Genomic DNA, 57,671 nt, shown 5'->3' with positions numbered 1-57,671 from the left:
ACGGCTTCTGGAACCGGGCCTTCGAGTCCCTGCGCATTCCCCTCGAGCCGGTCAAGTGGGTGCGTGACACCACCTACGACCCCGAGCTGGAGACCGGCAAGCCGGCGCGCGTGGCCGAGCTCATCCACGCCTACCGCCAGCGCGGCCACCTGGCGGCCGACAACGACCCGCTCACCTACCGACTGCGTCGCCACCCGGACCTGGACATCACCTCCTACGGGCTGAGCCTGTGGGACCTGGACCGCTCCTTCCCCACCCGGGGCCTGGGCGGGCGCGACCGGGCCACCCTGCGCGAGATCCTCAGGATGCTGCGCGACGCCTACTGCCGCACCGTGGGCGTGGAGTACATGCACATCCAGGACCCGGCCCAGCGCGCCTGGTGGCAGGAGCGGCTCGAGCGCGACTGGGAGGACATCGCCGACGAGGAGCGCCGTCGGATCCTCACCAAGCTGGAGCAGGCCGAGGCCTTCGAGACCTTCCTGCAGACCAAGTACGTGGGCCAGAAGCGCTTCAGCCTCGAGGGCGGGGAGTCCCTCATCGTGGCCCTGGACCGCCTGCTCGACGCCGCCGCCCACGACGGCCTCGACGAGGTCGTCATCGGCATGGCCCACCGCGGCCGCCTCAACGTGCTCACCAACATCGCCGGCAAGTCCTACGGTCAGGTCTTCGACGAGTTCGAGGGCAACGGCGTCATCGAGGGCGCCGGCACCGGCGACGTCAAGTACCACCTGGGCACCGTGGGCGTCTTCTCCGGGACCGACGGCGTCTCCACCCGCGTCTCCCTGGCCGCCAACCCCTCCCACCTGGAGACGGTCGACGGCGTCGTCGAGGGCATCGTGCGTGCCAAGCAGGACCGCATCGGTCTGGGCGAGAAGGGTTACACGGTCATGCCGGTCCTCGTCCACGGCGACGCCGCCTTCGCCGGCCAGGGCGTGGTCTACGAGACCCTCAACATGAGCCAGCTGCCCGCCTACCGCACCGGCGGTACCGTCCACATCGTCGTCAACAACCAGATCGGCTTCACCACCGGCTCGGCCTCGGCCCGCTCCACCACCTACGCCACCGACCTGGCCAAGGGCCTGCAGGTGCCGATCTTCCACGTCAACGCCGACGACCCCGAGACCGTGGCCCGTACCGCCCGCCACGCCTACGAGTACCGACGCACCTTCCACAAGGACGTCATCATCGACCTCATCTGCTACCGGCGCCGCGGCCACAACGAAGGCGACGACCCCTCGATGACCCAGCCGCTCATGTACCGGCTCATCGACTCCCTGGACTCCACGCGCGGCGTCTACACCGCCGCCCTCGTGGGGCGCGGAGACATCACTCCGCAGGAGGCCCAGGAGATCGCCAAGAGCTACCAGGACGAGCTGGAGCGGGTCTTCGCCGAGGCCCGCGTCCAGGTCACCGGGGGCACGGGCTCCGACGGCGCCGGGGAGGCGGCCGACACCGCCACGCAGGACCTGTCGGACCCCACGAAGGTGGGCGTGCCCCTGTCCTCCCTGGAGATCCCCTACTCCCAGCGGGCGGGCACCGGCATGATGCTGGGCTGGACCTCGGCCGTGCCCCGCGACGTCGTCGAGCGCATCGGCGACGCCCAGGTCGCCTGGCCCGAGTCCTTCACCGTCCACCCCAAGCTCCAGGCCATGCTCTCCAAGCGCCGCGAGGCCACGCGCGAGGGCGGCATCGACTGGGGGCTCGGGGAGCTCATCGCCCTGGGGAGCCTGCTCATGGAGGGCGTGCCGATCCGCCTGGCCGGCGAGGACGCCCGCCGCGCCACCTTCGCCCAGCGCCACGCCGTCCTGCACGACCACACCTCCGGGCAGGAGTGGACGCCACTGAGCTTCCTGACCCCGGACCAGGCGCCCCTGGAGATCTACGACTCCCTGCTCAGCGAGTACGCCGCCCTGGCCTTCGAGTACGGCTACTCCGTGGAGCGCCCCGAGGGACTGACCATGTGGGAGGCCCAGTTCGGCGACTTCGCCAACGGCGCCCAGTCCGTCATCGACGAGTACGTCACCTCCGCCGCCCAGAAGTGGGGGCAGCGCTCCGGCCTGGTCATGCTGCTCCCCCACGGCCAGGAGGGGCAGGGACCCGACCACTCCTCAGCCCGCATCGAGCGCTACCTGCAGATGTGCGCCCAGGACAACATGCTGGTGGCCCAGCCCTCCACGCCCGCCAGCTACTTCCACCTGCTGCGCGAGCACACCTACACCCGCCCGCGCCGCCCACTCATCGTCTTCACCCCCAAGCAGCTGCTGCGTCTGAAGGCCGCCTGCTCCCCGGTGGAGGACTTCACCTCCGGCACCTTCCAGCCGGTCATCGGGGAGACCGACGACGCCGTCCTGGCCGCTGCCCGCAAGCAGGGTGTGGACCGGGTGCTGCTGTGCTCGGGGCGCGTCTACTACGACCTGCTGGCCCACCGGACCAAGACCGGGGACACGAGCACGGCCATCGTCCGCCTCGAGCAGCTCTACCCGCTGGAGAGCTCGGCCATCGCCGAGGCGCTGGCTCCCTTCAGCGGAGCCGAGCTCGTGTGGGTCCAGGACGAGCCCGCCAACCAGGGCATGTGGCCCTACCTGGCGCTCAACCTGCCGACGGATCTGACCGGTGGCGTCCTGCCCACGCTGGTCTCCCGGCCGGAGGCCGCCGCCCCAGCGGTGGGCACCGCCGGCGTCCACCGCGCCCAGCAGGAGGAGATCCTCCGCCAGGCCTTCGCCCGCCACTGAGACGAGGCCGGTTCACCGGCCCGTCCCGTGTCAGCCCCGCCGAAATGCCGTCAGCCTCCACCGTTACAGCGCAAGGTCACGATAATGTCAAGACAGCATGAGGGATCATGAGGCATGAGGAGGCGCTGTCATGCGTGAGACGAGGCTGAGCTTCATCGGTGACGAGCTGGTGGCCGGTCATGGTGACGGGCGCGCCCTGGGATGGACGGGCCGGGTCATGGCCCGCACGCCCCGGGACGCCGACATCCTGTGGACTTCTCTGGCGGTTCCCGGTGAGACGACGGCGCAGATGTCCGACCGTTGGGGGCCCGAGGTGGCCCGCCGCTCCACGCACACCGGCATCAACCGGCTCGTGGTGGGGCTGGGTGTGGCCGACGTGCTCGCCGGCATCTCCTACGCCCGCTCCCGCCTGGCCCTGGCCAATATCCTCGACACTGCCGCCTCCGACCACCGCGAGTGCTTCGTCGTCGGGCCTCCTCCCCTACCGGAGGCCGACCCCGACGCCACCGCCCAGCTGTCCCAGGCCGCCGAGGAGGTGTGCCTGCGGCGCAACGTGCCCTACGTGGACACCTTCGAGCCGCTGCGCAACCACGAGCAGTGGACGGCCGACGTCGCCGCCGCCGGAGGCACGCACCCGGGCCAGGCCGGCTATGGTCTGCTGGCCTGGCTGGTGCTGCACCGCGGCTGGTACGAGTGGCTCGGCGTCGAGCGCCCCGAGTCCTGAGGCCTCGATACCCGCAACACCCGCGATTCAGGCCGGCACCGGGGAGCCCCCGTCAGACGACTCGGCGACGGCGAAGATGTCGCCGCTGATCCCCACCAGGCGGTTGGAGACGTGGTTGTTGAAGAAACCGACGATGGGGCCGATGAAGAAGCCCATGATGACCGTACCCAGGGCGACGATGCCCAGCGAGAGGTCGAACCTGATCAGGAGCAGGGCCAGGAAGATTGTGACGATGTCCTGAACCAGCCGGTAGACGCGGTAGCTGTAGCGCGGGAAGTGCCGCCTGAGCGAGGGCGCGATCCCGTCATAAGGGCACTGGCCCAGGTCGCAGGTGATGTACATGGAGACTCCCAGGCAGAACAGCGGCAGCCCGATCGCCAGGTGGAGCAGCATGCTGCCGAAGGAGTACTCGACATGGAAGAAGCTGCGGTAGATCGGGCGGAAGTAGTCCACGAGGACACCCACGACGGTGAAGTTGATGACTGTCCCCAGGCCGAAGATGGACCGGTCGAAGGGGAAGACGAGGATCAGCATAATGATGTTGACGATCGGGACGATCGCCGCGAAGGAGATCCCAGAGACGTGGGAGATGCCTTGGAGGAAGGCGGTGAACGGGTCGACGCCGCTCTTGCCCTCCAGGCAGATCGCGATCCCGACCGCCGTGATCACCTCCCCCAGGAAGCACACGAGGATGCGCCGCAGGAGCGAGTTGTCAGAGAGTGTCCACTGGTCTGGTGCTGTCAGGTTCTTCAGGTTCATGTCACACCGCCGTCGTTGAGGAGGAGCCGGCAAGGCCATACCCACGAGACACCACCGGGTTTCTCGGTGAGAGGCTGGACAGTGTCCCCTCACCACGAATCAGGCCATGTTCCGCGGCTCACACCTCACCGTCTCATGACCGTCAAGGCCGAAGGACCCAGGCTGTGAGTGCGAATCGGTGCCTGACCAGGACAGTTCCGGGACGGCTTAAGAACGACGTCGGCCGGTCACCATGAGTGGTGACCGGCCGACGGCTGTATGTCTCAGGGCGTTGCGCTCAGTGCGCTACCCGGCTCAGGCGTTGGGACGCTTGCCGTGGTTGGCGCTGGACTTGGCGCGTGCACGACGCTTACGACCGCGCTTGCTCATCACTGCCTCCTCGTGTCTTGACTCGCCCCACGAGGGGGCACGGAACGCCGCTGATTCTCGCACACGGCGGCGCGCCTGGGCCAGTCTGGCGCCGCTGACCAGCCGGTGAAGGCGACCACACGTCGGCGCACGTCGCAGCCGGGGCCCGGCTGCTCCCTCAGTCGTGCTCGAAGCGGACGGTCTGGGAGGACTCGACCCGGGACTCCACGACGCGCACGACCCGCCCGGAGGCGGAGGCCTGGGTCCGGGTCGTGGTCGACGTCGTCGTCACGCTCACCGCAGTGGCGCGCAGGGCCGACAGGCGCCCCAGGACCCGGGCGCGCAGCTCGGGAGGGGCCTGCTCGGCGCACCGTGAGCGCAGGATCTCCCGCAAGTGGGTCTCGGCGTCAGCGAGGCGGGAGCAGTGCGAGCAGGTGGCCACGTGCTGGGCGAGGCGCTCGGCCAGGTCGGCGGTGCACTCGCGATCGAGGAAGGCCTCCAGGTGGGCGCGGGCCTCGGCGCAGGAGCAGTCCTGGGAGCCGTCCGCCGTCTTGGGGCCCTTGGTGGGATCGGCGCTGTTGTCACCGGGGGTTCCCGATTCCATGCGGTCTGTCATTTCTCCTCCTCCCCATATCCGTACTCTCGGGCGTAGTCGGCCAGCAGCTCGCGCAGCTGGCGGCGACCTCGGTGCAGCCGGGACATGACGGTCCCGATGGGCGTGTCCATGATCTCGGCGATCTCCTTGTAGGAGAAGCCCTCCACGTCCGCCAGGTAGACGGCCAGGCGCCGGTCCTCGGTGAGCTGGCCCAAGGCGTCCTTGATGTCGGAGTCCGGCAGAGCGTCCAGGGCGAGGTTCTCCGCGCTGGGCAGCCCCACCGAGTCGTGGGAGGCGGCCCGGTGCAGCTGCCAGTCCTCGACCGTCTCCGCGTCGGACTGGAGCGGCTCACGCTGCTTCTTGCGGTAGGAGTTGATGAAGGTGTTGGTCAGGATCCGGTAGAGCCAGGCCTTGAGGTTGGTGCCGGGCCGGTACTGGTGGAAGGAGCCGAAGGCCTTGGCATAGGCGTCCTGCACGAGGTCCTCGGCATCGGCCCGGTTGCGGGTCATACGCAGGGCGGCGCCGTAGAGCTGGTCGAGGTAGGGCAGGGCCTCGGCCTCGAAGCGGGCGGCCCGGGCGGCCTCGTCCTCATCGGCCGGCGCCCGGTCCAGATCGCGCGCGCCATCGTCAGGATCGATCACCTCATCCAGGGTGATCTCATCAGTGTGGTCGTCGATGTCCGTCATCAGCCACGAGCCTAACGTGCCCGGGGAGTCTTCGGCCCAACCGACGCCACGAGCCTTGGTCATCGTCTCGGTCATCGCGACGGGCCGTCCCAGCGGGACGGCGTGCAGGCGGCGCATTCCCTGCCGGCCGGGCCGCTCACGGCGGCCTCGCGGCCCGCTCGGCGGTGCGCCCCGCCGGCGGGCGGTCCGGCTCGACGGCGACACGATCGACTGCTGGATGCTCATGCCCCGGCCAACACGATGGCGCCCCGATTTCATTCCCCGTCCGCCCTGAGCGAGGCACGCACCACGTTCGAGCAGCGATATCGCTGGCCCGAGCCGCCCGCGTAGGTCAGGATGGGGGCATGAACATTCTGCGCTCCTTCGCCCGCCCCATGCTCGCCGCGCCCTTCATCGTCGATGGACTCGACGCCCTGGTGCGCCCCTCGCGCCACGTGGAGAAGTTCGAGAAGGTCGCCCCGACGCTGGAGCGGGTCGGTCTGCCGCCCGTGCTGGCCTCCGACGCCCGGCTGCTCACCCGCGCCTCGGGTGCCGTGAGCCTCGTGGCCGGGCTGGGGCTGGCCGCCGGGCGGGCACCCCGTACGAACGCCACCATCCTGGCGGCCCTCAATGTGCCCCTCACCGTGGTCAACAACCCCGTCTGGGCGGTCAAGGGGACGCAGGCCCGCAAGGAGGCCCTCTCCGGGCTGCTGCGCGGGGCCGCCCTGGGGGCCGGGCTCGCGCTGGCCGCCGTCGACCGTCAGGGCAGGCCGTCCCTGGCCTGGCAGGTGCGCAACGCCCGCCAGCAGCGTGAGGCGATACAGGCCGCTCAGCAGGCCGTTCAGCAGCGCTACGTGACTGCCTGAGTCACTCTGGTCGACCCCGGATCGTCACCCGTTGGCTCCGGGCACGGGTCCGACGTCGGCTCGTCACCGTCACCTTCCGGAGCGCCCCGGCACCTGTCACCTGGGCGTCACAGGCGGCGGCTACTCTCGCCCCGGTCCACTTCCGACCGGTCGCGGTGCCCTGACACCCCGCACCACTGACCACCACGCGCAGACACGTCATCGACACGCTAGGGAGCACTCATGACCGTCCAGTCCGCCCAGCCGGCTCAGGCAAGCCAGTCATCCCAGTCGGAGCAGGCTGCCCAGCCCGACATCATCTACACCTGGACCGATGAGGCCCCGATGTTGGCGACCCATTCCTTCCTGCCGATCGTGCGCGGCTTCGCCCAGCGGGCGGGCGTGAGCGTGGGCACGGCGGACATCTCGCTGGCGGGACGCATCCTGGCGGCATTCTCCCTGGCCGACGACGACCTGGCTCGCCTGGGTGAGCTCACCCAGTCCCCGGCGGCCACGATCATCAAGCTGCCCAATATCTCGGCCTCCCTGCCGCAGCTCAAGGCCGCCATCGCCGAGCTTCAGGCCCTGGGCCACGAGATCCCCGACTACCCCGATTCCCCGGCCACGCCCGCCGAGCACGAGGCGCGCGCCGCCTACGACGCCGTCAAGGGCAGCGCTGTCAACCCCGTCCTGCGTGAGGGCAACTCGGACCGGCGTGCCCCGGCGGCCGTCAAGGCCTACGCCCGCTCCCACCCGCACTCGATGGGGGCCTGGTCGCCCGAGTCGCGCACCCGCGTGGCCACGATGGGGGCCGGGGACTTCCGACGCAATGAGCGCAGCGTCGTCGTGCCCGAGGCCGGCACCCTGCAGATCCGGTTGCGCCCGGCCGACGGCGGCGAGCCGATCGTTCTGCGGGAGTCACTGCCGGTGACGGCCGGGGAGGTCGTGGACGCCACCTTCATGAGTGCCGCCGCCCTGGATGAGTTCCTCGCCCAGCAGGTGTCCGCCGCCAAGGATGAGGACCTGCTGCTGTCGGTGCACCTCAAGGCCACGATGATGAAGGTCTCCGACCCGATCATCTTCGGTCACGCGGTGCGCGCCGCCCTGCCGGGGGTCTTCTCCACCTACGGGAGGGTCCTGGCCGAGGCGGGTCTGCGGGCCGAGGACGGGCTGGCCTCGATCCTGGCGGGGCTGGACTCGCTGCCCCAGGGCGAGGAGATCCGCGCCGCCATCGAGGCCGAGCTGGCCGCCGGACCGCGCCTGTCCATGGTGGACTCCGATCGCGGCATCACGAACCTGCACGTGCCCAGTGACGTCATCATCGACGCCTCCATGCCCGCCATGATCCGGGCCGGCGGCCACCTGTGGGGGCCGGACGGCCAGACCGCGGACACGCTCGCCGTCATCCCGGACTCCTCCTACGCCGGGGTCTACCAGGCCGTCATCGATGACTGCCGCGCCCACGGGGCTCTGGACCCGGCCACCATGGGCTCGGTGCCCAATGTGGGTCTCATGGCTCGCAAGGCCGAGGAGTACGGCAGCCACGACAAGACCTTCCTCATCCCGGCCGACGGCACCGTGGAGGTCGTCGTGGTCGAGGGGGCGGGCGCCGAGCCCGGTGCGGTGCTGCTGTCCCACGAGGTGGCCACCGGCGACATCTGGCGGGCCTGCACCACGCAGGACGCCCCCGTGCGCGACTGGGTGCACCTGGCGGTCACGCGGGCCCGGGCCACCGGCGCCCCGGCCGTCTTCTGGCTGGACCCCGAGCGCGGGCACGACGCCGTCCTCATCGACCTGGTGAATCGTTACTTGGCAGATGAGGACACCGAGGGCCTGGACATCCGCGTGCTGGACCCGGTGGCGGCCACGCGCCTGTCCCTGGAGCGCGCCCGCCGCGGCGAGGACACGATCTCGGTGACCGGCAACGTGCTGCGCGACTACAACACGGACCTCTTCCCCATCCTCGAGCTGGGCACGAGCGCCAAGATGCTCTCGGTGGTGCCGCTGATGAATGGCGGCGGCCTCTATGAGACCGGCGCCGGGGGCTCGGCCCCCAAGCACGTGCGCCAGCTCCTCGAGGAGGACTACCTTCGCTGGGACTCCCTGGGTGAGTTCCTGGCCCTGGCGGAGGCCTTCCACCACGTGGCCCAGGTCAGCGGCAACGAGCGCGCCGAGATCCTGGCCGACGCCCTGGAGGCCGCCACGGCCCGGCTGCTGGAGGAGAACCGCTCCCCGGCACGCCGCCTGGGGCAGATCGACAACCGCGGCTCGCACGCCTGGCTGGCCCTGTACTGGGCCCGCGAGCTGGCCGCGCAGGAGACCAGCCCCGAACTCGCCGCCGTCTTCTCCCCGATCGCCCAGCAGCTCGAGGCCTTCAATGACACGATCCAGGCCGAGCTCCTGACCGTCCAGGGCTCCCCGGTGGACATCGGCGGCTACTACCGCCCCGATGCGGCCCTGACCGACGCCGCCATGCGACCCTCGACCACCCTCAACACCGTCATCGAGGCGCTGCAATGAGTAAATCGCGTCGGGTTTGATAGAGGCAGTGATAACACGGAACGATCACTCCCTCCATCAAACCCGACGCGATTCAGTATCATGATTCAGGTCCGGGCCGGTGGTACGCTCCCATATCGTCGTCAGACTGCGACAGCCTGTGATCACCCCTTCCGCAACGACAGACAAGACCGTGAACAGCCTGTGGCACACTCCTCCGCTGTCGCGGACTGGTGGTGACGTTCTTGAGAACCCAGGCCAGGGACTGGCTCAGCAGAGCACTCGCGGTAGAGTCGGACATCACCTCCACTTCCCCGGGCAAAGGGATGGCTAGACATCTTCACCCTAGGGAGTCGCCGGCCGCGAACCTTATGAGGTACCTCGTTCTATGACCCTCCGAGAGATGTTCGGATTCTATAGAATTTAGAAGTCCATCGACATTCAACCCCTGTAGTTTGACACGAGTTTCCCTGCAGAATTTATCATTAGATTTGAGTAGTTTAGTGTGACATAAATCGAAGGAGCGAGACCAGACTATCTTTTGAGTCATCGACCACCCTAAACACTTGGGCACAGATAGGAGAAATATCGCGAGGGCGACAAGAGACAAGGACAGTGCGACACACACCCAGAGTAACACCGCAGCCGGAATTCCATACACATTGAACACGTCTATGTACCACTGATTCGGGTGTGCCACTTTATGGCGACTAAGCTCATCAAAACAAGCCGAAACGAACACAAATACAAAGATTTCGACATACGCCATCACTTGAAGAGTCGTCTCTATGTCAACCCCTACAACAAACCTCCTAACTATCGCCGGTGCGACAAATATCTTAAAGAGCAGAATCAAGACGGACGGCGCAATGGCTATCATAGCCACCGGAAAAGAAAAATGGTTATTAAAACCCAACAGAAAAACGGTGAGTATTGTTAATGAAATGGTTACAATAGCCGGAGCAGTGTAGAACTGTTTAAACCACTCCCCCACCCTGAACTTCCTCGACTCTTCATGCTGATACACCCCTCCCCCCACACCCCTTCTCCCAATACTTTTGAGGCCGTCTGACAACAAATAGGACCTCCCTAAAGCCTTGATTGCTTCGGCGTAGATAAGTGACAATTCGATATTTTCTCCCTCCATGAATGACGGTATGCGTGAAATGATGTAGAACGCGAACCAGAGCACGAACGAGAGAAACCAGGTCTCAACCGAAGGATCCTTATACAAGCACACGGTTCCAATTGCCGCAATAACGGCCGAAACAGAGGCCAGCGATGCAAACGCATAGAATAGTGATTTTTTCTTCTTAATTTCCCACTCCAGCCGGCCTGTTGTGTAGTTTCGGATATCACTCCATTGCTTCTGCTTAATTGTAGTCAAAGAAATTGTTGCTGCTGAAATCCATGTTTCTACTGGAATGAGGTACTCCTTAATGCTGCCTTGAGAGATGTTCTCAAGACATCGACTTAGGTAATCCTTGAAGAAATCATATGTTTCCGGAGTTAAACCCTTCCGCACTCCTGTCACAACATAGAAAAACTGGAGTATCGTGAAGCCTATTATTGCGGCAACAAATATACTTTTCCAGAACGACTCCCGGGGGCTTGGGGGAGATAGTGGTGTTTTAAGTTGCGTTATCGACATCAAACTGTCCTTGCAGGATCGATTAGTAAATTATGCAGAACAAACTACTGACTCTCAGCACAAGGGAGTACAAGAAGCTGTTGATTCGCTGCCACACCTCCACGACTAAGGCATCAAACTGAACAACAATACACTAGTAACATACGGCATGGCGACGAATGCTCTCTGCATCCATCAAGTTAGACAGCACAAAAGACTTAATCCCATTTATGTAGTAGACTATCTCGCTGCAGACCATTCAACGACAGCTTCTTCATGGCTTCAACCACATTCCTGTGATGATCGGCTTCATCGCTTGCTGGCGAATTCATCTTCGAACGATACGTAAGACACTCCTTCGAGCCTTTTTATCGAAACATCAACATATTACACCCTTCTGGCATACTACGGACATGGATTCATTCTCCAAGTCCGCACCCTGGCGGGCCCCGGTGGCGGCGGGGGCGCTGGACGCCGTCGTGGAGCTGCCGGGGTCGAAGTCGCTGAGTGCGCGGGCCCTGCTGCTGGCCGCCGTCGCTGACGCGCCGACCACGCTTACCGGGCTGCTGCGCTCGCGCGACACCGAGCTCATGCTCGCCGCCCTGAGCGTGCTCGGTTCACGCTTCGAGGACCTGGACGGCTCCGGCACCCGGCTGCGCGTCACGCCGGCTCCCCTGCCGCTGCACGTGCAGACCGGATCCGACGGCGTCGGACGCATCGACGTCGGCCTGGCCGGGACCGTCATGCGCTTCGTGCCCGCCCTGGCCGCCCTGGCCGACGCCCCGGTCCTCTTCGACGGGGACGAGGCCGCCCGGTGCCGCCCCATGGCGCCGCTGCTCGACGCGCTGGCCGACCTGGGAGCTGAGATCAGCCACCTCGGTAAGCCCGGCTTCCTGCCCTTCCGTGTCGGCCCCGGCGACGGCGCCCTCCTGCGAGCCGAGGGCGCCCGCGTGGCGGTCGATGGCTCGGCCTCTTCCCAGTTCGTCTCCGCCCTCCTGCTTCTGGGTGCTCTCCTGCCCGGTGGCCTGGAGCTCACCCCCACCGGGCCGGTGCCCTCGCTGACGCACGTGGGCATGACAGTGGCGACGCTGCGCGAGCGGGGCATCGCCGTCGAGGAGCCCGCCCCCGGGGCCGGCGACGGCGAGCGCACCTGGCGGGTCTACCCCGGCCGCCCACGCGGCGGGCAGGTGATGATCGAACCGGACCTATCCAACGCCGGCCCCTTCCTGGCGGCTGCCCTCGTGGCCGGGGGCCGGGTGAGCGTCCCTCACTGGCCTACGTCCACGACCCAGGCTGGGGACGCCTGGCGCGAGCTCCTCCCCCGCCTGGGCGGCGAGGTGACGCTCACCGACGGGCTGCTCACGGCCCACGGCACCGGGCGGCTGACCGGGATCCACGCGGACCTGTCCGACGTCGGCGAACTGGCCCCCACCGTGGCGGCCCTGGCCACCCTCGCCGGAACACAGGGCCACACCAGCGCCCTCACCGGCATCGCGCACCTGCGCGGGCACGAGACCGACCGCCTGGCAGCCCTGGCCACCCAGATCCGCCTCCTGGGCGGGGACGCCGAGGAAATCCCTGACGGGCTCATCATCCGCCCCGCACCGCTGCACGGCGCCGCCCTGCGCTCCTACGCCGACCACCGGATGGCGACCTTCGCCGCCATCATCGGCCTGGGCGTGGACGGGGTCAGCCTGGACGACGTCGAGTGCACCTCCAAGACGCTGCCCGGTTTCACGGACCTGTGGGCCGCCATGCTGGCCACCGCCGGTGAGGGCGGCACCGGACCGGACGGCGCATCGCACCGTGAGCTGGAGACCCCGGGAGACGGTGCCTGATGGCCCGCCGCGACATCGGTACCGACGATCCGCGCGTGAGGGTCCGCCCCGGCCGGGGCTCGCGCCCCCGCACCAAGCAGCGCCCCAGCCACGCCGACGCGGCCCTGGGCATGGTCACCCGCATCGACCGCGGCCACTACCGGATCCGCCTGGACGACCCGAGCCTCACTGAGGACTCCAGCGGCAACATCACCGCCATGAAGGCCCGCGAGCTGGGGCGGGGCAAGGTCGTCGTCGGCGACCGGGTCGCCGTCGTCGGGGACACCAGCGGCCGCAAAGGCACCCTGGCGCGCATGGTTCGCATCGAGGAGCGCACCACCCTGCTGCGCCGCAGCGCCGAGGACGGGGACGGAGCCGGCACCGAAAGGGCGATCGTCGCCAACGCCGGCAAGCTCGTCATCGTCACCGCCGTGGCCGACCCCGAGCCGCGCCCACGCATGATCGACCGCTACCTCGTGGCCGCCTACGACGCCGGCATGGAGCCGCTCATCGTGCTCACCAAGACCGACCTGGCCGACGCCGCCCCGCTGACGGGCCTCTACAGCCCCCTGGGTGTGCGCTGCCTGGCCACGCGACTGCGCCCCCACGGCCCCGAGACCGGGCCCTCACAGGTCTGCGGCGAGCGGCCCGACGACGGTGTCGAAGCGGTCCGCCAAGCGCTTGACGGTGCCGTCTCGGTCCTCGTGGGCCACTCCGGGGTCGGTAAGTCCACGCTCATCAACGCGCTCGTGCCCGGGGCCGACCGCGCCACCGGGCACGTCAACGAGGTCACCGGCCGGGGCCGCCACACCTCCACCAGTCTTCAGGCCCTCGAGCTGCCCGGGGGCGGCTGGGTCATCGACACCCCCGGCGTGCGTTCTTTCGGGGTTTCCCACGTCGGCAGCGCCGACGTTCTGAGGGGCTTTCCGGACCTGGCCCGCGTGGCCGAGGACTGTCCGCGGGGCTGCACCCATGAGGTGGGCGTCGTCGACTGCGCCCTGGATGAGTGGGCGAGCACGGCGGACGGGCCGGACGCCCCGGAAACCTTGGCCGCTCCCGAGGAGCGGCACGCGAGAGTGGAGTCCTTCCGCCGGCTGCTGGCCCCCTCACTGGAGGCCGAGGACCCCACCCGGCCCTGAAACACTCCCGGCGGCGCCGCGCGAGCCCCTCAGGGCACGTCACAGTTTCGTCGACAGTAGGCCCTATAACCCTGAGAGCCGTTTGCCCTGGAACAGGGCAACGACCCAGCAAAAACGGCGTCAATACTGACTTTTTTCACGTTCCGCCAGAGCCATTATTGGACACGGTGTGCTAAAAGTCACATCACGTAGCCGTTGCAGGATTCAACTACACACCGATTTTGACGGTTCCCACAAGCGAAAGCGCGTTAGTCTCAGGACATGCACAACCGTCCGACCCCTTCGCTTCCACGTCCCGCCCTGGGCGACCTGTCCGCACGCGCCAACCTCTCTGCGGCGCGCCGGCGCGTCCTGGAGGTCGTGGAGGCTTCTCACGACGCGATGACGGCCGTTCAGGTCGCCAGCGCACTCAACCTGCACCACAACACCGTCCGTGAGCACCTCGACGCCCTGGTTGACGCCGGGTTCGTCACGGTGTCCACCAAGCCGACGGGCAAGCGGGGCCGCCCGGCCCTGCGCTACGCCTCAACGGCACCCGACCCCCAGCAGATGGTCGACGCCTACCTGCTGCTGCTCGACGCGATCGCCGACACCCTGGGTGAGGGCGAGGACGCCCGTGCCACCGCTCTGGAGATCGGTCGCCGGTGGGCCGAGCTGACCCCGGGCACCATCGCTGAGCCCACGGTCGACGGCGAGCAGGTGGACCGGGTCACCGCCCTCATCCCCTACCTGGCGGTCATGGGCTTCGCCCCAGAGGTCTCCGGAGACAGCGTCGTCCTGCGCTCCTGCCCGCTCATCACCCGCAACCACCAGCCGCGCGACCTGGTGTGCACCATGCACGAGGGTTTCCTCCGGGCCGTCGTCGGCCCCGACCCGGCCGCCTACGAGCGTCTCAAGTTCCTGCCCAATGGTCCTGACGGCTGCCAGATCAGCTCGGCTCAGCCCGTCGACACGGAGCCGGATCTCAAGATCGTCCACGCCGACGTCGCCTGAGCACGCGGCTCCAACAGCATCACCCGTCCACCACTTCTAGATCGCAAGGCTTCGGCCCCGGGCACAGTCGCCCGGGGCCGAAGCGGCATTCGGTGGTGCTGCGAGCCCTGGTCTGAGGCGCCCGCTTTTCAGGCCGTGACCTCCAGGACGCCGTGAGCGCCCTTCTCCATGTCGGCGAAGGAGTGCGTCACGAACACGTAGTGTCCCGGCTCGGATGCGACGCACTCGACGAATCCGCCCTGGGCCGGCTGCAGGCCGAGGGCCTGGGAGCCGCCGGACCAGGCGGCCCCGATCCGGTTCGGGCCGCCCAGGGTCCAGGCCCCCTCGAAGAAGACCTGATCGAACTGCAGGCCGACGGCGTGGAACGACGTCGGAAGAGAGGGGCCGGCGGCCATGACCCAGAAGCGCACGCGCTCCCCGACCTTGGCCTTGAGCGGCTGCTGGTGGTATTGGAAGGCCACCCCGTTGAAGGTCATGAGGTCGGGGGTCTTGGCGGCGATCTTCTCCGTGTTGGGCTCGCCGCCCTCGGGGCCGAGGTAGACCTCGGAGGCGACGATGACGTACTCGCGGTCCACGGCCGTCAGCCCCGGTGGGTCGATGATGACGGCCCCGTGCATGCCGGCGGCCAGGTGCAGGCTCATCGGCGAGGTGGAGCAGTGGTAGAGCCAGATCCCCGAGTGCTGGGCCTTGAAGGTGTAGACGAGGGACTCCCCGGGGTTGATCGAGCGCATCGCCTGATCGGGCGGGGTGATCCCCGCGTGGAAGTCCAGGGAGTGGCTCATCGTGCCGTCGTTGACCAGGGTGATCTCGAAGGTGTCCCCCACCTTGCCGCGCAGGACGGGGCCGGGGACCTGCCCGTTGAAGGTCAGGCGCCGCTGGGTGACGCCGGCGCCGACCGGCATGACCTGCTCCTTGACGGTGAAGGTGTGCCGGTGGGTCATGGGGCCGCCGTCGGGACTGGTGGGCGCCGGTGGCAGGGCGGCGTCGAAGGCCTTGAAGCCTGCGGGCAGCTGGGCCGAGTAGTCGGGAACCGCGTCCTTGCCGGAGCCGGTCTGATTGCTCTGGCCACCACCGTGCTGGTGATCGCCGTGCTGGTGGGCGCCGGCGGCCGCCCCGCCCGCGGTGACGTGGAAGACCATGCCCTGGGCGCGGTGGCCGGCGATGGAGCACCAGCCCTCGATCGGACCCGCGACGATGCCGGCGTCGAGGGTGCCCTTGGCTCTGGCGGCGATGCGCCCGGTGGTCTGGCCGGTGGCCAGGACGAGGTCGTGGACCTGGTCGGCGGTGTTGTCCAGGGTGATGACGAGCCGGTCGCCGGGGGTGACATCGACCGTGTCCGGTACGAACCGCAGGCCCTCCACCGTGATGGTGGCGTTGACGGTGTTGCCGGTGGGCGTGACGTCCTGGGTGGTTCCGCCCTGACCCCGGTTGCCGATGACGCTGCCGACGACGACGGCCGCTCCGGCGGTGAGCAGTCCCATGAGGACGCCGCGGCGGTCGGCGGACTGGAGCAGGCCGCCCGAGGACGAGGCGGCGGTCCTGTCTCCCGCCGTCGGGCCGACCCTGCCGGTCAGGGGGCGGCGGTTGCGGTCGATGGCGGGGGCGGTACCGGCGGTCACCGCTCGGCGGTGGGCGCCCTCGGGCTTGTCGGCGCCCGTCGCCGCGCGCCCATCAGTGTCGTCGGGGGCCTGAGCCGCACTGTCGGCGCCGCTGCGCTCGGTCTCCTGGGAGGCAGCGTCCTGAGAAGGGGCGTTCTCGGAGCCAGCAGTCTCAGGAGCGGCGGCCTCATCAGGGGATGGTGCCTGTGCGTCGGGCGTCTTCGTCATCGGGTTCCCCTTCGGGGCTGGGCGGGTCGGTGGCCCGCGGGGTCGGAGGTGGGGTCGGCGTCGGCCGGGGTGTGTGGGGTACGCGGCGGGCGCTTGCGCTGGGAGAGCTTGCGCAGGCTGAGGATCATGCCCGCCAGGAGGTAGGAGGTCACCAGCGCGGCCAGGGCTCCGGCGACGACGCGCACCTGCCAGGGCGCCCCCGGGTAGAGCGCCAGCAGGAGGCAGGCGTTGGCGGCGGTGACCCGGTAGGCGGCGAAGCGGTCCATGATCGCGTTGGTGGCCCGGGTGGCCGCGGGGCCGCCGCCGAGCATCACCGGGGTGAGGTAGCTCAGGGCCGCTACGAGGATCTGCAGGGCGAAGCCCGCCGCCAGGGGCAGGCGCAGGGAGTGGATGACCTCACGGGCAGCGGCGGCGTCGTCGGCCAGCGCCATGCGGGCTCCCAGGACGGCGACGCAGCCGACGAACCAGGCCACCGAGGCCGTGGCGGAGGCCGTGGCGAAGGAGGTTGGCGGGACCCGGCGGGCGGTGCGGTAGGCGGGCACGAGGACTGCGCAGGTGCCGCCGAGGTAGACCAGGGTGCCCAGACCCGCCAGGGGCGGCCACAGCCCGCAGGCGGCCACGAGCGCGGTGCCGCCCACGAGGTAGGGCAGGCCGCGGGTGGTCCAGCGCGGTGCGACCGGCTCCATGGGGGTGCGCAGCATCGTGGGCCACAGGACGGTGAGCGTGCCCAGGACCGTGGTGCCCACGAAGCCCAGCAGCATGGTGGTCGTGTGGGCCAGGTAGAAGCCGTCGGCCAGGGCCGAGCGCCCGTGGGCGTTGGACCAGGAGATGAGGAAGCCCAGGAGCGCACCGGTGGCCAGCAGGACCAGGGCGACGGCGTAGTGGAGGGCCAGGGATGCCAGGCGCGGGGCGATGGCCCTGCGGTACTGCACGGTGATGGCCACGACGCCGGCGACGGCCTGGGCCATGACGATGACCGCCCCGATGAGCGCGACAGCCTGCTGTCCCATGGTGATGCCGGTGAGCACGACGGCCGTGCCGAGGCTGTGGGCGTAGAGGCGCGCGTCCAGGAGGGCGGCGCCGCCCAGGGCCGGGCGGTGCAGGAGGGTGTCGGCGAAGTGGGCCGACCAGATGGTGATGGCGCTACCGATCCCGCCCAGGAGCAGGGCGTGCAGGGGCAGCCACGTGCCCCAGGAGGCCAGGGGGCCCACGATGGTCAGGGCCGCCAGGACCGCGGCGATGAGCAGCCAGGCCATGACGAGGGCGTTGCGACGCACCTGGGTGGTGCGCCGGGAGGACTTCTTGGCGGGGCGGCCCGGACCACTCGCTCGTCCGGGGCCGGGAAGTGAGCCGGGCCGGGGGGCGGACCCGGTACCGGGAGAACCGATGGACAGGCTCATGCGGGGTCCCCTCCCGCCTGCGACGACGCCGATCCGGATGCCGTGGTCGCGGCCGGTTGTCTCGCCCGAACCGGCTTGCGGATGCTGCCGGAGGTCAGGACGCGCCCCAGGGTGAGGACCATGAAAGCAAGAATCGCCGCCACCCCGACGGCGCCGCCGACCTTCCAGATCGAGGAGGCCTCCGCCAGCAGGCCGGCGACGCGCACCGCCAGGCCGGCGTGCAGCAGAACGTAGGGCAGCCACATGAGCCGGTGGTAGGGCAGGGAGCGATGGACGATCGCGGGGATGATGACCGGCGCGTGGGCCAGGATCATGGAGAAGGCGAAGCCCACCGTGATGCAGTGGATGACGATCTCGTAGGCGGCCCCGTTCAGGCCCTGCAGGCCCCACAGTGACCAGACCGCCCCGGCGACGGCGAGCCACACGTAGCCGGCGAGCATGGAGGCCGCCATGAAGCGCACCCCGCCGTGCAGGCGCACCGTGCGCCGGGCGACGTCGTAGTAGGCCATGACGATGGCCAGCCCCAGCAGGGCCGGGCCGACCATGAGGTGGGAGCCCGGTGCGATGAGCAGCAGGCAGGCGCCCAGGACCGCCGCGCCGGACAGCGCCTCGACGACGGTCTCCACCATCTCGTCGAGGAAGGCGATACGGGCCAGCTCCAGGCGCTCACCGATGATGGTGAGCGTGGGGAAGAGCAGCCACAGCGGGACGACGTCCTCCATGCCGCGCCCACCCAGCCACAGGACGTCTCCCAGCAGGAGGGCGGCCCCGCCCATGGCCTCGACGTCGACGGCGGCGCTGGGGGCGCGCCGGTGAACCCGCAGGTAGATGGCGCACAGGATGCCGGCGGCGCCGGTGAGGAGGCCCCGGCCGACGACGTCGGGCACGCCGGCCATGAGGGCCAGGCAGCCCGCGGCACTTCCCAGTGGGGCGAGGAAGGCCCAGGGGGCGCGGGCGGCGACCGCCCGCTCCAGGGCGATGACGGTCCCCAGGAAGCCGACCAGCATGAGGGGGCCGTGGAGCGCCGCCAGCTCGGCCCCGTCGACGGGGGCCGGAAGGTTGAGGCGCAGGAGGGCGGCGTTGAGTCCCATGAGGATGCAGGCGGCGCCCAGGGCAAGGGCCACCAGGCGCGGCGCCACCCGGCTGGTCAGCGCCTGGCTGAGTCGGTCCGTCTCCACGGCCCAACCGTATCCAACCGCACCGCAAACCCCCGCACTCACATCGACAAAAACTTCACAAACGACACGGCTCCGCGTCACTTATGAAGTTTCGGTAAGCTTGAGTGGCGCCGGCCGCGCCGACGGAGGTGGACGGCCGTAACGCTGAAGGTGGACGGCCGTGACAGCCGGCCCCGCGGTGGTAGTAAGGTCACGCACACCAGTACGAAACACTCCGAAGGAGAGCCCTATGAGCGAGAGCCCCGAGCTGCTGCCCGTCACTGAGAAGAAGTCCAGCTGCGGCTGCCACGAGCACAGCGACGAGCGCCTCACCCTGGACGCGCGCGCCATCCCGCACCGTCTGCGCCACGCCGCGGTCATCGGCGCCGCCTCCTCCCTCAACCCCGGTGAGGGCTTCGACCTGGTGGCCCCGCACGTGCCCACCCCGCTGCTGGCCCAGATCGACCAGCTGCCCTTCACCTTCCAGCACACGCTGCTGGAGCAGTCCGAGGGCTTCGCACGCGTCGAGATCCTGCGCACCGCCTGATCCGCGCCAGAGCGCGACCGGTCGACGGGAGACACCCGCGGCCCCGAGCACTCGGCTCCGGCCACGGGCTCGGGGCCTCAGCGGGCCTGACTCCGTGCCGCCGGCGCGCTCCCGATATGCTCAACGCATGACGCCTGCACCGCTCGATGCCGCGGTCGTCGGCCCGAGCAGGAGCCGTGGGACCTCCGCGGACCTGCCCATGCCGACGACCCGGCCGGTGCTACCCGAGCTGCCAGAAGGTCCCGGCTCGCCGGCCCCGGCCGCCGACGGCGTCCCCCAGCAGCTGGTCGACCGCTACGGGCGCACCGTGCGCGACCTGCGCCTGTCCATCACGGACCGCTGCAACCTGCGTTGCACCTACTGCATGCCCGCGCAGGGTCTCCAGTGGCTGCCCACCCCGGATCTGCTGACCACCACCGAGCTCACCCGCCTGGGGCGTATCGCCGTCGAGCGCCTGGGAGTCGAGCGCATCCGCCTGACCGGTGGCGAGCCGCTCATGCGGCGCGACCTGGAGGAGATCGTCGAAGCACTGTCCGCGTTGCGGACCTCGGCCGGGGTCAAACCGGATATCGCCCTGACCACGAACGGCCTGGGCCTGGAGAAGCGGGCCGCCGGGCTGCGGGCGGCGGGCCTGGACCGCGTCAACATCTCCATCGACTCCCTGGACCCGCAGGACTACGCCGCCATCACTCGCCGTGACCGGCTCGCCGACGTCCTGACCGGGATCGCTGGCGCCCAGGAGGCCGGCCTGGACCCCATCAAGGTCAATGCCGTGGCCGTGCCCGCCACCGTGGAGGAGCGGGCGCCGCGCCTCCTGGCCGAGTGCCTGCGCCGTGGCTGGCAGCTGCGGTTCATCGAGCACATGCCGCTGGGACCGCGCGAGACCTGGAGCAGCCAGGACGTCGTCGGCGTCGATCAGATCCTGGAGGTGCTGCGGGAGGCCGGATTCACCCTCACCGAGGTGGGCCGCCCGGACCGTCGTCCGGCTGCGCTGTGGCGCGTCGCCGCCGGAAGCGCGGCGGGCCAGGACCATCCGGCCGGGACGGTGGGAGTCATCGCTTCGGTCACCTCACCCTTCTGCTCGGACTGCGACCGTACCCGTATCACGGCCGACGGGCGCCTCATGACCTGCCTGTTCTCCAGCACCGAGACCGACCTGCGCGGCCCCATGCGCACCGGGGCCGACGACGACGAGCTCATCCGCATCTGGGCCGGCGCCACCTGGGGCAAGCCCCGCGCGCACGGCTCGGACAGTCCCCACACCGAGAGCGACGGCTTCGCCCGCCCGCAGCGCACCATGTCGGCCATCGGCGGCTGACCCGAACACCAAGGAGCCCACGATGAGTCCCTCCCCCGAGATGTCCCCCCAGGCTGGCGCGCCTGCGGGTCGGGCGCAGATCTCCGTGACCCTGCGCTACTTCGCCGCGGCCACTGAGGCCGCCGGGCGTCCCGAGGAGCGCCTGGACCTGCCCGCCGGCACGACACTGGCGGCTCTGCGCGAGCAGCTCTCCGGTCGAGGCCTGGAGATGGCGCGGGTCATCCCGATCTGCAGCTTCCTCGTCAACTCGGTCTCCACCCCGGCGGACTCGCTCACGCCCCTGGCCGACGGCGACGCCGTCGACGTGCTCCCGCCCTTCGCCGGCGGGTGACCACCGCATCGAGCCGGGCGGTCGTCGCGCAGCCCGAGACGTTCCCGGCCCGGCGACACGACGTCAGGCGATGTTGCTCCACTGGCTCGAGCCGTCGGTGAAGGTCTGGCGCTTCCACACGGGCAGGCGCTCCTTGACCTCCTCGACGATCTGGCTGCACACGGCGAAGGCCTCGGCGCGGTGGTCGGAGCTGACGGCGACCGCGAGCGCCACCTCCCCGACGCTCAGGTCGCCGACGCGGTGAACGACACCCAGGGCCCGCACCCGCCCCTGCTGGGCCACGTCCCGGGCGATCTGCTCGACGACCTGGCCGGCCGTGGGGTGACAGGAGTAGCCGATGCCGGTGACGGCGCGCTCGGCGTCGTGGTTGCGGACCACGCCCTCGAAGGTGACGACGGCGCCGGCGGCGGCGTCCTGGACGGCATCGGCGAGCTCGGTGACGCTGATGGGGGCCTCGGTGACCTCGGCGCGGACCACGCGGGCCGTGGGAGCCGGGAGCGGCCGGCTGGGCTGGTCGGGACTGGGCGTCACGGGGTCTCCTCGATCGGGGCGGCGGGCTGGGAATGATCGGATGGTCGGCCGCGAGCATACCCATGTGGGCTTCCCCGGCTGAACGGGCATGATAGGCCCCGGACGTTCGGGCACCGGCCCCGCGACCGCCCGCCCCGAGTCGCAGCCCACGGGGCGCTCGCCGAAGGAAGGACCGCTATGGCGCAGATGATTCCGCTGGAGGACTACGTCTCCCAGGTGCTGGAGGCCCTCTCGCCCCTTGAGGGCGGCCGTGTGCCACTGGGGCGAGCGCACGGCCGGGTGCTGGCCGAGGACGTGACCGCCACCGTGCCGGTGCCACCGTGGACGAACTCGGCGATGGACGGCTACGCGGTGCGCGCGAAGGACACAACCGACGCCCGCCCACAGACGCCCGTGGTGCTGCCGGTGAGCGGGGACGTTCCGGCCGGCGCCGCACCGCAGCCCCTCGCGGAGGGAACCGCCCAGCGGATCATGACCGGGGCGATGCTGCCCGAGGGCGCGGACGCCGTGGTCAAGGTGGAGGACACCGACCAGGCTCCCGGCCCACACCCGATTCCCGAGCGCGTCGAGATCCGCGCGGCAGCGACCCCGGGCCTCAGCGTGCGCCGCGCCGGGGAGGACGTGGCCGCGGGCGATCCGGTCATGGCGGCGGGGACGAGGCTGTCAGCGGCGGCCATCTCCGCCCTGGCCTCCGTGGGGCTCGGCTCGGTGCTGGTGCGGCCGCAGGTGCGCGTGGCGGTGGTCTCCACCGGGGCCGAGCTGCGTGACGCCGGCCAGGCGCTGGAGCCCGGGACGATTCCCGACTCCAACTCCCTGCTGCTGGCCGGGCTGGTCGCCGAGCACGGGGCCGTGTGCACGAGCGTGGCCCGCAGCGGCGACACGGCCGAGGCCCTGGCCGAGGTGCTGCGGCAGGCCGCGGCCGGCGCCGACCTCATCGTCACCTCCGGGGGCGTGTCCGCGGGAGCCTTCGATCCTCTGACGATGCTGGCGCAGGCGCAGCGGGGCAAGGAGGCCCCAGTGCACCTGGACTTCGTCAAGGTGGCCATGCAGCCGGGCAAGCCCCAGGGGCACGGCTGGGTCCTGACCGACGACGGCCGGCGGGTGCCGATCATCTGCCTGCCGGGCAACCCGGTGAGTGTCCTGGTCTCCTTCACCACAATCGTGGCCCCGGCGCTGGCCCGCCTGGCCGGGCAGGACGCAGAGGATGGCGGCGCAGAGCCGCTTCCGGGGCGGCCTGTCCTGACGGCGCGCGCGGCGGTGGGCTGGCGGACCCCGCCGGGGCGGCGCCAGCACGTTCCGGTGCGCTTCACCGAGGCCCCCACCGGCTCCGGAGTCCGTTCCGACCTCGGTGACGGCGCGGGCCTCCCCTGGGTCACGCCCACCCACCGGCTGGGCTCCGGCTCGCACCTGGTGGCATCGCTGCCCGCCGCGCAGGCACTGGCGGTGGTGGCCGCCGAGGTCGAGGCGGTCGAGGTCGGCGACGAGCTGCCCCTCATCCCGCTGTCCGCCTCGTAGCGCCCGCCGGCCGCCCCTGAAGGCCGCCGCGGCGAGCCACGTCCACGACGCACGATCCCACCCCCAGTGAAGGAGCCCCTGTGACTACCCGCCCCGAGATCACCCTCACCCACCTGGACGAGGCGGGCGCCGCCTACATGGTGGATGTCACCGCCAAGACCCCGACCGTGCGCGAGGCCCGCGCCACCGCCTTCGTGGCCTGCTCGGAGGCGATCGTCGACGCCCTGCGCAGCGGTTCTGTCCCCAAGGGAGACGTGCTCGCCGTGGCCCGCGTGGCCGGGATCGCGGCGACAAAAAAGGTCCCCGAGCTCCTCCCCCTGGCGCATGTCATCGGCGTGCATGGGGCGCGCGTGGACCTGGAGATCGTCGACGGCGGCGTGCGCATCGAGACCACGGTGCGCACGGCCGACCGCACGGGCGTGGAGATGGAGGCCCTCACCGCCGCCACCGTGGCGGGACTGGCGATCGTCGACATGGTCAAGGGAGTGGACCGGGGCGTCGAGCTGCGAGAGGCCAAGGTGGTCGCCAAGTCCGGGGGACGCTCAGGGGACTGGGTGCGCGGTGACCGCGGTGACCGCGGTGACGCTGCCTGAGCAGACGGTCGGCGCCATCATGAGCACCGCGGATGCAGCCGATGTCGCCGAGGTCGCCGAGACCGCCGACGTCGTCGTGCTGGCCGGCGGGACCGGCACTCGGTTGGACGGAGCCTCCAAGCCCGATGTCGTCGCCCGGGGGCTGCGCCTGCTCGACCACGTGCTGGCCGGACTGGAGCAGCTTCGCGAACAGGGCCTTCCGCTCGGACGCGTGTGCGTTGTCGCCCCGGCGGAGGTCGCTCTGCCCGGAGGCGTCCTGCGAGCGCTGGAGGACCCTCCTCTGGGAGGACCCGTCGCCGGGATCGCGGCCGGGCTGGATGTCCTGGGACGGAGTGGCCCGGTTGCGGAACTCACCGGGATTCTCACCTGCGACGCGCCCTTGTCCTGGAGGGCGCTGCCGGCCCTGCACCGGGCGCTGGCGCAGGCCGGGCCGGAGCTGGACGGCGCCTGCGCCCGCGATGGCGAGCACACCCAGTACCTGCTGGGCCTCTACCGCCGCCGAGCACTGGCCGCGGCCGTCGCCCCGGACGGCGCGCCTCTGCGAGACACGGCTGTGCGCCGGGCACTCGGGTCGCTCGGCGTCAAGGCCATCCCCACGGCTCGCGATGTCGTGCGGGATCTGGACACCTGGGCCGAGGTCCATTCCTGGGACTCGGGCCGCTCCGAGTAGCAGCCCGGCTCAATCCGAATCGCTCAGTAGTGCTCGAGTGTGCTCAGTGGTCGCCGCCGCCGAGCTGCTCCAGGACATGGGGCACCAGGGGGCCGACGACGGCGACGGTGTCCTTGACCCCGCCGCGTGAGCCGGGGGCGTTGACGACCAGGGCGCCGTCGTCGCCGCGGGAGGTCACGCCTACCAGCCCGCGGGACAGTCCCGCCAGCGGTGTCTTGGTCAGCCCGTGGGCGCGGATTTGCGCCTCGATGCCCTCGATGCGGGTCTCCAGTAGTGGCGCCGTGGCCTCCGGGGTGAGGTCTCGGGGGGTCACCCCGGTACCGCCGGTGGTCAGGACCACCCGGGCGCCGCCGGATACCGCCCGCCTGATCGCCTCACGCACCGGCTCAACGCCGTCGGGCACGAGGTCCACCTTCTCCACGACGACGTCGTGCTCAGCCAGGAGGCGCTGGGCCAGCGGACCGGAGAGGTCCTCTCTCTCACCGCTGACGCAGCGGTCGGAGACGGTGATGACGGCGCCCTTGACGGGCTCGGACAGGGCCGCCAGGCCCTTCTGGACGATGGGGGTCTCACTCATGGGCCCACCGTAGTCCGCATACACCCCGCGCGGCTCCTCCGTCTCCCGCCCGGTATTTCAAGGGCAACACGTCCCGATCCAACCGGCAACCTCAATTAGGCAACTAATATTGAACCTAATTCACCGCCCTTAGTCACCTCCGAGATGTCGGTTTCGCCTCGTATTGCTCAGACATTCGTCCCTTGCATGAAGATCTGACCAACTCAATGCATCATTGAGCGCGGTGCGAGTCCGTAGGCTTTCACCGACTTTCTCCAAACAGTCTCTGGTCCAGGGCGCTGTCGCCCAGCGGACCGAGCCCCACAACAGCAGGAGCCCTATGTCCACGCTCGACACCTCCGGTCGCGTCCTCACAGGCTGGAATCCCGAGGAGCCGGAGAACTGGTCCGCAAAGATCGCCTGGACCACTCTGGCCATCACCACCTTCTCCCTCATGCTCGGCTTCACCGTCTGGTTCCTGCCCAGCGCGGTGGCACCCAGGCTCAACGACATCGGCTTCCACCTGACCAAGAACCAGATCTACTGGATCACCTCGATGCCGGGTCTGTCCTGCGCCGCCCTGCGCCTGATCTACATGTTCCTGCCCGCCACCATCGGCGCCCGCAAGATGATCGGCTGGTCCTCCCTGCTGTACATCCTGCCGATGCTCGGCTGGTTCTTCGCGGTGCAGAACCACAACACCTCCTTCGGTGTCCTGCTCGCCCTGTCCTTCGCCTGCGGTATCGGGGCCGCCACCTTCTCCGGCTACATGCCCTCGACCGGCTTCTACTTCCCCAAGCGCCTGGCCGGCACCGCCCTGGGCCTGCAGGGAGGCCTGGGCAACATGGGTATGAGCGTCATCCAGCTCGCCGCCCCCTTCCTCATGAGCATCAGCCTGTTCGGGCTGACCTGGGTCGCCCCCCACCACGAGGGCGCCCCCATGGTCGTCAACGCCACCGTCTTCTTCCTGCCCTGGTCCCTCGTCGCGGCCTTCCTGACCTTCCGCTACATCAAGGACGTCCCGCTCAAGGCCAACATCAAGGAGCAGATGGACATCTTCGGCAACCTGGACACCTGGCTCATGACGGTCCTGTACATCATGACCTTCGGCGTCTTCTCCGGCTTCGCCGCCCAGACCGCCAACATCATCAACAACAACTACGGCGCCACCTCCGACCTGGCCGAGCACTTCACCAAGGGCGACCTGCCCCAGGGGGCCTCCTACGCCTTCATCGGTACCCTCATCGGCTCCTTCCTGCGCTTCGCCTGGGGGCCCCTGTGCGACCGCTTCGGCGGAGCCATCTGGACCTTCGTCTCCGCCATCGGCATGGCCGTCACGATGGCCTGGTGCGGCTACCTGGTGGCCGCCGCGGACGACCCGGCCGACTTCACCATCTTCATGGTGGCGCTGCTGGCCATGTTCTTCTTCGCCGGCGTCGGCAACGCCTCGACCTTCAAGCAGATGCCGATGATCATGCCCAAGCGCCAGGCCGGCGGCGCCATCGGCTTCACCGCCGCCGTGGCCTCCCTCGGCCCCTTCCTGGTCGGTATCGCCCTGACCCTCATGCCGACGCACGTCTTCTTCTACAGCTGCGCCGTCTTCTGCGTCGTGTGCGCCGTCATCTGCTGGATCCGCTACGCCAAACCGGGCGCCAAGCGTCCGGGCTGATCCCCCCTCCGGCCCCGGTCGGAACCAGCCCGTCGGGGCCACCGCCAATCACCGACTGACCAGCTCGACGGCGGACGCGGCCAGCATCATGGCCGCGTCCGCCGGGAGCAGCCGGAACCACTCAGGGCCCACCCCTCGAGCTCCGGGCCACCATTCGTCACCAACCACCACACCCATCAACTTCACGGACCAAAGGACCATTGATGAGCACCACCGGCTCCCAGACCACCGGCCCCGGGATCGTCCCTGGGCCCGACCAGCAGGTCGAGAACGCCCCCGGACTGCTCACGCTGGGCTCGTACCTGCGTCGAGGACAAGCCTCTGCCGACGCCCGCCGCCTGTTCCTCACCGGAGGGCGCGAGGCCGACACCTTCTACCGCCACCGGTGGAGCCACGACAAGATGGTCCACTCCACCCACGGGGTCAACTGCACCGGGTCGTGCGCCTGGGAGGTCTACGTCTCCGATGGCATCATCACCTGGGAGAAGCAGATCACCGACTACCCCACCACGGGGCCGGACATGCCCGAGTACGAGCCCCGCGGCTGCCCGCGTGGCGCGGCCTTCTCCTGGTACACCTACTCCCCCACGCGCATCCGCTACCCCTACGTGCGCTCGGTCCTCCTGGACGCCTTCCGCGCCGCGAAGGCCGACAACGACGGCGACCCGGTCGCCGCCTGGGCGCAGGTCACCGGTGACCCCGCCACCGCCAAGGCATACAAGTCCGCCCGAGGCAAGGGCGGCATGGTCCGCGTGGGCTGGGACGAGGCCATGGAGATCGTCGCGGCCGCCTACGTCCACACCATCCGCGCCTGGGGCCCGGACCGGATCGCCGGCTTCAGCGTCATCCCGGCCATGTCCCAGGTCTCCTACGGAGCCGGCGGCCGCCTCCACGAGCTCATCGGCGGCACGATGCTCTCCTTCTACGACTGGTACGCCGACCTGCCGCCGGCCTCACCGCAGGTCTTCGGTGACCAGACCGACGTCCCCGAGGCCGGCGACTGGTACAACGCCCAGTACCTCATGATGTGGGGCTCCAACCTCCCGCTGACCCGCACCCCGGACGCCCACTTCATGACCGAGGCCCGCTACCACGGGCAGAAGGTCGTGGCCGTCTCCCCCGACTACGCCGACAACACCAAGTTCGCCGACCAGTGGCTGCGCGTGGCCCCGGGCACCGACGGCGCCCTGGCCCAGGCGATGGGGCACGTCATCCTCTCCGAGTTCCACGTCAAGCGCGAGGAGTCCTTCTTCCTGGACTACATGCGCCGCCACACCGACTCCCCCTTCCTCATCGGCCTGGAGCCCTCCCCCGACGGCACCAGCTACGTGCCCGGCCGCTTCGTGACGGCCTCCGACGTCAACGGCGTCGCCACTGGCGCCCCGAAGAACGAGTTCCGCCCCCTCGTGTGGGACCGTGAGCGCGGCCCGGCCGACCCCGGCGGCACCCTGGCCGATCGCTTCACCCCCGAGGGCGAGGGCAGGTGGAACCTGCTCATGGACGGCGTCGACCCGGTCATGAGCATCATGGACCTGCACGGCCAGGGCCCCCAGGTCCAGGCCGCCGAGGTCCTCCTGCCCCGCTTCGACCTGCCTGGCTCCTCCACCCCCGAGGGCTCCGTGGGCGGCGGCGTCGTGCGCCGCGGCGTGCCGGTCACCCGCATCGGGGACCGCCTGGTCACCACCGTCTACGACCTGCTCCTGGCCCAGTACGCCGTCGAGCGCCCCTCCATGCCCGGCGAGTGGCCCACGGACTACCAGGACGCCACCGTCCCGGGCACACCCGCCTGGGCCAGTGAGATCACCGGTGTTCCCGGCCCCGCCATCATCCAGGTGGCGCGCGACTTCGCCCTCAACGCCGTGGAGTCCGGCGGCCGCTCCCAGATCGTCATGGGCGCGGGCATCAACCACTACTACCACGCCGACCAGATCTACCGGACGATCCTGGCGCTGACCTCTATGTGCGCCACCCAGGGCGTCAACGGCGGCGGCTGGGCCCACTACGTGGGTCAGGAGAAGGTCCGCCCGCTCAGCGGCTTCCAGCAGTACTCCTTCGCCCTGGACTGGCACCGCCCGGCCCGGCAGATGATCGCCACGGGCTTCTGGTACCTCACCACCGACCAGTGGCGCTACGACACCACCTCCGCCGAGCGCCTGGCCTCCCCGCTGGGACCGGGCACCCTGGCGGGTAAGACCACGACCGACGCCATGGTCGAGGCCATGAAGCGCGGGTGGACGCCGTCCTACCCGACCTTCAACCGCAGCCCGCTGCTCCTGGGCCAGCAGGCCGCCGAGGCGGGCATGGACCCCAAGGACTACGTCGTCGAGCAGCTGCGCTCCGGTGAGCTGCGCTTCGCCTGCGAGGACCCCGATGCCCCGGAGAACTTCCCGCGCATCCTGTGCTCGTGGCGCACGAACCTGCTGGGCAGCTCGGCCAAGGGCACGGAGTTCTTCCTGCGCCACATGGTGGGTGCGGACAACGACGTCAACGCCGTCGAGAACCCGCCCGAACAGCGTCCCGCCTCGGTGACCTGGCGCGACGAGGCTCCCACCGGCAAGCTCGACCTCATGTGGACCGCGGACTTCCGCAACACCTCCACCACCCTGCACTCCGACGTCGTCCTGCCGGCGGCCACCTGGTACGAGAAGCACGACATCTCCTCGACCGACATGCACCCCTTCGTGCACTCCTTCAACGCGGCCATCGACCCGCCCTGGGAGGCGCGCACCGACTTCCAGGTCTTCCAGACCCTGGCCGGGCTCATCTCCGCCTGGGCGCCGCGCTACCTGGGCACCCAGACCGACGTCGTCGCCGCGCCCCTCACCCACGACACCCCCGACGCCCTGACGATGGCGCACGGTGACGTGTCCTCCCTCCCCCAGGAGTGGGTGCCGGGAGTGACGATGCCCAAGCTGGTGCCCACCGAGCGCGACTACACCCAGATCCGGGCCAAGTTCGACGCCCTGGGCCCCCTGGCCGAGAAGCTCGGGATGCCCTGCAAGGGCATCATGCTCAAGCCCGGCCCGGAGGTGGAGCGTCTGGCCCGCAACCACGGGGTCTCCTCCGACGGCGTGGCCGCCGGCCGGCCGCTGCTCGACACCGACATCCGCGCCGCCGACGCCATCTTCACACTGTCGGGCACCACCAACGGGCGTATCGCCACCGAAGGCTGGGACACGCTGTCCAAGCGCACCGGCACCCCGCTGGTCGAGCTCAGCGAGGAGGAGGCAGGCAAGCACATCTCCTTCGCCGACACCCAGATCAAGCCCCAGGGAGTCATCACCTCCCCGGAGTGGTCCGGTTCCGAGCACGGCGGCCGGCGCTACTCGGCCTTCGTGGTCAACGTGGAGCACGCCAAGCCCTGGCACACCCTGACCGGGCGCATGCACTACTACCTCGACCACGACTGGATGCGAGACATGGGCGAGTCCCTGCCTATCTTCCGGCCACCGCTGGACTTCCACGCCCTGTACGGGGAGGCCGCGCCGGGCTCGGTATCCACGAGCCAGGCGGGCACGGCGGAGGTCGCGGTGCGCTACATCACCGCGCACAACAAGTGGGCGATCCACTCGCAGTACTTCGACAACCTGCACATGCTCACACTGGGACGCGGGGGCCAGACCATCTGGATGAGTCCCCAGGACGCCGATAAGATCGGTGTCAAGGACAACGAGTGGGTCGAGGCCTACAACCGCAACGGCATCGTGGCGGCTCGCGCCATCGTCTCCCACCGCATCCCCGAGGGCATGGTCTTCATGCACCACGCCCAGGAGCGCACCATGAACACCCCGCTGACCGAGACCAGCGGCAGGCGAGGCGGGACGCACAACTCCCTGACCCGGATCGTGCTCAAGCCCAGCCACTTCGCCGGCGGCTACGGGCAGCTGTCCTACGCCTTCAACTACATCGGCCCCACGGGCAACAACCGCGACGAGGTCACGCTCATCCGTCGCCGCAGCAACCAGGAGGTGACGTTCTGATGAAGGTCATGGCTCAGATCGCAATGGTGATGAACCTCGACAAGTGCATCGGCTGCCACACCTGTTCAGTGACCTGCAAGCAGGCCTGGACCAACCGCGAGGGCACCGAGTACATGTGGTTCAACAACGTCGAGACCCGCCCGGGTGTCGGCTACCCCAAGGGTTGGGAGGACCAGGACACCTGGCGCGGCGGCTGGGAGCGCACGGCCTCGGGCCGCCTGCGGCCCCGCTCGGGCGGGCGCCTGCGCCGATTGGTCAACATCTTCGCCAACCCGGAGATGCCAACGGTCGAGGACTACTACGAGCCGTGGACCTACGAGTACGACAAGCTGCTCTCGGCCCCCAAGGACTCCCCGGCGATTCCGGTGGCGCGCGCCAAGAGCCAGCTGACCGGCGAGTACATGCCCACCATCAAGTGGGGTCCCAACTGGGATGACGACCTGGGCGGCTCCATGGAGACCCTCCAGCAGGACCCGATCATCGAGGCGATGAGCACGAAGGTGCGCACCGACATCGAGTCGGCCTTCATGTTCTACCTGCCGCGCATCTGCGAGCACTGCCTCAACCCCACCTGCGTGTCCGCCTGCCCGTCGGGCGCCATGTACAAGCGCACTGAGGACGGCATCGTCCTGGTGGACCAGGACGCCTGCCGCGGCTGGCGCATGTGCGTGTCCTCCTGCCCTTACAAGAAGGTCTACTTCAACCACGCCACCGGCAAGGCCGAGAAGTGCACCCTGTGCTACCCGCGCCTGGAGATCGGCCAGCCCACCGTGTGCTCGGAGACCTGCGTGGGCCGCCTGCGCTACCTGGGCGTCCTCCTCTACGACGCCGATCGCGTCTCGCAGGCCGCCGCCGTCAAGGACCCGCAGGACCTGTACATGGCCCAGCGCGAGATCCTCCTCAACCCCCACGACCCCGAGGTCGTGGCGGGCGCGCGCGCCGAGGGCGTGCCGGACAACTGGATCGAGGCGGCTCAGGCCTCCCCCATCTGGGACCTCATCGACACCTATGAGGTGGCCCTGCCCCTGCACCCCGAGTACCGCACCATGCCGATGGTCTGGTACATCCCGCCGCTCTCCCCGGTCGTTGACGAGGTCGCGGCCGCAGGCCTGGACGGCGAGAACTACAAGGTGCTGCTGACGGCCGTCTCCGACATGCGCATTCCGCTGGAGTACCTGGCGGGCCTGTTCACGGCCGGCGAGACCAACACGGTCGAGCTCGTGCTGCGGCGCCTGGCCGCGATGCGCTCCCACATGCGCGACGTGCGCCTGGGCCGCGAGCCCGACCCGGCCATCGCCGCCGCCGTGGGCCTGGACGGCAAGAAGCTGGAGGCCATGTACCGCCTGCTGGCCATCGCCAAGTACGACGACCGCTACGTCATCCCCACCGCCAAGCCCGAGGTCCCCCGCGGAATGGAGTCCATAGGCAACGACGTCATGACCCTTCTGGGTGAGGGGGCCCCGGCCGGGTGCCACCCCGACGTCGCCTCCTTCCACGGCCAGGGCGGCGGCGCCATGAACGGCGGCCCGGTGAGCCTGCCGCTGCCGACCGTGCGCCGCGAGCCGGTGCCGGCCGCCGGCCCGGGCATGCCGCAGGTCGGTGTGCCTGAGCCGGTGGGGCAGGCCCCGGCGTCCGACTCCTCGACCGGCCCGGCGGTCGCAGCCCCCAGGGACCTCTGAGATGGTCTCCTTCGTCCGCGCCCCCCGGGTTCTTGAGAAACCCGCCGAGGTGCACCTGACGCCCTCCCAGCGAGCCACCGTGCACATGGCGGCCTCGCTGCTGCTGGACTACCCGGCCGAGGGGACTCTGGAGACGCGCCTGAACGCCGTCGAGGCCGAGCTGGCCACGCTACCGGCGGAGGTGGCCGTCCTCCTGGAGGACTTCATCGCTCAGGCGCGGCGCCGCGGCGAGCGGGCCATGGCCGAGCACTACGTGGAGGTCTTCGACCGACGTCGGCGCTGCTGCCTGTACCTGACGTACTACACGGTGGGAGACACCCGGCACCGGGGCGCCGCGCTGCTGGCCTTCAAGCAGGCGCTGGCGGCCGCCGGCTACGAGATGGCCGCCGACGAGCTGCCCGACTACCTGCCGGTGGTCCTCGAGCTGTCTGCACGCAGCGGCGACGAGGTGGCCAGCGCGCTCCTGTCCTCCCACCGGGAGGGCATCGAGGTGCTGCGCAGCGCCCTGGCCGACGCCGCCTCCCCCTACGCGGGGCTGGTGGAGGCCGTCTCGATGACTCTGCCGCAGATCGACGAGGCCACCGCCGAGCGCGTGCGCGCCCTCGTGGCGGCCGGTCCGCCCACCGAGACCGTCGGTGTCACCAATACCCTGCCCTTCCCGACCATTCCCGTGCGCAACCCGAGCCTGTCCGGTGCACCCGCCGTGCCGGGCTCGGCACCAGTCGCCGATCCTTCCCCCTTCACGAGCAGCCAGGAGAGCATGACATGAGCCCGATTCAGCAGAACCTCATGTGGGTGGCCCTGCCCTACGCCAGCCTGGTGCTGCTGGTGGCAGGCATGATCTGGCGGTGGCGCACCGACCAGTTCGGCTGGACCTCCCGATCCTCGCAGTGGAACGAGTCCCGCATCCTGCGCCTGGCCTCCCCCCTGTTCCACCTGGGCTTCCTCATGGTGATGGGCGGTCACGTCGTCGGGCTGCTGGTGCCCAAGGACGTCACCGAGATGCTGGGCGTCTCCCAGCACATGTACCACCTGGGCGCCACCTACCTGGGAACCTTCGCGGCCATCCTGACGATCGTGGGCCTGGTCGGGCTCATCTACCGGCGCATCGTCGTCAAGAGCGTGCGCCTGGCCACCACCCGCAACGACCTGGTCATGTACTGCTTCCTCATCGTGCCGATCCTGCTGGGCTCGGCGGCCACGGTCCTCAACCAGCTCGCCGACGCCCACGGCTACGACTACCGCGAGACGATCAGCCCCTGGCTGCGCTCGGTGCTGGTTCTCCAGCCGCGCCCCGAGCTCATGGCCGACGTCCCGGTCTCCTTCAAGCTCCATGTCATCGCGGGCTTCCTGCTCCTGGCGATCTGGCCCTTCACCCGCCTGGTCCACGTGGTCTCCGCGCCCGTGGGCTACGTGACCCGCCCCTATGTGGTCTACCGTTCCCGCGAGGGCGCCACCTCCACCGCTCAGACCTCACGAGGCTGGACCCCGGTGCGGACCCAGGGCACCGGCAACCAGGGGGCCAACGACGTCACCCCTTCCCAAGGCGCCTGATCTCGGCTGCCTCAGCCCGAAAGGACACGCAATGGGTATCTCACGTCGTGCGGCGATCGCCGCCGTCAGCCTGCTCTCCGCCGTCTCCTTGGCCGCCTGCGGAGGCTCCGCCTCCAACAGCTCCACGGGTGGGGCCACCGGAGCCGCCTCCGCGAGCGCCTCGGGCGGCGCGCAGAAAGCCACCGGCAAGGTAACGGTCCTGGCCGCGGCCTCCCTCCAGAAGGCCTTCGAGGAGATCGAGAAGACCGTGGAGAAGGACAACCCCGGCCTGGACGTCACCTTCGACTTCCAGGGCTCCCAGGACCTGGTGGCCTCCCTGGCGGGCGGCGACAGCGCCGACGTCCTGGCCACGGCCGACGAGCCCACCATGAACAAGGCCGTGGAGCAGAAGCTGGTCGGTGAGCGCACCGAGTTCGCCACCAACGTCCCGACCCTCATCGTCCCCAAGGGCAATCCCGCCAACGTCAAGGGCATTGACTCCTCACTCGACAACGCCAAACTCGTGATCTGTGTGGAGACCGCTCCGTGCGGCAATGCCGCCAAGGAGCTGGCCAAGGCCTACAACGTCACTCTCAACCCGGTCTCCGAGGAGCAGAAGGTGACGGATGTGCGCACCAAGGTCGAGTCCGGCGAGGCCGACGCGGGCGTGGTCTACAAGACTGATGCAGTGGCCGCCAAGGACAAGGTCGATGAGATCACCATCGACAATAAGGGCGTCGTGAACCACTACCCGATCGCCCAGACGGCCAAGCCCTCCAACCCCGAGGCCGCTCAGGTTTTCATCAACGCCATCACCAGCAAGTCCGGTCAGGAGATCCTGGCCAAGTACGGTTTCGGGAAGCCCGGCGACACCACTAGTGCGAGTGCCGGGGCGAGCCCCAGCGCCGGGGGCGCCGCTACGGCCAGTACCGCGGCCAGCGCCACCCCGTCCCAGGCCGCGACCGCTGGGGGCTCCTCCACCCCGGAGGCGGACAAGCCCACGGTGGAGACGACTGCTCCGTGACGGAGAGCAGGCCAGCCTCGCTGACCTGGTACACATGATTCTGTGAACCAGACATCCCCCACTGCGCGCTCCGCGCAGCAGTCAGTACAGCGGCCCGTCCGCGCCCTTCCGGGGCGTGGGCGGGCCGCTCGTTCCCCCCTGCCGGTGCTCGTCACTGTCCTGGCGATCCTGGGGGGCAGCGCGATCATCCTGCCCCTGGTGGGCATGGGGACGCGCGTGTCCTGGGGGCAGCTCCCCCAGCTGCTGGGGACGCCATCGGCGCAAGCCGCCCTGTGGCTCTCGATCCGCACCTGCCTGATCGCCACGCTGGTCTGCGTGGTACTGGGTATACCGCTGGCACTGCTCCTGTCCCGCAGCTGGCCGGGAGTGAGGTTCGCACGAGTTCTCGCGATTCTACCGATGACGATGCCGCCGGTGGTGGCCGGTATCGCACTGCTGGCGACCTTCGGACGTCGGGGCGTGTTCGGTGCCTACCTGGAGGCGTGGGATATTCCGATCGCCTTCACGACGACCGCCGTCGTACTCGCTCAGGTCTTCGTCGCCATGCCTTACCTGGTGGTCACTCTGGAGGCGGCGTTGCGCAGCCGCGACACTCTTGCCGAGACCACGGCTCGAACGCTGGGGGCGGGGCCCTGGCGGGTGCTGACACAGGTCACGCTGCCGCTGGCGGCTCCTGCGTTGGCTCGGGGCACCGCCCTGGCTCTGGGCCGGAGCCTGGGTGAGTTCGGGGCGACCATCGCCTTCGCGGGTTCCCGGGAGGGCGTCACCCGCACGATGCCGCTGGCCATCTACTTGGAGAAGGAGAGCGACACTGCCACGGCCCTGGCTCTCGCAGTGGTGCTCATCGGGTTGTCGTTCATCATCGTCGGGGCCACGACCGTGGACTGGTCCGGTCTGGTCGGTGCACTGCTGACTGCTCGCCAGGAGCGGGACGGGCAGGAGGTCGTCCCGACGTCCGAGCTCTCCTCGAATGAGGAGTCCAACGGTGACGTGCCCTCTTCCGCGCGTATCGCGTCCGCCAAGGCACCCCAGGAGGGCATCGGGCGCGGCCAGGACCTGCAGGTCGCCTTCGAGCTGCCGCAGCGCGACGTCGTCGTCGACCTGGAGGTGGAGGCGGGTCGCACGACGGCGCTCATCGGCCCCAACGGATCGGGCAAGTCAACGGTCTGCTCCGTGGTGGCCGGCCTGCTGGACGCCGAGAACGGCCGGGTCGTGCTCGGCGGGCGGGTCCTGGACGACCCTGGGCGCTTCGTGCGGGCGGGGCGGCGCCAGGTCGCGCTGCTCAGCCAGGAGCCGGGCGTCTTCACCCACATGTCGGTGCTGGGCAACGTGGTGTTCGCGCTGCGCTGCCAGGGGGTGAGCCGAGCGGAGGCGACGCGTCGGGCCCGCGCCGAGCTGGCCGCCGTCGGGGCCGAACACCTGGCCTCCCGCCCGGGAGGTGCGCTCTCAGGCGGGCAGGCGGCCCGCGTGGCGCTGGCCCGGGCGCTGGCGACGGGGCCCCGCCTGCTGGTCCTGGATGAGCCGATGGCCGCCCTGGACGTCACCGCCCGCCAGGAGATGCGCCGCCTGGTGGCGCGTCGATGCGCCGAGGAGGGGCTGACGCTGCTGCTGGTGACCCACGACGTCCTGGACCTGACGGCGCTGGCCGAGGACGTCGTCGTCCTGGACCGGGGCCGCGTCGTGGAGCAGGGGCCGACGGCGAAGGTCCTGTCGGCGCCGCGTTCGGACTTCGTCGCCCACCTGACGGGGACAGCCGTGCTCACCGGGGTCATCGACGGCGACGCCGAGGCTCCCGGGCTGCGGCTGCCGTCAGGGCAGGTTATCCATGGCCGGCCCCAGGGGGATGCCACTGGCGGGCAGGTCGGCGAGCAGGGGCACCGGAAAGGCCACGACGAGGTGCTGCACCCCGGAGCTCCGGGGATCGCGCTGGTGCCACCCGACGCCGTCGCCCTCTACCGTCAGGCGCCGCACGGCAGCCCCCGCAACGTCCTGACCGGCCGGGTGACGGGGCTGGAGCGCTCGGGGGCGCTGGTGAGCGTGCGCCTGGAGCTGGAGGAGGGACAGCGGCTGTCGGCGGCGGTCACCGCCGGAGCCGTCGCCGAGCTCGGCATCACCGAGGGCCGGGAGGTCTGCTGCGTCATCAAGGCGGTGCAGGTTCGTATCCTGGCTCGCCGGGGTTGAGAACTGCAATACCGGGGCGTTGAGAGAAGGACCGGATGAGAATGAGGGAGGGCCTTGTGAGCACCGTTGACCGAAACGATCGCGTTGGCGTCTGCGGATCGGTAATCGCTGAGGAGCGTCTGCGGCCGCTGAGCCGCGATGAGCTGGAGCGCTACCACCGCAATGCCCTCGTGCCGCAGGTGGGGCTCGTGGGGCAGCAGCGCATCCGCGCCTCCCGGATCCTGCTCATCGGTGCCGGCGGGCTCGGGGCACCGGCGGCCCTGTACCTGGCGGCCGCCGGGGTGGGGACGATCGGGCTCATTGACGACGACGACGTCGACGTCTCCAACCTGCAACGCCAGGTCATCCATGCCACGGCGGCCGTGGGGCGCTCTAAGGTGGACTCGGCGGCCGAGGCGATCAGGGCACTCAATCCCGATATTGAGGTCGTTGCCCACCGGACTCGGTTGACGGCGGACAATGCCCGGGAGCTGCTGGGCGGCTGGGACGTGGTCATCGACGGCACGGACAACTTCCCCACGCGGTACCTAGTCAATGACGCCGCTGTCATGCTGGGGCTGCCGCTGGTGCACGGGGCGGTGCTGGGGTTCAACGGGCAGGTGGGGGTCTTCGACGCGCTCCGGGGCCCGTGCTACCGGTGCCTGCACCCCGCCCCGCCGCCCGCAGGCTCGGTACCCTCCTGCGCGGAGGCCGGGGTGCTGGGGGTGCTGCCCGGCATCATCGGGACGATGCAAGCCGCCGAGGCACTCAAGCTGGTGATCGGCGGCGGGCAACCACTGCTGGGGAGGCTGGCGATGCTGGACGTCTGGGGGGCGCGCCTGCGGGAGATTCCGGTGGCGAAGAACCCAGCCTGCCCGGTGTGCGGGGAGAACCCGACGATCACCGCTCTGGTCGCTGAGGCTGATGCCTGCGCACTCCCCCGAGCCTGTGAGGCCGACGCGCAGCCGAAGGAACCCCGCTCCGGGGTTGACTCCTGCCTGCGGCCAGGGAGTTCCGCGTCCGGTCCCGCTGCTGCCAGCCGAATTCAGGAAGGTGGCGAGGTCCTGGATTCAGGGGCGGGAGTGGGTGTCGTCTCCGCGGCCGAGCTGAGGCGGCTCCTGAATGGCGCCAAGCCGCCGGCGCTGCTGGATGTGCGTGAGGACGTCGAGGTGGCGCTCGAACCGATGGAGGGGGCGCTGCACATTCCGCTGCGTGAGGTGACGGCACACATGGACGAGCTCGACCCGGGTCGGCTCACGGTGGTGGTGTGCGCTGCCGGGGTGCGGTCGGTCCGGGCCATCGAGTCGCTGAAGGCTGCGGGCTATCCCGGCCGACTTCTCAGCCTTGAGGGCGGCATAAGGGCATGGGCGTCCAGCCGGCCTTGACCGCGGCACTGGGTCCTGGAGCTCTGTCCGACCTTGACCGCGGCATCAGCGGGCCGTGGTGTCACGTTTGGCGACTTTTAAGCCGTCCGTCGGCTGACGTGCCTGGGCCTGTGCGGTTCTGATCTGCGCGTATGTGTCTGGGCGCGAAGCCTCGTCGGCCAGAGATGCTCGTAAAAGTCGCCAGTTGTGACACCACTCGGCGAGCTCGACGGTCTAAGGCGCAACTGTGTGCGCCAGCATCTGGGACTTAGGTGCTGTGGGTTGAGTGGGGGTCTCAGCGGTGCGCCGTGCGCCCTTGGTGTCACGATTGGCGACTTTTAAGCCGTCCGTCGGCTGACGTGCCCGAGCCTGTAAGGCTCTGACCTGCGCGTATGTGTCTGGGCGCGAAGCCTCGTCGGCCAGAGATGCTCGTAAAAGTCGCCAGTTGTGACACCACACTCGCGGAGTGAGCCTGGTGGTCTGAGGCGTGGGCGGGTGCTGGGTGTGGAGGGTTAGTGGCCTTGGGCTTCTTCGGCGTCGTCGGTGAGGTAGGTGACGACGCGGACCAGGTCGTAGGGGGTGGAGGTCTCGGTGGTGGTGATGGTGCCCTCGATGGGCCGCCACTGGCTCTCACCGGCGGGGCGGTATCGGGTGGTCCAGGTGGTGGTCAGGGTCGTGGTCACGCCGGTGGCGGTGTGCTGGTAGTGGTGGGTGACGGTCTGGTGGGGGTAGGGGGCTCCGGGGTCGGTGGTGGTTGTGGTGGTGCCGTCTTCCCAGTTCCAGGTGTAGGTGGTGGGGGTGAACTCGACCTCGATGGGAGTGCCCAGGATGGTGGTGGTCTGGTAGCGCACGGCGGGGTTGGTGTAGACGATGAAGGCCTTGGAGATGATGACCTTGGGGCCCGGGGGCTGACGCGTAATCCCAGAACCCTGAGCAATCAATGTCGCGGCCTGGCGGGTGGTGATCGTGACCGTCCGGGCACCACCGCCGCTGGTGGTGGTGGGTTGGTCGGGTTGGGTGGGACGGTGGAGGGTAGCCAGGTTGCACTTGTACTTGTCCAGCCCGTACTCGTCCTTCTCCGGTGAGCACTCCCGATGAGACTGCTCCTCCCACATCGACGGATCCGAAGCCGTCACAGCCGGACGCTCCTGAGACGGAGGCTCACCAGGAGGCGAATCAGGTAATTCTATCGTCTCGCTAGCTTCTCCGGTAATCTGTGTCCGACTTCCAGAGGAGTTTCCAGTGACAGTCGGATCAGATGATATTGGGTCACTTTGGGCTGAAGTCGTTGGAAGTAGCACCACTGACGTAATGGCCGCCATCATGAAAATGTTCCTCATTTTGAAATCACCTCCCCTTCGCCGATCATCCATCGACCGTTGACGTATCGAACACCGAACTTGAGCTCTTGCCCCTCGATCGGGTCGGCGGTCTCAGGGGTCTTCCCTGGATGACACCACGTCATTTGGCCATAGTTGATGTATACATGGACAAGGTTGTAGTTGTATCCTTCGAGTTTATCGTAGTACTTGATGTTTGTGATGTCTTGCTCCCACTTATTTGACCACCCCCCATCCTTGTGTAGATCATTTGCTCGATCGATGACCGATTGGCAAAATACGCACCGATCTTCGCTCATCTTTGCTAGTTCGGTGGTGTTGCCGGTCATGAAGGCGTAGCGGTAGAGGTCGAGGAAGTAGCCGACGCTGGCTGCTGCGCCTTCGGCGGTCTCCTCGTTCATCTGTGGGGGCTTGGCTGGGGCGGGTTCGGCCAGGGCGGCGTCGCGCTTGGCGCGCAGCTCAGGAGTCAAGGCGGCTTCCCGGGAGGCGGTCGCACTCGCGTTGGCGTCAGCGATGCCCTTCTCAGCCCGAGCAACAGCCGCAGACGCGCTGGCACTAGCGCTCGCACTGGCCTCGGCCTTGGCGTCCTTGACCGAGCAGGCCGCCACCCCCAGCGCCAGCACACACACCGCCACCACGCCAGCCACACCCTTTCGACGACGGTGCGCGCCACGGTGCGGCCTCGCCACGGCGACCTGGCCGGGGCCGGGTACTGGCCGCCGGGCACCTGTGGGCTTGGGGGATCGTAGGGACGTACTCATCACGGAAGCCTCCTCGCCACCTAAACAACTCACACCCCGCCCGGCCGGGCGACACTGCCCGTCCAGACGGTGCATTGACACTACCTGCCCCAACACCCCCGCACCAGACCCCGAACACACCCTGTGGAAAACCCCGAAACAGGACTCCCCGCACTCCCCTGGGGAGTCGGCACCTCTCGCGTCACCCAGCCCATAACCGTCGACCTCGACCGAGGCCAAGGAGAGTCATCGTGGCTGCGTGACCTGCAGTGGATTGGTGTCACCTGACCTCGCAGGACTCCACCAACCATCACGCAGCCACAACGAGGCACCCGCGGGGGCGGCCTGGGCGTCCCAGGCGAGACCCCGAGGACCGGCTCCGGTCAGCGAACCACGGGGCGGTTCCAGACTCACACGCCGCTTCAGGGCGGAACGGGCCACCCAGGTGAAGCCCCCGTCCGGCAACCACCGGACACGTTGACTCCCGGTGGGTCGTCACCGCCGAGATGGTCGAGGAGGTCTTCGGCCTGGCGGTCCAGGTCATCTCCGATCCGCTCACCGGGACCCCGCTGGTTCTGCCGCTTCCGCGCACGACCCGGGACACGGCGTCGGGCGGCAAGGCGGGGTAGGGAACGGCGCCGCCCGCGCCCCGACTTCGGCCGAGCGCGATCACCCGCGACCGCCTGTGGGCCTCACGGACCACTCACCGGCACCGGTCGTCGCCCGCGCTCGGGCCGAAACACACCTGCCTCACACGCCAAATAGGTCCCCCACTCCCCCACCGGCCGCCCCTGGCAGAACCTGCCAGGTGGTGGACCTGCACCGAGGCCCGCGCTTAGTCTTCACGTATCAACCAGAACTGATGTGAGGACATACCTGTGACTGCTTCTGCTCCCGCCCTGCCCACCACCATGCGTGGCGTCGTCATGCACGCTGCTGGCGACGTCCGTGTCGAGGACCGCGAGGTCCCCCACGTCATCGAGCCCACCGACGCCGTCGTCAAGCTCGAGGCCGCCTGCGTGTGTGGCTCGGATCTGTGGCCCTACCGGGGAATCTCCCCCGTGGAGGAGGCCCGCCCGATGGGCCACGAGTACGTGGGCACCGTTGTCGAGGTCGGCGACGAGGTCACAAGCGTCAAGGTCGGCGACTTCGTCGTCGGCTCCTTCTGCCTGAGCGACAACACCTGCGAGATCTGCGAGGACGGCTTCCAGTCGCGCTGCGCCAACGGCGGCTTCATCAGAGACACCCAGGCCGAGTACACGCGCGTGGCCCTGGCCGACGGGACCCTCGTCGTCGTTCCCGGCGGCAAGCCCGAGGACCCCGAGATCATCGCCTCACTGCTCGCAGCCTCCGACGTGCTGGGAACGGGGTGGTTCGGGGCGGTGGCCGCCCAGGCCGGCCCCGGCAAGACCATCGCGGTGGTCGGCGACGGCGCCGTGGGTCTGTCCGCCGTCCTGGCCGCCAAGGCCCTGGGGGCTGAGAAGGTCATCGCCTTCTCCCGCCACGAGGACCGGGCGGCGCTCGCCCGCGAGTTCGGCGCCGACGTCGTCATCGCCGAGCGTGGCGACGAGGGCGCCGCGAAGGTCAAGGAGCTCACCGGCGGCTACGGCGCGCACGGTGTCGTCGAGGCCGTGGGCAACCAGACCTCGATGATGCAGGCCATCGCCTCCTGCCGCCCCGGCGGGCACCTCGGCTACGTGGGCGTCGCCCACGGTGTCTCCCTGCCCGGAGACCAGCTCTTCTTCGCCGAGATCCACATGCTGGGCGGCCCTGCCCCCGTGCGCCGCTTCCTGCCCGACCTCATCGACCGCATCCTCAAGCGCGAGATCAACCCCGGCAAGGTCTTCACCCTGCGCCTGCCCCTGGAGGAGGCCCCCGAGGCATACAAGGCCATGGACGAGCGCCGCGCCATCAAGGTGCTCCTAGAGCCCTGATCCGAGCTGCACGACCCACCATCACCGTCTGCTAACAGGAGCATTCATGAAGACTCTCATTCTCGTCTTCCACCCCGACATGTCCGCCTCGCGCGCCAACCGGTCCCTGGCGGCCAAGGCCGAGGCCCTCGGTAACGACGTCACCGTGCGCTACATGTACGACCTCTACCCCGACCAGAAGGTCGACGTCGCCGCCGAGCAGGCCGCCCTGGAGGCCGCCGACCGGGTCGTCCTCCAGTTCCCCATGTACTGGTACTCCACCCCCGCACTGCTCAAGCAGTGGCTCGACGACGTGCTCCTCTACGGCTGGGCCTACGGCTCAACCGGTAAGGCCCTGGCCGGCAAGGAGCTGCTGGTGGCCGTGAGCACCGGTGGCCCCGGCGAGGCCTACAGCCACGAGTCCTCCTACGGCTACACGCTCACCGAGCTGCTGCGGCCCCTCCAGGCGACGGCCAACATGGTCCAGATGACCTACCTGGCACCTTTCACCACCACCGGGACCCTCACCATCACCGACGAGGCCCTGGCCCAGCGGGCCGAGGACTACGCCGCCACCCTGCAGTCCACGAGCCTGCCGGTTCTGGACCTCCGCGGCTGAGTCCGCCAGCAGGCAGCGTCCACATGCCCGAGGGCCCAGGCCGGTTCGCCGGTCTGGGCCCTCGGGGCGTCTCACGGGTGTCTCAGTCGCCGTCGGCCAGGTCCTTGAAGTAGCGCGCCACCGGCCAGCGCTGGAAGCCGAGCCCCTCGTAGGTGGCGCGGGCCGGGGCGTGCCCCAGGTCCCCGCCGGTCTCCACCATCACCATGGCCATCCCGGCGGCCCGGGCCCGCTCCATGGAGTGGTTCATGAGGGCACGGCCAATGCCGTGACGCTGGTAGTCGGGGTCGACGACGACGATATAGACCTCCCCCATCCTGTCCTCGGGATGCAGACGGGTGCACACCCAGCCCACCGGGCGACCGTCGACAACGGCGACGTCGACGCCGTCGGGCTCGCCATCGAGGACCTCGGCAAGATCGGAGAACTGTCGCTGCCGCCAGCCCTCGGGGTAGAAGGAGCGGTAGACGAAGGCGGGCACGTCCTGCTCCATGAGTGGGAAGACTGGAGCCCAGGCGCGCAGGGACAGGTCCAGCAGCGCCTGACGCTGCTCCGGCCGGTACGCAACGATCTCAACCATGCCGAAATCCTACGGCGCTCCCCATAGTTACACCGGGTCCCCGCCGGCCATCGCGCCGACGGGGACCCAGTAGCTCAGGACCGCTGAAGGACCTCAGCCGAAGATGTCGAGCAGCGGGAGCTCGGGGGTCTGGAGGACCGCGGCGTAGTCCTGCGCCCGGCGGGCGATGGCCTCATCGGTGATCTCCAGGGCGCCCACCGACAGGAAGGGCACCGCGTACTTGGTGCCGATGACTCGCGAGGTTCCCTGCATGGGCCGCAGGAACTCGTGGATCGTGTAGATGTGCGCGCCCTCGCGGCCGTAGGCGCTGCCGGCGCCGCCGACGCTGACGGCCAGGAGCAGCTCCTTGCCGTGCAGGGCCGTGCCGGTCGATCCGTAGGCCCAGCCGAAGGTGAGGACGTCGTCGAGCCACTTCTTGAGCAGGGGCGGGCAGGAGAGCCAGTACATGGGGTACTGCAGCACGATGCGGTCGGCGCCCAGCAGAGCCGCCTGCTCGGTGGCCACATCGATGTTGAAGTCGGGGTAGAGGTCGTACATGTAGCGCACGGTGATGTTGCCGCCGAGCGACTCCGCCGCGGCCCCGAGGGCCTTGTTGACCCGGGACTCGGAGATGTTGGGGTGGAAGACGAGAACGAGAGTGTTCACGGAGGACTCCCTGGTGTCGTTGGACTGTGAAGCGGGGGATGGCCCCCGTGAGGCGCCGGGGCTCCCGGCGCCGGACAGGACGTCGCTCAGGCCGGAGAAGCCGCCGATGATGACCTCCAGCTTGGGAGCCATCGCACCGCGGTCCAGCCAGGACTCCTTGGGGCGGAAGGGGACGCGGTCGGCGTCGTCGCCACTGTGCAGCTCATGGGGCCCACGCATACCCAGGGCGGCGTTCGAGTCGCCGAAGCGCTCGTCCCACATGCGGGTGGCGACGTCGATGCCGCGCTCGCTCCGGCCCGGCTGACGGTCGGACTCGACGGTCTCGGCCATGGCGACCGCTTGCTGGTGGGCGGTCAGAACCGTTGAGAGGGTGTAGTTGAGCGCCAGGTAGGCGTCCTCGCTGCGCAGGCCCCCGGAGACGAGGGCGTTGTGGGCGCGCTTGGCCACGGACATGAAGGGCACGTAGGCCCAGGCCAGGTTGATGAGGGTGTGGTCCAGGCCGGGATGGGCGTCGAGCACGTCCCACAGCGAGTCGGAGAGCCGGCGCAGGTAGTCCTGCCAGCTCAGGCCGGTGGGGGGCAGTGTGACGTCGGCGGACACGCGCTCCAGGCAAGCCACGAGCAGGTCGTCGCGAGAGCTGACGGTGCGTCCCAGATCAGCCGCACTCACCCCGAGCCGACGCGCCACCTTGCCCATCGTGAACCGGTCCACACCGATCTCGAGGGCCGCTGTGACGACGTCATCCCTGGTAAAACCGGCATTATGCTGCATTGAGCCTCCCGGGTTGGGTCATACTCGTCAGCGTAACGAACCAATAACAGCCCGCCAAATCGAAGGCACCTATCCGCGCGATGACCGACGCCGTTCTTCCGCAATATAACGGGAAATTAACCATCCCTCCCCTACGCCTCCCGCACACCTCTGACGCCGCCAGGAATCTCACGGCGAGATAACGACTCGGCACACGCCGGGCGGCCTGCCGGGTGGCGCGCCCGACGACGGTGGGGTCTCGCCGAGCCCGCTCCCCCGTTACCGTGGTGCCATGAGCGAGACTCCCCGCCCACAGCGCCCCGTCTTTCCGGAACCGCCCGCGGCGCCCTCACCGGCAGCGGCGCAGCCCGCGCTGACGGCTCCCCCGGCCAAGCAACGGCGCTGGCGCGATGACCTGCACCTGGCGCACACGATCGCCAACAAGGTGGACAGCCTCACCCTGGCCCGCTTCGACGCCGGTAACTTCACCGTGGAGACCAAGTCGGACCTCACACCGGTCACCGAGGCCGACAAGGAGGCCGAGCGCGTCATCCGCGAGCAGCTGGGGCGGGCGCGCGGGCGCGACTCCGTCCTGGGTGAGGAGCTGCCCACCACCGGGCACTCCTCGCGCCAGTGGGTCATCGACCCGATCGACGGGACCAAGAACTTCGTGCGGGGCGTGCCGGTGTGGGCCACGCTCATCGGCCTCATCGAGGACGGCCAGTGCGTCGTCGGGCTGGTCTCGGCCCCCGCGCTGGGGAGGCGCTGGTGGGCCGTGTCCGGCGGCGGGGCCTGGACCGGGCGCTCCCTGAGCTCGGCGCGGCGGCTGTCGGTGTCCGGCGTCGACGACCTCACCCGGGCCTCGATGTCCTACTCCTCGCTGTCGGGGTGGGCTCAGACCAAGCGGCTGCGCGGGATGCTGGGGCTCATGCAGTCGTGCTGGCGCACCCGTGCCTACGGGGACTTCTGGTCCTACATGCTCGTGGCCGAGGGCGCCGTGGACCTGGCCGCCGAGCCCGAGCTCGAGCTTTACGACATGGCGGCGCTCGTGCCCGTGGTCACCGAGGCGGGCGGGCGCTTCACCTCCCTGGACGGCGAGCCCGGCCCCTTCGGGGGCAACGCGGTGGCCACGAACTCACTGCTGCACGACGTCGCCCTGCACCACCTGAGCGCCGAGACGGACTGAGCCGGGCCCGGGTTGAGCCGACGTTCCCTTCTGCTGGACATCAGTGCACCCCGAAGTTATAAAAGATCTAAAAGATCTAAAACGCGCAAAAGTGGAGACGATCACACATGGCCAACCCCTTCAAACCGACAGCGGGAGCAACGCCTCCGTTGCTTGTTGGCCGCAACCGCGTCATTGAGGAGTTTCTGGAAAGCCTCGACGACGGCCCCGGAGCGCCTGGGCTCCTGGAGCTCATCACTGGCGCCAGGGGCGTCGGGAAGACCGTCATGCTCACCGCTCTGGGAGACTCGGCACGAGAGCGCGGCTGGGTGGTCGTTGATGAGACCGCACGCGAGGGGCTCATGGACCGACTCGCCGCCGAGTTCACTCGCCAGCTGTCGCAGCTCGCCGGCAAGGAGCGCTCACGGCTGACCTCCTTGAGCCTGAGCACACCGCTTGGTGGCGGTAGCGCGACACTCGAGCACGCACCTACTCCTGAGCCCTCCTGGCGGCAGAAAGCGCGAGCACTGACCCAGTGGCTCGCGGAACACGGCACCGGTCTGCTGCTCACGATCGACGAAGTACATGCCATTCCGCGCGAGGAGCTGCGAGCCCTGTCCGCAGAGGTACAGCACCTCATTCGCGAGGGGGCTCCTATCGGCCTGCTCATGGCGGGCCTCCCCAAGGCCGTTGAGGAGCTCCTCAATGACGACATCACCACCTTCCTGCGCCGGGCCGAGCGGATCGAGCTCGGCGAGGTGGCCATCGACGACGTCTGTGACGCCTTGAAGTCGACCTTCGACGCGGGCGAGAAGGCGCTGAGCAACGACCTGGCTCAGGAGTGCGCGAACGCGACCGGCGGCTACCCATTCATGATCCAACTCGTGGGGTACCAGGTGTGGAAACACAGCGGCGATGGCCCAGTGACCCAACCAGCAGTCGCCGCAGGAACGACCGCCGCCCGACTGCGCCTCGGCAACCTGGTGCACGCTCCAGCGCTGCGCGACCTGTCCGACGTCGACCGCACGATGCTCGTGTGCATGGCCAAGGACGACGGCCCGTCACAGATCGCCGACATCGCCGAACGCATGGACCGCCCCGTCAACTACGTGTCGGTCTACCGCAACCGGCTGCTCGCCGCCGGAATCATCAAGACCGCCGGCTACGGCAAAGTCGACTTCGCCGCTCCCTATCTGCGCGAGTACCTGCGCGAGCACGCAGCACACCTCGTCATGGAGTGAGTCGCAACCGCCAACGGCCACCCCTCGGCCACACGCCGAGGCCGCACGGGCTGGACTTGTCCCGCATCCGACGTTATAAAAGGGATACAAACCGATATGCGGCCGCAGAATCGGGCCTTTGCCCCGGTGTCGCCGCGCGGCTGAACCGCCACCGCTGCGGCGGGTACCACAGTGACCCGGCCGTTTCCCCACCCCGTGCGCCGGTAACCTGCCGTGAGTCCACTATCCATCCACCCCAGGAGTCCCTTTGAACTGGCTGCACGCCATCCTCCTCGGCATCGTCGAGGGCATCACCGAGTTCCTCCCGGTGTCCTCCACCGGTCACCTCAACATCGTCGAGAAGCTGCTCGGCTACGAGATCAACTCCGCCGGCATGACCGCCTTCACCGCCGTCATCCAGGTCGGTGCGATCATCGCCGCCATCATCTACTTCTGGGCCGACATCGTCCGCATCGTCACCGCCTGGTTCAGGGGACTGAGCAACCAGCAGGCCCGCCAGGACCCCGACTACACGCTCGGCTGGGGCATTATCCTGGGATCGATCCCGGTGGCCGCCGTCGGACTGCTGTTCAAGGACTTCATCGAGGGGCCGGTCCGCTCCCTGTGGGTGATCGCCGGAGCCCTCATCATCTGGTCGGGGGCCATGTGGCTGGCCGACCACCAGCAGAACCTCACCAAGGGCATGAAGGACGTAACCGTCAAGGACGCCCTCATCATCGGCGCATTCCAGGCCCTGGCCCCGGTGTTCCCCGGTATCTCCCGCTCCGGGGCGACGATCTCCGCCGGCCTGTTCCTCAAGTTCGACCGGGTGACGGCCACGCGCCTGTCCTTCTACATGGGTATTCCATCCCTGGTCGCGGCCGGACTGCTGGAGGCCGCAACGGAGGCCAGCACCATCAGCAACACCGTGGGCTGGACGCCCACCATTGTCGCGACCGTCGTCTCCGGCGTTGTCGCCTACGCGACCATCGCCTGGCTGCTGCGCTTCGTGTCCTCCAACAAGTTCACGTCCTTCCTCGTCTACCGCGTGCTGCTGGGCCTCATCATCATCGCCCTGGTAGCCGCCGGCACCATCGCCGCCTGACGGTGTTCATTTTGCCGACGTCGGTGTTCCTCGCGTGGGCATGATGTCTCTGACACTAGATATAGGTTCTATGTCAGGACATGAGTGGCACATTGTGAAACCCGAGAGTGACACGCACAACCCGGATTCGAGGGGCGACTCCCCCCCAATGCACATCACATATTCGCCGCATTCCCCACACACTATCCTCGCGATAGGATAAAACAAGAGAGTCACTCACAGGCGCGACGGCCACCCAAGCCAAGCATCCTCAGCCCCTTATTTCGTCCTGCGATCGGCCCCCTCATTCCCACAAACCAGCCGCGCAAGAAGGGACGCACAATGGCAGAGGAACGCGCACAAACTAAAGAGAAGCGCATGCAGACTCTCGGATGGGTCGCAACTGCGATGTCAGTGATGATGTACGTGTCGTACATTCCACAGATTATCGGCAACTTGCACGGTAACAAGGGAGACTTCATCCAGCCATCCGTAGCGGCAGTGAACTGCACGTTGTGGGTCATTTATGGACTGTGCAAAGAGAAGCGCGACCTACCTCTGGCCGCGGCTAACTTTCCGGGAGTCATCTTCGGGTTGATTGCAGCCAGCACGGCTCTTATCTAGCACTTCTTGTGAGGCGCCCACTTTCCGCCAGCTTCCAGGATGCTGACGACTGACGCCGCAAGGCGCTGTCATGGATGTCAGTTGGCTGTGAAACAGTGCCCGCAGGCGGGTCTCCCCCACACCTCCGACCGGCACCTGGGGCGTACCTTCCACGGGCGGCGTGCTCAATGACGCGCACGCCGCCTTCGACATCACGCCACTCAAGCAGCTCATGGCCGAGTAGGACCAGTTGCCCCTGAGGTCAGCGTAGACTCGCGAGCCACTGAGGACGACGACGAAGGACATCGGGGAGATCCGCAGCATGACCACTCGCCACCCACCCGCTTCTCCCACGCACATTCGATTCGGAAGTCGTCCCGCAATCGCCCCAGGTTTCGTCAAGCGGCAGGAGCAGGATGAGCTTTTCAAGGCCGTCTTCACTCGCGCCGAGCCTCGCACGGTTCTGACGGGGATGCGGGGAAGCGGCAAGACGCAGCTGGCCGCTGCGGTTGCGGCCAGGTGCGAGGAGGACGGCTGGCCCCTGGTGGCGTCGATTCATGCGGCCTCACGCAAGGAGATCCTTGCCGGTCTCTACAAGCTCGCGCTGCGGATCGGTATCGACGCACCGAAGAACATTCCTCTGGAGGTCATTGTTCGGGGCCTCCTGGATCGGCTGCGCTCAGCAGAGGCAGCGGACCGTCTCTTCGTTTTCGACAACGTGGAGAATCCGGACGACCTGAGAGATCTCATCCCCGAGGGAGCGGGAGTTCGGACCCTCATTACCACTCCGCACCACCTCGGCTGGGACCGCCTGGGGTGGCTGCGGGTGACGGTGGGTTCCTTCGATCGGGAGCAGTCGATCTCCCTCCTGTGCGAGCACACTGGCGACACTCACCGCGAAGCTGCTGACCGGATCGCGGATGCGCTGGGCGACGTGCCCGTCGCCATCACCCAAGCCGCCACGACAGCACAACAGGGTGGATACGCCTTATCCGGCTACCTCGACAGGCTCAGTCATCACCCGCTCGAGTCACGCATGAGTCGCCTCGAGGGTGCCAACTACCCCGACGCCGTCGGTATCGCACTGCTCATGGCCTATGAGCAGGTCTTGGAGCAGCTCAGAACCGAGCATCCTCAGCAGGAGAGAATCGCCGTATCGCTCCTCGGCACACTGTCCCTCCTGGCTGCTTCCGGAGTGCCAACTCACTGGCTCTTGAGGCTCGACGGCGACTCCGACGCAGTACGCGACACCTTGTCTTTCCTGAAGAGCGCTGCCATCCTCCAAGAGTCCAGTGACGGCACCAAGACCATTATTCACTGGCTCCAGGGACACGTGTACCGGGAAACCTACCTGAATGACCAAAAGAAGCTCGGCGAGGCGCGTACGTGCGCCACATCAGTTCTCAGCGGGATTGACGTTGACCGCCTAGACAATGGTGAACAGCGGCGAGACGAGACCCACCATCTCATCGAGCAGTTTCTCTCAGTCACATCACAGGACTACTCTCAGTCATTGTTTTCTGAGCCACGGGTGTCTTCAAAGCTCGCCGAGACACTGCACGACGCGACCAGCCTTGGGATGTCGCAGCTAGCCCTTGGCCTCACTGACTCGGTGACCCAGGTCTGCGACGCTTTGGGCCCCCACCACCCCAACACCCTGGCTTCACGCAACAACCTCGCCGGCACCTACCGGGCGAGCGGCAGGCTCGATAAGGCCATCGCCCTGTACGAGCAGGTTTTCAGCGGCCGCAGCCGCGTCTTGGGCACCGACCATCCCAGCACCCTGACCTCACGTCTCAACCTCGCCGGCGCCTACCAGACAGCCGGCAGGCTCAGTGAGGCCATCCCCCTGTACGAGCAGGTTTTCAGCGGCCGCAGCCGCGTCTTGGGCCCCGACCACCGCAGCACCCTCATGTCACGCGACGAACTGGCCGGAGCCTACCGGGAGGCGGGCAGATTCGACGAGGCCATCACCCTGAAGAAGCAGATCCTCGCAGACGCCTTGCGCATCATGGGTCCCGACAGCTCCGGCGCCTCGGCCGTACGTCTCAACCTCGCCGCCATCTACCGGAATGCGGGCAGGCTCGACGAAGCCATCACCCTGTACAAGGAGAACCTCGACGAGGTTAGCCGCGCCCTGGGCCTCGACCATCCTGAAACCTTGGCCTCACGGTACCGCCTCGCCGGCGCCTACCGGGATACGGGCAGGCTCGACGAGGCCATCCCCCTGTTCGAGCAGAACCTCACCGACTTCACCCGCCTCGCTGGGCCCGACCATCCCGAAACCTTGGCCTCGCGCGGCACGCTCGCCGGCGCCTACCGGGACGCCGGCAGGCTCGACGAGGCCATCCGTCTGTTCGAGCAGAACCTCGCCGAGGTTAGCCGCGCCCTGGGCCTCGACCATCCTGAAACCTTGGCCTCACGCCACAGCCTCGCCGGCGCCTACCGGGATACGGGCCGGCTCGACGAGGCGATTCCCCTGTTCGAGCAGAACCTCACCGACTTCATTCGCATTCTGGGTCCCGACCGCCCCGACACCTTCACCTCACGCAGCACGCTCGCCAGCGCCTACCAGGCAGCCGGCAGGATCGACGACGCCATTCCCCTGTTCGAGCAGAACCTCGAGGACCGCACCCGCACCCTGGGACCTGCTCACCCTGTCACTCTCACCTCGCGCAACAACCTCGCCAATGCCTACCTTGCCGCAGGGAGAACCGAGGAAGCGAAGAAGCTCTTCGGGACGCCGTGAGAATTCTGTTTCGGCACCGCTGACCGCTTGTACGATAGCGGCATGGCCGACCCCCTCTCCTTCGCTGTCCTGTCCATGACCACCAGCCTTGCCGGACTGGTCATGCGTGGAGCCGCTGTGGCCGTTGATCCTTCGTGGTGCAGCGCGGCATCACTACCTGGAGAGGCCGTCAACACATGGCGCAGCATATGGACCCTGATGCGGGGTCGAGGTGGCGAGGAGAATCCGCTGGAGGCGTCTATCAAGGCCCGACTTCAGAAACAGGTGGACGCCGCCAGCGAAAGATACGAGCGGACCGGAGTCACTCGATCCGCCCTTGCTGGCACCGTCACCGAGATCGAGGTAGCGCTCAAGGAACTCAGCGGGGACGACGCCACAGTCCTGGAGGCAGTGCGGTTCCCGGATCGCTTCGAGATGTACCTCCGACGGAGGACGGCCGGGCGCCGTCGGTACGTCGAGACAACAGCCGAGCCCTTCTTCGACGACCTAACCCGCATCGTCGCCGACGAGTTCATCCGCCTCACGCCAGGATCCCGGGGCTTCGACATCGCCGCGTTCAACCAGCTACTCGCAGGCCGGGATCAGCTTGTTGCCGGGCAGAATCAACTGCTGAAGGGGCAAGCAGAGACTCGCGAGCGTCTGGATAAAATAGTCGACAGCATCAACAACACTCGGAACACGCCCCCTCAATCACAAACCACCCCCAAACGGATTCACTTCGGAAGCCGCCCTACAGTCACCGCCAATTTCGTTTCACGGGCGGTCGAGAGCCAACTCTTCAATGCTATCATCACTCGCGCTGAACCGAAAACAGTCCTGACCGGAATGCGAGGTACTGGCAAGACTCAACTGGCTGCCGCAATCGCCACCAAATGCGAGAAAGAGGACTGGCCCCTAGTTGCATGGATCAATGCGGCCTCACGCAAGGAGCTTGTTGCCGATCTCTACGAACTCGCCACACGAATCAGCACCGACACACCGAAAAGCACCCGTCCGGACATCGCCATACAGCGCTGCCTGGACGCGATGAGTTCGGCCGACACTACGAACCGCCTCTTTATCTTCGACAACGTGGACAACTTTGACGACCTCAAGGGACTCATCCCTCGCGGAAATGGAATTCGAGTCATCCTTACAACCACGCGTCACCTTGACTGGAATAGTCTGGGTTGGTCACCTATCAGGGTAGGCACTTTCCAACGAGACCAATCGATTAGTATCCTCTGTGAGCGCACTGACGACACCAACCGCGACGCAGCCGACCAGATTGCAGAGGTGCTCGGCGACCTTCCCGTTGCCGTAACCCAGGCGGCCACAACAGCCCGCAACGAAAGATACACCCTCTCCGAATACCTGGACAGACTAAACAGCTTTCCTCTGGCTACCACCATCGAAAAGCGAGAAGGTGGCAACTACCCCGAAACCGTCAGCACCGCATTGTGGCTAGCCTGCAAGACGACAGTAAACATTATCAAGAGAAAGAACCCTAAGCAGGGAAGATTGGCGATTCAACAGATAAGCATGCTGTCGCTACTCGCCGCTCCAGGAGTGCCAATCCGTTGGCTGGAAGAAGATGCTGATCGAGAGAATGCCAAGAAGTCACTCAGTGCGCTATTCAATTCTTCGTTATGTCAGACCTCAACAGACAATAGAAAGGCCTTAATTCACCGACTTCAAGGACGCGCCTTCAGGGAAAATTATCTAATCAACGAGGCAGAAAAGGAATATATCCTGACTTCGATAATCCAGACTCTGGAAAACGTTGTCGCACACACCTCGTATAACCCACCCAGAGAACGAGAGGAGATGTACGACCTCATTGAACAGCTAAGCGCCATTGCATCACAGGAATATTCACAGTCTTTATTCACTAAACCCGCCATGGCGACAATACTCGAAAGAACACTACGGACAGCCTTGGAACTCGGAATGTACCAGGCCGCACTGACCCTCGTTAATTCGGTCGCGAAGGCTAGTGACACTTTAGGAGCAGGTCATCCCGACATCCTCAGCTCGCGAAAAAGCCTGGCTGACGCCTACCTACTAGAAGGCCAGGTCGAGAAGGCCATCGCCTTACTTGAACAGAATCTCAAGCATTCCAAGACAATTCCTGACACCACTCATCACAATACCCAGAAACTGAGAAATAGCTTCATGAGCACTCTCCGAGCAGGTGGCGGGATTAATAAGGTCACCACACATCACCAGCAGATTCAGAAAGATCATCCCCACACCCTAGGGCCCGATCACACCGAGATCTTTGCCTCTCGTAATAATCTCGCCGGCGCCTATCGGGAGGCGGGCAGGCTCGACGAAGCCATCACCCTCTACCAGCAGAACTTCGTTGATACCGATTACTTCCTGGGCCCCGACCACCCTTATACTCTGGCGTCTCGCAACAACCTCGCCAACGCGTACCAGGAGGCGGGCAGACTCGAAGACGCCATCACCCTCTACCGACAGAACCTTCAGGATCGTACACGTCTCGTCGGCCCCAACCACCCCGACACTCTCGCCACACGCAACAACCTCGCCAACGCCTACCGGGACGCAGGCAAAATCGAAGAGGCCATTCCCCTGCTCGAGCAGAACCTCAAAGACTGCATCCACATCCTGGGCCCATATCACCCCCACACTCTGCTCTCACGCAACAACCTCGCCAACGCCTACCAGACAGCTGGCAGGCTTGACGAGGCCATTCCCCTGCTCGAGCAGAACCTCAAAGACTGCATCCACATCCTGGGCCCAGACAATCCCGATACACTTTTCACGCGCGACAACTTCGCCTGCGCCTACCAAGCCACAGGCAGACTCAACGAGGCCATCACCCTGCTCGAGCGGAACCTCAAAGGATGCACCCGCATCCTGGGACCCCACCACCCCCACACCCTCAACACACGCCATAGACTCGCCGATGCTTATCGTACCGCAGGTCGAATTGAAGAGGCGGAGGCACTCTTTGAGACGCCGTCGGATTCAGAGGACGACCAGGACGGCACCGAGGAGGACCCGGATCAGGAAGCCGGCGACTGACCGCCACAGGGCGCCGTCATTGATGTCGGTGGGCTGTGAGACAGTGTCCGCATGCGGATCCTCCACACCTCCGACTGGCACCTGGGGCGCACCTTCCACGGGCGCGTGCTCGATGACGCGCACACCGCCTTCACCCACCACCTCGTCGAGCTCGTCGCCGCCGAGTCAGTCAATGTCGTGAAAATTCTATTTCGGCGCCGCTGACCGCTTGTACGATAGCGGCATGGCCGATCCCCTCTCCTTCGCTGTCCTGTCTGCCAGCATCACCGGGCTGCTCATGCGCGGAGCCGCTGTGGCCGTGGATCCTTCATGGAGCAGCGCGGCATCGCTGCCTAACGATGTCCTCAACGCGTGGCGCAGCCTGAGACGTCTGCAGCAGGGGCGAGGTGGACAGGAGAATCCGCTGGAGGCGTCCATCAAGGCCCGACTTCAGAAGCAGGTGGAGGACGCCAGCGAGCGGTACAAGCGGACCGGAGCCACTCAATCCGCCCTGGCCGGAGCCGTCACCGAGATGGAGGTGGCGCTCAAGGAGCTCAGTGGGGACGACGCCGCAGTCCTTGAGGCCGTACGATTCCCGGACAACTTCGAGACCTACCTCCGACGGCGAGCGGCTGGCCGCCGCCAGAACGTCGAGACGGCAGCCGAGTCCTTCTTCAACGATCTGATTCGCATCGTTGCCTCGGAATTAATCTATCACGCACCAGGCTCACGGGCCTTCGACCTCGCCGCACTCAAGCAACTGCTCGCAGGCCAGGAGCAGCTACGTGCCGGACAGGAGCGACTGCTGGAAGGGCAGGCAGAGACTAACGACCGCGTGAGGGAAGTGGCTTCCGACACCAAGGCGATGGCTACGGATATCCAGGAGATCCATAGAGCGGTCACTCGAAACCAATCTGCCTTGCCCACGCGGATTCGCTTCGGTAGTCGCCCCAAGGTCACTACAGGCTTCGTCAAGCGAGAAGGGCAAGACGAGTTCTTCGATGCCGTCTTCACCAACGCGGAACCGAAGACAGTTCTGACGGGTATGAGAGGAAGCGGTAAGACTCAGCTGGCAGCCGCGGTTGCCGCCAAGTCTGAAGAGGAGGGCTGGCCCCTGGTCGCATGGATCAATGCAGCCTCCCGCAAGGATCTTGTCGCCGATCTCTATGAGTTCGCACTTCGGGCAGGCATCAACGCACCACAGGATGTCCCTCCGGAGAATATTATTCGGCGCTTCCTGGATCAGTTACGCTCAGCAGATGCGGCGGACCGTCTCCTCGTCTTCGACAACGTGGAGAATCTCGACGACCTGAGAGATCTTACCCCTGAGGGCAGCGGAGTTCGGGTCATCGCCACCACCACACGCCACCTCGATTGGGACAGTTTGGGGTGGCTTCCGTTGACGGTTGGCATCTTTGAACGGGAGCAGTCGATCACTCTCCTCTGCGAACGCACCGGTGACGCTCACCGAGATGCGGCCAACCAGATCGCAGAGGCGCTCGGCGACCTCCCTGTCGCCGTGGCCCAAGCGGCCGCAACAGCCAAGTCAGGGCGATACTCTCTGTCCAGCTATCTTGAGAGGCTGAGCAATCACCCTCTCGAGTCAAGCATCAGCCGCCTCGAGGGAGATGACTACCCGGATGCCGTCGGGGTCGCACTGTTCATGGCGTACGAGCAGGTCTTGGAACAACTCAGAACCAAGCACCCTCAGCAGGAGAGCATCGCCACCTTACTCCTTGGCATACTGTCCCTTCTCGCCGCTTCCGGAGTGCCGACTCACTGGCTTCTGGAGATTGACGACGACTCCGACGCAGTTCGAGACACTCTGTCATTCCTGAAGAGTGCATCAATTCTCCAAGAATCCATTGACGGCAACAAGACCATCATTCACCGCCTCCAGGGGCAAGTTTACCGCGAAACTTACCTGAGCAACCAAGAGAAGCTCAACGAGGTACGTGCGCACACAACGACCCTTCTCAACGAGGTCGACGTAGACCGGATAGAATATTTTGAACAGCAGCGACAGGAAACACGCAATCTCGTCGAACAAATAAGTGCCGCCACATCTCAAGACTACTCTCGCCCACTATTTTCCAATCCAGATTTTGCTGCACTACTAGCAACGACTCTGTGGAATGCGACCGACCTTGGGATGCCACAACTGGCTCTCACTCTCAGCGAGTCTGTCACGCAGGCAGGCGAAGCTTTGGGCCCTGGCCACCCCGACGCCCTGGCCTCACGCAACAACCTCGCCAGCGCCTACCAGGACGCGGGCAGGCTCCACGAGGCCATCACCCTGTACGAGCAGACCCTCGACGACCGCACCCGCATCCTGGGCCCCCGCCACCCCGACGCCCTGGCCGCACGCAACAACCTCGCCACCTCCTACCGGGAAGCGGGCAGGCTCGACGAAGCCATCCCCATGCACGGGCAGACACTCGACGACCGCACCCACGTCCTGGGACCCCACCACCCCGGCACCCTCGCCTCACGCGACAACCTCGCCACCGCCTACCAGACAGCGGGCAGGCTCGACGAAGCCATCCCCATGCACGAGCAGACACTCGACGACCGCACCCACGTCCTGGGACCCCACCACCCCGACACTTTGCTCTCACGCAACAACCTCGCCACCGCCTACCAGACAGCGGGCAG

Annotated in this window: 45 protein-coding genes and 1 pseudogene (1 of these 46 running past the window's edge); 32 read left to right on the top strand and 14 right to left on the bottom strand. The window is 67.8% G+C overall.

What is annotated here, in order from left to right; genetic code table 11:
* Both FK267_RS06585 and FK267_RS06580 read left to right on the top strand, forming a co-directional pair.
* Positions 1–2,732, top strand: partial view of a multifunctional oxoglutarate decarboxylase/oxoglutarate dehydrogenase thiamine pyrophosphate-binding subunit/dihydrolipoyllysine-residue succinyltransferase subunit gene (locus FK267_RS06585; protein ID WP_141406701.1) — the 3' portion only. It extends 1,096 nt beyond the left edge of the window; only the last 2,732 of its 3,828 coding nucleotides appear in the window; its start codon lies beyond the left edge, outside the window; the stop codon is at positions 2,730–2,732.
* 130 nt (positions 2,733–2,862) lie between these two features.
* Positions 2,863–3,456: a GDSL-type esterase/lipase family protein gene (locus tag FK267_RS06580; protein WP_075254558.1), complete on the top strand. Its 594-nt coding sequence runs from the start codon at positions 2,863–2,865 to the stop codon at positions 3,454–3,456.
* A 27-nt stretch (positions 3,457–3,483) separates the two neighbouring features.
* Here the strand turns inward: FK267_RS06580 and FK267_RS06575 are convergent, their stop codons facing one another.
* The 4 genes from FK267_RS06575 to FK267_RS06565 form a co-directional block, all read right to left on the bottom strand.
* Complete coding sequence (locus FK267_RS06575; RefSeq protein ID WP_141406700.1) at positions 3,484–4,215, bottom strand: YczE/YyaS/YitT family protein; 732 nt, start codon at positions 4,213–4,215, stop codon at positions 3,484–3,486.
* A gap of 294 nt (positions 4,216–4,509) precedes the next feature.
* Positions 4,510–4,584: a 50S ribosomal protein bL37 gene (locus FK267_RS13845; RefSeq protein ID WP_370538935.1), complete on the bottom strand. Its 75-nt coding sequence runs from the start codon at positions 4,582–4,584 to the stop codon at positions 4,510–4,512.
* A gap of 157 nt (positions 4,585–4,741) precedes the next feature.
* Positions 4,742–5,179, bottom strand: a complete 438-nt coding sequence (gene rsrA, locus FK267_RS06570) for a mycothiol system anti-sigma-R factor (RefSeq protein ID WP_141406699.1) — start codon at positions 5,177–5,179, stop codon at positions 4,742–4,744.
* A complete protein-coding gene (locus FK267_RS06565) occupies positions 5,176–5,844 on the bottom strand; it encodes a sigma-70 family RNA polymerase sigma factor (RefSeq protein ID WP_010613374.1) in 669 nt (222 codons plus the stop codon). Before FK267_RS06565 ends, rsrA begins: the two co-directional genes overlap by 4 nt.
* A gap of 344 nt (positions 5,845–6,188) precedes the next feature.
* On the opposite strand from FK267_RS06565, the gene FK267_RS06560 reads away from it, so the two are divergent.
* Both FK267_RS06560 and FK267_RS06555 read left to right on the top strand, forming a co-directional pair.
* Entirely contained in the window at positions 6,189–6,689 is a 501-nt protein-coding gene (locus FK267_RS06560; RefSeq protein WP_141406698.1) for a DoxX family protein, read from the top strand.
* Between the two features lie 222 nt (positions 6,690–6,911).
* Entirely contained in the window at positions 6,912–9,188 is a 2,277-nt protein-coding gene (locus FK267_RS06555; RefSeq protein WP_141406697.1) for an NADP-dependent isocitrate dehydrogenase, read from the top strand.
* Positions 9,189–9,507: 319 nt separating this feature from the next.
* Here FK267_RS06555 and FK267_RS06550 read toward each other — a convergent pair whose 3' ends face one another.
* Positions 9,508–10,818, bottom strand: a complete 1,311-nt coding sequence (locus tag FK267_RS06550) for a hypothetical protein (protein ID WP_141406696.1) — start codon at positions 10,816–10,818, stop codon at positions 9,508–9,510.
* Positions 10,819–11,210: 392 nt separating this feature from the next.
* Between FK267_RS06550 and aroA the strand changes: the two genes are divergently transcribed.
* The 3 genes from aroA to FK267_RS06535 all read left to right on the top strand — a co-directional run bounded on the left by aroA (position 11,211) and on the right by FK267_RS06535 (position 14,746).
* Positions 11,211–12,635, top strand: coding sequence for a 3-phosphoshikimate 1-carboxyvinyltransferase (aroA, locus tag FK267_RS06545; RefSeq protein ID WP_141406695.1), 1,425 nt, complete (start codon positions 11,211–11,213; stop codon positions 12,633–12,635).
* Positions 12,635–13,753 carry a ribosome small subunit-dependent GTPase A gene (rsgA, locus tag FK267_RS06540; protein ID WP_141406694.1) on the top strand — a complete coding sequence of 373 codons (1,119 nt, stop codon included), beginning with the start codon at positions 12,635–12,637 and terminating at the stop codon, positions 13,751–13,753. Before aroA ends, rsgA begins: the two co-directional genes overlap by 1 nt.
* Before the next feature lie 261 nt (positions 13,754–14,014).
* On the top strand, positions 14,015–14,746 hold the full coding sequence (locus FK267_RS06535; protein ID WP_141406693.1) for a helix-turn-helix transcriptional regulator: 732 nt from the start codon (positions 14,015–14,017) through the stop codon (positions 14,744–14,746).
* A 128-nt stretch (positions 14,747–14,874) separates the two neighbouring features.
* On the opposite strand, the gene FK267_RS06530 is transcribed toward FK267_RS06535, so the two are convergent.
* Genes FK267_RS06530 through FK267_RS06520 form a run of 3 tightly spaced genes read right to left on the bottom strand, consistent with a single transcriptional unit; the run spans position 14,875 to position 19,150 of the window.
* Positions 14,875–16,572 (bottom strand): multicopper oxidase domain-containing protein, encoded by a 1,698-nt coding sequence (locus FK267_RS06530; protein ID WP_141406692.1) that lies wholly within the window; start codon positions 16,570–16,572, stop codon positions 14,875–14,877.
* On the bottom strand, positions 16,569–17,972 hold the full coding sequence (locus FK267_RS06525; protein WP_141406691.1) for a hypothetical protein: 1,404 nt from the start codon (positions 17,970–17,972) through the stop codon (positions 16,569–16,571). The genes FK267_RS06530 and FK267_RS06525 overlap by 4 nt, the downstream gene beginning before the upstream one ends.
* Positions 17,969–19,150, bottom strand: coding sequence for a hypothetical protein (locus FK267_RS06520; protein ID WP_141406690.1), 1,182 nt, complete (start codon positions 19,148–19,150; stop codon positions 17,969–17,971). The genes FK267_RS06525 and FK267_RS06520 overlap by 4 nt, the downstream gene beginning before the upstream one ends.
* 229 nt (positions 19,151–19,379) lie before the next feature.
* Here FK267_RS06520 and FK267_RS06515 point away from each other — a divergent pair, with 229 nt between their 5' ends.
* The 3 genes from FK267_RS06515 to FK267_RS06505 all read left to right on the top strand — a co-directional run bounded on the left by FK267_RS06515 (position 19,380) and on the right by FK267_RS06505 (position 21,325).
* A complete protein-coding gene (locus FK267_RS06515; RefSeq protein WP_003785642.1) occupies positions 19,380–19,676 on the top strand; it encodes a DUF2249 domain-containing protein in 297 nt (98 codons plus the stop codon).
* 127 nt (positions 19,677–19,803) lie between these two features.
* On the top strand, positions 19,804–20,994 hold the full coding sequence (gene moaA, locus FK267_RS06510) for a GTP 3',8-cyclase MoaA (protein WP_141406689.1): 1,191 nt from the start codon (positions 19,804–19,806) through the stop codon (positions 20,992–20,994).
* 22 nt (positions 20,995–21,016) lie between these two features.
* Complete coding sequence (locus tag FK267_RS06505; protein ID WP_020991718.1) at positions 21,017–21,325, top strand: MoaD/ThiS family protein; 309 nt, start codon at positions 21,017–21,019, stop codon at positions 21,323–21,325.
* Positions 21,326–21,388: 63 nt separating this feature from the next.
* Here FK267_RS06505 and FK267_RS06500 read toward each other — a convergent pair whose 3' ends face one another.
* Positions 21,389–21,856: a molybdenum cofactor biosynthesis protein MoaE gene (locus tag FK267_RS06500; RefSeq protein WP_232622543.1), complete on the bottom strand. Its 468-nt coding sequence runs from the start codon at positions 21,854–21,856 to the stop codon at positions 21,389–21,391.
* Between the two features lie 177 nt (positions 21,857–22,033).
* Here FK267_RS06500 and FK267_RS06495 point away from each other — a divergent pair, with 177 nt between their 5' ends.
* From FK267_RS06495 to mobA, 3 genes are all read left to right on the top strand, one after another.
* Entirely contained in the window at positions 22,034–23,371 is a 1,338-nt protein-coding gene (locus FK267_RS06495) for a molybdopterin molybdotransferase MoeA (protein ID WP_141406688.1), read from the top strand.
* A gap of 80 nt (positions 23,372–23,451) precedes the next feature.
* On the top strand, positions 23,452–23,964 hold the full coding sequence (gene moaC, locus FK267_RS06490; RefSeq protein ID WP_075414628.1) for a cyclic pyranopterin monophosphate synthase MoaC: 513 nt from the start codon (positions 23,452–23,454) through the stop codon (positions 23,962–23,964).
* 19 nt (positions 23,965–23,983) lie between these two features.
* Positions 23,984–24,634 (top strand): molybdenum cofactor guanylyltransferase, encoded by a 651-nt coding sequence (gene mobA, locus FK267_RS06485; RefSeq protein WP_141406811.1) that lies wholly within the window; start codon positions 23,984–23,986, stop codon positions 24,632–24,634.
* Positions 24,635–24,677: 43 nt separating this feature from the next.
* Here mobA and FK267_RS06480 read toward each other — a convergent pair whose 3' ends face one another.
* A complete protein-coding gene (locus tag FK267_RS06480; protein WP_141406687.1) occupies positions 24,678–25,211 on the bottom strand; it encodes a MogA/MoaB family molybdenum cofactor biosynthesis protein in 534 nt (177 codons plus the stop codon).
* A gap of 319 nt (positions 25,212–25,530) precedes the next feature.
* On the opposite strand from FK267_RS06480, the gene FK267_RS06475 reads away from it, so the two are divergent.
* The 8 genes from FK267_RS06475 to moeB all read left to right on the top strand — a co-directional run bounded on the left by FK267_RS06475 (position 25,531) and on the right by moeB (position 38,620).
* Complete coding sequence (locus tag FK267_RS06475) at positions 25,531–26,859, top strand: MFS transporter (protein ID WP_075371228.1); 1,329 nt, start codon at positions 25,531–25,533, stop codon at positions 26,857–26,859.
* A 203-nt stretch (positions 26,860–27,062) separates the two neighbouring features.
* On the top strand, positions 27,063–30,839 hold the full coding sequence (locus FK267_RS06470) for a nitrate reductase subunit alpha (protein ID WP_141406686.1): 3,777 nt from the start codon (positions 27,063–27,065) through the stop codon (positions 30,837–30,839).
* Complete coding sequence (gene narH / locus FK267_RS06465; RefSeq protein WP_141406685.1) at positions 30,839–32,518, top strand: nitrate reductase subunit beta; 1,680 nt, start codon at positions 30,839–30,841, stop codon at positions 32,516–32,518. Before FK267_RS06470 ends, narH begins: the two co-directional genes overlap by 1 nt.
* Before the next feature lies 1 nt (position 32,519).
* Positions 32,520–33,287: a nitrate reductase molybdenum cofactor assembly chaperone gene (gene narJ / locus FK267_RS06460; protein WP_141406684.1), complete on the top strand. Its 768-nt coding sequence runs from the start codon at positions 32,520–32,522 to the stop codon at positions 33,285–33,287.
* Positions 33,284–34,072 carry a respiratory nitrate reductase subunit gamma gene (gene narI, locus FK267_RS06455; protein WP_075254575.1) on the top strand — a complete coding sequence of 263 codons (789 nt, stop codon included), beginning with the start codon at positions 33,284–33,286 and terminating at the stop codon, positions 34,070–34,072. The genes narJ and narI overlap by 4 nt, the downstream gene beginning before the upstream one ends.
* Positions 34,073–34,103: 31 nt before the next feature.
* Positions 34,104–35,075 carry a molybdate ABC transporter substrate-binding protein gene (gene modA / locus FK267_RS06450; RefSeq protein ID WP_141406683.1) on the top strand — a complete coding sequence of 324 codons (972 nt, stop codon included), beginning with the start codon at positions 34,104–34,106 and terminating at the stop codon, positions 35,073–35,075.
* A 42-nt stretch (positions 35,076–35,117) separates the two neighbouring features.
* Complete coding sequence (locus tag FK267_RS06445; RefSeq protein WP_141406682.1) at positions 35,118–37,256, top strand: ABC transporter permease; 2,139 nt, start codon at positions 35,118–35,120, stop codon at positions 37,254–37,256.
* 41 nt (positions 37,257–37,297) lie between these two features.
* On the top strand, positions 37,298–38,620 hold the full coding sequence (gene moeB / locus FK267_RS06440) for a molybdopterin-synthase adenylyltransferase MoeB (protein ID WP_075375252.1): 1,323 nt from the start codon (positions 37,298–37,300) through the stop codon (positions 38,618–38,620).
* 491 nt (positions 38,621–39,111) lie between these two features.
* Here moeB and FK267_RS06435 read toward each other — a convergent pair whose 3' ends face one another.
* On the bottom strand, positions 39,112–39,939 hold the full coding sequence (locus FK267_RS06435; protein ID WP_373693155.1) for a zinc transporter: 828 nt from the start codon (positions 39,937–39,939) through the stop codon (positions 39,112–39,114).
* Positions 39,936–40,700 (bottom strand): DUF6318 family protein, encoded by a 765-nt coding sequence (locus FK267_RS06430; protein ID WP_373693167.1) that lies wholly within the window; start codon positions 40,698–40,700, stop codon positions 39,936–39,938. Before FK267_RS06430 ends, FK267_RS06435 begins: the two co-directional genes overlap by 4 nt.
* A 470-nt stretch (positions 40,701–41,170) precedes the next feature.
* On the opposite strand from FK267_RS06430, the pseudogene fecE reads away from it, so the two are divergent.
* The 3 genes and pseudogenes from fecE to FK267_RS06415 form a co-directional block, all read left to right on the top strand.
* Positions 41,171–41,308, top strand: a pseudogene (gene fecE, locus FK267_RS06425) (Fe(3+) dicitrate ABC transporter ATP-binding protein FecE); the annotation flags it as partial.
* A 282-nt stretch (positions 41,309–41,590) separates the two neighbouring features.
* Positions 41,591–42,613, top strand: a complete 1,023-nt coding sequence (locus FK267_RS06420) for a zinc-dependent alcohol dehydrogenase family protein (RefSeq protein ID WP_141406808.1) — start codon at positions 41,591–41,593, stop codon at positions 42,611–42,613.
* 46 nt (positions 42,614–42,659) lie between these two features.
* Positions 42,660–43,211, top strand: coding sequence for an NAD(P)H-dependent oxidoreductase (locus tag FK267_RS06415; RefSeq protein ID WP_141406681.1), 552 nt, complete (start codon positions 42,660–42,662; stop codon positions 43,209–43,211).
* 82 nt (positions 43,212–43,293) lie between these two features.
* On the opposite strand, the gene FK267_RS06410 is transcribed toward FK267_RS06415, so the two are convergent.
* On the bottom strand, positions 43,294–43,788 hold the full coding sequence (locus tag FK267_RS06410; protein WP_070510908.1) for a GNAT family N-acetyltransferase: 495 nt from the start codon (positions 43,786–43,788) through the stop codon (positions 43,294–43,296).
* A 93-nt stretch (positions 43,789–43,881) separates the two neighbouring features.
* Positions 43,882–45,204, bottom strand: coding sequence for an NAD(P)H-dependent oxidoreductase (locus FK267_RS13775; protein WP_020991727.1), 1,323 nt, complete (start codon positions 45,202–45,204; stop codon positions 43,882–43,884).
* 271 nt (positions 45,205–45,475) lie between these two features.
* Between FK267_RS13775 and hisN the strand changes: the two genes are divergently transcribed.
* The 8 genes from hisN to FK267_RS06370 all read left to right on the top strand — a co-directional run.
* Positions 45,476–46,369 carry a histidinol-phosphatase gene (hisN, locus tag FK267_RS06400; RefSeq protein ID WP_003786930.1) on the top strand — a complete coding sequence of 298 codons (894 nt, stop codon included), beginning with the start codon at positions 45,476–45,478 and terminating at the stop codon, positions 46,367–46,369.
* Positions 46,370–46,476: 107 nt separating this feature from the next.
* Positions 46,477–47,589 carry an ATP-binding protein gene (locus FK267_RS06395; RefSeq protein WP_003786932.1) on the top strand — a complete coding sequence of 371 codons (1,113 nt, stop codon included), beginning with the start codon at positions 46,477–46,479 and terminating at the stop codon, positions 47,587–47,589.
* A gap of 247 nt (positions 47,590–47,836) precedes the next feature.
* Entirely contained in the window at positions 47,837–48,673 is an 837-nt protein-coding gene (locus tag FK267_RS06390; RefSeq protein ID WP_003786934.1) for an undecaprenyl-diphosphate phosphatase, read from the top strand.
* Between the two features lie 321 nt (positions 48,674–48,994).
* Positions 48,995–49,276, top strand: a complete 282-nt coding sequence (locus FK267_RS06385) for a SemiSWEET family transporter (RefSeq protein WP_020991728.1) — start codon at positions 48,995–48,997, stop codon at positions 49,274–49,276.
* A 301-nt stretch (positions 49,277–49,577) separates the two neighbouring features.
* Positions 49,578–52,004, top strand: coding sequence for a tetratricopeptide repeat protein (locus FK267_RS06380; protein WP_141406680.1), 2,427 nt, complete (start codon positions 49,578–49,580; stop codon positions 52,002–52,004).
* Between the two features lie 42 nt (positions 52,005–52,046).
* Entirely contained in the window at positions 52,047–55,037 is a 2,991-nt protein-coding gene (gene fxsT, locus FK267_RS06375) for an FxSxx-COOH system tetratricopeptide repeat protein (protein WP_141406679.1), read from the top strand.
* Positions 55,038–55,088: 51 nt separating this feature from the next.
* Complete coding sequence (locus FK267_RS13415; protein WP_170198612.1) at positions 55,089–55,241, top strand: hypothetical protein; 153 nt, start codon at positions 55,089–55,091, stop codon at positions 55,239–55,241.
* 19 nt (positions 55,242–55,260) lie between these two features.
* On the top strand, positions 55,261–57,671 hold a 2,411-nt coding region (locus tag FK267_RS06370; RefSeq protein WP_141406678.1), incomplete at its 3' end, for a tetratricopeptide repeat protein.

It is taken from the genome of Actinomyces oris (assembly GCF_006546825.1).
GTDB classification, from domain to species: domain Bacteria; phylum Actinomycetota; class Actinomycetes; order Actinomycetales; family Actinomycetaceae; genus Actinomyces; species Actinomyces oris.
Note: the sequence above shows the minus strand (reverse complement) of the source record. Positions and strands in the feature narration are given on the sequence as shown.

Excerpts from the sequence above, each read along its gene's own strand:
- FK267_RS06380 (WP_141406680.1), top strand. The coding sequence starts at position 49,578 with ATGACCACTCGCCACCCACCCGCTTCTCCCACGCACATTCGATTCGGA.
- FK267_RS06495 (WP_141406688.1), top strand. The coding sequence starts at position 22,034 with ATGGCGCAGATGATTCCGCTGGAGGACTACGTCTCCCAGGTGCTGGAG.
- FK267_RS06555 (WP_141406697.1), top strand. The coding sequence starts at position 6,912 with ATGACCGTCCAGTCCGCCCAGCCGGCTCAGGCAAGCCAGTCATCCCAG.
- FK267_RS13775 (WP_020991727.1), bottom strand. The coding sequence starts at position 45,204 with ATGCAGCATAATGCCGGTTTTACCAGGGATGACGTCGTCACAGCGGCC.
- FK267_RS06480 (WP_141406687.1), bottom strand. The coding sequence starts at position 25,211 with ATGAGTGAGACCCCCATCGTCCAGAAGGGCCTGGCGGCCCTGTCCGAG.
- FK267_RS06430 (WP_373693167.1), bottom strand. The coding sequence starts at position 40,700 with ATGAGTACGTCCCTACGATCCCCCAAGCCCACAGGTGCCCGGCGGCCA.
- FK267_RS13415 (WP_170198612.1), top strand. The coding sequence starts at position 55,089 with ATGCGGATCCTCCACACCTCCGACTGGCACCTGGGGCGCACCTTCCAC.
- FK267_RS06505 (WP_020991718.1), top strand. The coding sequence starts at position 21,017 with ATGAGTCCCTCCCCCGAGATGTCCCCCCAGGCTGGCGCGCCTGCGGGT.
- FK267_RS06415 (WP_141406681.1), top strand. The coding sequence starts at position 42,660 with ATGAAGACTCTCATTCTCGTCTTCCACCCCGACATGTCCGCCTCGCGC.
- FK267_RS06410 (WP_070510908.1), bottom strand. The coding sequence starts at position 43,788 with ATGGTTGAGATCGTTGCGTACCGGCCGGAGCAGCGTCAGGCGCTGCTG.
- FK267_RS06395 (WP_003786932.1), top strand. The coding sequence starts at position 46,477 with ATGGCCAACCCCTTCAAACCGACAGCGGGAGCAACGCCTCCGTTGCTT.
- FK267_RS06435 (WP_373693155.1), bottom strand. The coding sequence starts at position 39,939 with ATGAGGAACATTTTCATGATGGCGGCCATTACGTCAGTGGTGCTACTT.
- hisN (WP_003786930.1), top strand. The coding sequence starts at position 45,476 with ATGAGCGAGACTCCCCGCCCACAGCGCCCCGTCTTTCCGGAACCGCCC.
- rsrA (WP_141406699.1), bottom strand. The coding sequence starts at position 5,179 with ATGACAGACCGCATGGAATCGGGAACCCCCGGTGACAACAGCGCCGAT.
- aroA (WP_141406695.1), top strand. The coding sequence starts at position 11,211 with ATGGATTCATTCTCCAAGTCCGCACCCTGGCGGGCCCCGGTGGCGGCG.
- FK267_RS06565 (WP_010613374.1), bottom strand. The coding sequence starts at position 5,844 with ATGACGGACATCGACGACCACACTGATGAGATCACCCTGGATGAGGTG.
- narJ (WP_141406684.1), top strand. The coding sequence starts at position 32,520 with ATGGTCTCCTTCGTCCGCGCCCCCCGGGTTCTTGAGAAACCCGCCGAG.
- moeB (WP_075375252.1), top strand. The coding sequence starts at position 37,298 with ATGAGGGAGGGCCTTGTGAGCACCGTTGACCGAAACGATCGCGTTGGC.
- FK267_RS06535 (WP_141406693.1), top strand. The coding sequence starts at position 14,015 with ATGCACAACCGTCCGACCCCTTCGCTTCCACGTCCCGCCCTGGGCGAC.
- mobA (WP_141406811.1), top strand. The coding sequence starts at position 23,984 with ATGAGCACCGCGGATGCAGCCGATGTCGCCGAGGTCGCCGAGACCGCC.
- FK267_RS06530 (WP_141406692.1), bottom strand. The coding sequence starts at position 16,572 with ATGACGAAGACGCCCGACGCACAGGCACCATCCCCTGATGAGGCCGCC.
- FK267_RS06550 (WP_141406696.1), bottom strand. The coding sequence starts at position 10,818 with ATGTCGATAACGCAACTTAAAACACCACTATCTCCCCCAAGCCCCCGG.
- moaA (WP_141406689.1), top strand. The coding sequence starts at position 19,804 with ATGACGCCTGCACCGCTCGATGCCGCGGTCGTCGGCCCGAGCAGGAGC.
- FK267_RS06515 (WP_003785642.1), top strand. The coding sequence starts at position 19,380 with ATGAGCGAGAGCCCCGAGCTGCTGCCCGTCACTGAGAAGAAGTCCAGC.
- narH (WP_141406685.1), top strand. The coding sequence starts at position 30,839 with ATGAAGGTCATGGCTCAGATCGCAATGGTGATGAACCTCGACAAGTGC.
- FK267_RS06560 (WP_141406698.1), top strand. The coding sequence starts at position 6,189 with ATGAACATTCTGCGCTCCTTCGCCCGCCCCATGCTCGCCGCGCCCTTC.
- FK267_RS06470 (WP_141406686.1), top strand. The coding sequence starts at position 27,063 with ATGAGCACCACCGGCTCCCAGACCACCGGCCCCGGGATCGTCCCTGGG.
- narI (WP_075254575.1), top strand. The coding sequence starts at position 33,284 with ATGAGCCCGATTCAGCAGAACCTCATGTGGGTGGCCCTGCCCTACGCC.
- FK267_RS06475 (WP_075371228.1), top strand. The coding sequence starts at position 25,531 with ATGTCCACGCTCGACACCTCCGGTCGCGTCCTCACAGGCTGGAATCCC.
- fxsT (WP_141406679.1), top strand. The coding sequence starts at position 52,047 with ATGGCCGACCCCCTCTCCTTCGCTGTCCTGTCCATGACCACCAGCCTT.
- FK267_RS06525 (WP_141406691.1), bottom strand. The coding sequence starts at position 17,972 with ATGAGCCTGTCCATCGGTTCTCCCGGTACCGGGTCCGCCCCCCGGCCC.
- FK267_RS06580 (WP_075254558.1), top strand. The coding sequence starts at position 2,863 with ATGCGTGAGACGAGGCTGAGCTTCATCGGTGACGAGCTGGTGGCCGGT.
- FK267_RS06420 (WP_141406808.1), top strand. The coding sequence starts at position 41,591 with ATGCGTGGCGTCGTCATGCACGCTGCTGGCGACGTCCGTGTCGAGGAC.
- modA (WP_141406683.1), top strand. The coding sequence starts at position 34,104 with ATGGGTATCTCACGTCGTGCGGCGATCGCCGCCGTCAGCCTGCTCTCC.
- rsgA (WP_141406694.1), top strand. The coding sequence starts at position 12,635 with ATGGCCCGCCGCGACATCGGTACCGACGATCCGCGCGTGAGGGTCCGC.
- FK267_RS06575 (WP_141406700.1), bottom strand. The coding sequence starts at position 4,215 with ATGAACCTGAAGAACCTGACAGCACCAGACCAGTGGACACTCTCTGAC.
- FK267_RS06385 (WP_020991728.1), top strand. The coding sequence starts at position 48,995 with ATGGCAGAGGAACGCGCACAAACTAAAGAGAAGCGCATGCAGACTCTC.